Origin of the sequence: Saccharothrix carnea, from assembly GCF_003014735.1 — a bacterium.
Taxonomy (GTDB): domain Bacteria; phylum Actinomycetota; class Actinomycetes; order Mycobacteriales; family Pseudonocardiaceae; genus Actinosynnema; species Actinosynnema carneum.
On record NZ_PYAX01000004.1, the window covers coordinates 1 to 57,671 of the forward strand.

General features: G+C 73.3%; 30 protein-coding genes (1 of these 30 running past the window's edge). 16 read left to right on the forward strand and 14 right to left on the reverse strand.

The annotated features are described in order from the left end of the window. Positions 1 to 399 precede the first annotated feature (399 nt). The 3 genes from B0I31_RS12070 (at position 400) to B0I31_RS12080 (ending at position 5,352) form a co-directional block, all read left to right on the forward strand. Positions 400 to 1,764, forward strand: coding sequence for a hypothetical protein (locus B0I31_RS12070; protein ID WP_106615464.1), 1,365 nt, complete (start codon positions 400 to 402; stop codon positions 1,762 to 1,764). Positions 1,765 to 1,845: 81 nt separating this feature from the next. Beyond that, a complete protein-coding gene (locus B0I31_RS12075) occupies positions 1,846 to 3,708 on the forward strand; it encodes a RodZ family helix-turn-helix domain-containing protein (RefSeq protein WP_106615465.1) in 1,863 nt (620 codons plus the stop codon). Between the two features lie 144 nt (positions 3,709 to 3,852). Then, complete coding sequence (locus tag B0I31_RS12080; RefSeq protein ID WP_106615466.1) at positions 3,853 to 5,352, forward strand: IMP dehydrogenase; 1,500 nt, start codon at positions 3,853 to 3,855, stop codon at positions 5,350 to 5,352. A gap of 49 nt (positions 5,353 to 5,401) precedes the next feature. Here the strand turns inward: B0I31_RS12080 and B0I31_RS12085 are convergent, their stop codons facing one another. Then, positions 5,402 to 6,628, reverse strand: a complete 1,227-nt coding sequence (locus B0I31_RS12085; protein ID WP_181320126.1) for an MFS transporter — start codon at positions 6,626 to 6,628, stop codon at positions 5,402 to 5,404. Between the two features lie 94 nt (positions 6,629 to 6,722). After that, entirely contained in the window at positions 6,723 to 7,589 is an 867-nt protein-coding gene (locus B0I31_RS12090; protein ID WP_106615892.1) for a universal stress protein, read from the reverse strand. A gap of 129 nt (positions 7,590 to 7,718) precedes the next feature. Here B0I31_RS12090 and B0I31_RS12095 point away from each other — a divergent pair, with 129 nt between their 5' ends. Then, positions 7,719 to 9,332, forward strand: coding sequence for a serine/threonine-protein kinase (locus B0I31_RS12095; protein ID WP_181320127.1), 1,614 nt, complete (start codon positions 7,719 to 7,721; stop codon positions 9,330 to 9,332). On the opposite strand, the gene B0I31_RS12100 is transcribed toward B0I31_RS12095, so the two are convergent. From B0I31_RS12100 to B0I31_RS12125, 6 genes are all read right to left on the reverse strand, one after another. Then, positions 9,329 to 11,437 (reverse strand): transglutaminaseTgpA domain-containing protein, encoded by a 2,109-nt coding sequence (locus B0I31_RS12100; RefSeq protein ID WP_219910675.1) that lies wholly within the window; start codon positions 11,435 to 11,437, stop codon positions 9,329 to 9,331. The genes B0I31_RS12095 and B0I31_RS12100 overlap by 4 nt on opposite strands. After that, entirely contained in the window at positions 11,329 to 11,724 is a 396-nt protein-coding gene (locus tag B0I31_RS12105; protein ID WP_146173825.1) for a hypothetical protein, read from the reverse strand. Before B0I31_RS12105 ends, B0I31_RS12100 begins: the two co-directional genes overlap by 109 nt. 176 nt (positions 11,725 to 11,900) lie before the next feature. Further along, positions 11,901 to 13,049 (reverse strand): DUF58 domain-containing protein, encoded by a 1,149-nt coding sequence (locus B0I31_RS12110; RefSeq protein ID WP_245949835.1) that lies wholly within the window; start codon positions 13,047 to 13,049, stop codon positions 11,901 to 11,903. Next, complete coding sequence (locus B0I31_RS12115; protein WP_106615471.1) at positions 13,046 to 14,032, reverse strand: AAA family ATPase; 987 nt, start codon at positions 14,030 to 14,032, stop codon at positions 13,046 to 13,048. The genes B0I31_RS12110 and B0I31_RS12115 overlap by 4 nt, the downstream gene beginning before the upstream one ends. Positions 14,033 to 14,045: 13 nt before the next feature. Continuing rightward, entirely contained in the window at positions 14,046 to 16,205 is a 2,160-nt protein-coding gene (locus B0I31_RS12120; RefSeq protein WP_106615472.1) for an NHL repeat-containing protein, read from the reverse strand. A gap of 154 nt (positions 16,206 to 16,359) precedes the next feature. Then, complete coding sequence (locus B0I31_RS12125; protein WP_106615473.1) at positions 16,360 to 16,854, reverse strand: MarR family winged helix-turn-helix transcriptional regulator; 495 nt, start codon at positions 16,852 to 16,854, stop codon at positions 16,360 to 16,362. Positions 16,855 to 16,947: 93 nt separating this feature from the next. Between B0I31_RS12125 and B0I31_RS12130 the strand changes: the two genes are divergently transcribed. Next, positions 16,948 to 17,493, forward strand: a complete 546-nt coding sequence (locus B0I31_RS12130) for a YceI family protein (protein ID WP_106615474.1) — start codon at positions 16,948 to 16,950, stop codon at positions 17,491 to 17,493. A gap of 440 nt (positions 17,494 to 17,933) precedes the next feature. Next, a complete protein-coding gene (locus B0I31_RS12135; RefSeq protein WP_106615475.1) occupies positions 17,934 to 18,434 on the forward strand; it encodes a histidine kinase in 501 nt (166 codons plus the stop codon). Positions 18,435 to 18,521: 87 nt separating this feature from the next. On the opposite strand, the gene B0I31_RS12140 is transcribed toward B0I31_RS12135, so the two are convergent. After that, complete coding sequence (locus B0I31_RS12140) at positions 18,522 to 19,379, reverse strand: EamA family transporter (RefSeq protein ID WP_181320128.1); 858 nt, start codon at positions 19,377 to 19,379, stop codon at positions 18,522 to 18,524. A 189-nt stretch (positions 19,380 to 19,568) separates the two neighbouring features. Between B0I31_RS12140 and B0I31_RS12145 the strand changes: the two genes are divergently transcribed. The 6 genes from B0I31_RS12145 to B0I31_RS12170 all read left to right on the forward strand — a co-directional run bounded on the left by B0I31_RS12145 (position 19,569) and on the right by B0I31_RS12170 (position 50,072). Then, complete coding sequence (locus B0I31_RS12145) at positions 19,569 to 20,183, forward strand: GTP pyrophosphokinase (RefSeq protein ID WP_106615894.1); 615 nt, start codon at positions 19,569 to 19,571, stop codon at positions 20,181 to 20,183. 670 nt (positions 20,184 to 20,853) lie between these two features. Further along, positions 20,854 to 22,122, forward strand: coding sequence for a serine hydrolase domain-containing protein (locus B0I31_RS12150; protein WP_106615477.1), 1,269 nt, complete (start codon positions 20,854 to 20,856; stop codon positions 22,120 to 22,122). 67 nt (positions 22,123 to 22,189) lie between these two features. Next, positions 22,190 to 29,860 carry a non-ribosomal peptide synthetase gene (locus B0I31_RS12155; protein ID WP_106615478.1) on the forward strand — a complete coding sequence of 2,557 codons (7,671 nt, stop codon included), beginning with the start codon at positions 22,190 to 22,192 and terminating at the stop codon, positions 29,858 to 29,860. 6 nt (positions 29,861 to 29,866) lie between these two features. Then, on the forward strand, positions 29,867 to 48,667 hold the full coding sequence (locus B0I31_RS12160) for a non-ribosomal peptide synthetase (RefSeq protein WP_106615479.1): 18,801 nt from the start codon (positions 29,867 to 29,869) through the stop codon (positions 48,665 to 48,667). After that, positions 48,664 to 49,884, forward strand: a complete 1,221-nt coding sequence (locus tag B0I31_RS12165; protein WP_106615480.1) for an MFS transporter — start codon at positions 48,664 to 48,666, stop codon at positions 49,882 to 49,884. Before B0I31_RS12160 ends, B0I31_RS12165 begins: the two co-directional genes overlap by 4 nt. Next, positions 49,881 to 50,072, forward strand: coding sequence for an MbtH family protein (locus tag B0I31_RS12170; protein ID WP_053721198.1), 192 nt, complete (start codon positions 49,881 to 49,883; stop codon positions 50,070 to 50,072). Before B0I31_RS12165 ends, B0I31_RS12170 begins: the two co-directional genes overlap by 4 nt. Before the next feature lie 37 nt (positions 50,073 to 50,109). Here the strand turns inward: B0I31_RS12170 and chrA are convergent, their stop codons facing one another. Further along, positions 50,110 to 51,258 (reverse strand): chromate efflux transporter, encoded by a 1,149-nt coding sequence (chrA, locus tag B0I31_RS12175; RefSeq protein WP_106615481.1) that lies wholly within the window; start codon positions 51,256 to 51,258, stop codon positions 50,110 to 50,112. Positions 51,259 to 51,304: 46 nt separating this feature from the next. Here chrA and B0I31_RS12180 point away from each other — a divergent pair, with 46 nt between their 5' ends. Then, on the forward strand, positions 51,305 to 51,952 hold the full coding sequence (locus tag B0I31_RS12180) for a class I SAM-dependent DNA methyltransferase (protein WP_106615482.1): 648 nt from the start codon (positions 51,305 to 51,307) through the stop codon (positions 51,950 to 51,952). A gap of 62 nt (positions 51,953 to 52,014) precedes the next feature. Here the strand turns inward: B0I31_RS12180 and B0I31_RS12185 are convergent, their stop codons facing one another. Continuing rightward, positions 52,015 to 52,506, reverse strand: a complete 492-nt coding sequence (locus tag B0I31_RS12185) for a metallophosphoesterase family protein (RefSeq protein WP_106615483.1) — start codon at positions 52,504 to 52,506, stop codon at positions 52,015 to 52,017. Positions 52,507 to 52,532: 26 nt separating this feature from the next. Next, the gene (locus B0I31_RS12190; RefSeq protein ID WP_106615484.1) at positions 52,533 to 52,775 is read right to left on the reverse strand and encodes an acyl carrier protein; all 243 of its coding nucleotides are present in this window, start codon (positions 52,773 to 52,775) and stop codon (positions 52,533 to 52,535) included. Between the two features lie 179 nt (positions 52,776 to 52,954). Between B0I31_RS12190 and B0I31_RS12195 the strand changes: the two genes are divergently transcribed. After that, on the forward strand, positions 52,955 to 54,127 hold the full coding sequence (locus B0I31_RS12195; RefSeq protein ID WP_106615485.1) for a glycosyltransferase: 1,173 nt from the start codon (positions 52,955 to 52,957) through the stop codon (positions 54,125 to 54,127). 17 nt (positions 54,128 to 54,144) lie between these two features. On the opposite strand, the gene B0I31_RS12200 is transcribed toward B0I31_RS12195, so the two are convergent. Both B0I31_RS12200 and B0I31_RS12205 read right to left on the reverse strand, forming a co-directional pair. Further along, positions 54,145 to 54,552, reverse strand: coding sequence for a DUF6292 family protein (locus B0I31_RS12200; protein WP_106615486.1), 408 nt, complete (start codon positions 54,550 to 54,552; stop codon positions 54,145 to 54,147). Between the two features lie 10 nt (positions 54,553 to 54,562). Then, positions 54,563 to 55,021, reverse strand: a complete 459-nt coding sequence (locus B0I31_RS12205) for a DUF4383 domain-containing protein (RefSeq protein ID WP_106615895.1) — start codon at positions 55,019 to 55,021, stop codon at positions 54,563 to 54,565. A gap of 379 nt (positions 55,022 to 55,400) precedes the next feature. On the opposite strand from B0I31_RS12205, the gene B0I31_RS12210 reads away from it, so the two are divergent. Both B0I31_RS12210 and B0I31_RS12215 read left to right on the forward strand, forming a co-directional pair. After that, positions 55,401 to 55,655 (forward strand): tetratricopeptide repeat protein, encoded by a 255-nt coding sequence (locus B0I31_RS12210; RefSeq protein ID WP_106615487.1) that lies wholly within the window; start codon positions 55,401 to 55,403, stop codon positions 55,653 to 55,655. Positions 55,656 to 55,825: 170 nt separating this feature from the next. Then, positions 55,826 to 57,671, forward strand: partial view of an AAA family ATPase gene (locus B0I31_RS12215; protein WP_181320129.1) — the 5' portion only. 2,321 nt of this gene lie beyond the right edge of the window; 1,846 of the gene's 4,167 nt are visible here — the first part of the coding sequence; its start codon is at positions 55,826 to 55,828; the stop codon falls past the right edge of the window.

Here is a 57,671-nt window from a genome sequence, read left to right on the forward strand (position 1 = left end):
GCGCCGGCCAGGGCCGCGAGACGTCGCCGCGCGCCGTGCGCCACCGGCCTGCCGGCGACGGTGACAGCAGTTCTGGACATCACTTCCTCCAAGGGGTCGAGCCGGACGTGGGTGACCGAAAGTTGCGGTCGATCAACCTGAGGCTTTCGCAAAAGTAAGTCGGCTGGTCGACCGCGTCAACCTGGCAATTCACCTATAGAGACGCAAGACAGCGGGCAGACGCCGTAGGTAGGACTATTCGCACCAGCGATTCCCAGGGTCGAAACTTTCGACTTCGCTGCGCTCGTGGCCGGGGCTCCATCGCGCTCGTCTTGATCGTTAGCTGGACGTTGGCGCGGCGTTGGTGGTGGTCATTTGACTGCCAGGGTCAGGCGTTTCACGTTGAGGAAGGCCCTGCTCATGGCATCAGGCACCGCCGAGGTGACCCCCACGCACACCATGCAGAGGAAGGTCTTGGTCGGGGCCGACGTCGACCAGCGGATCCAGACGATCGCCAAGGAGGCGGAGGCCGAACCGCAGTCCGTGGTGGGCCTGCCGACCGGTGCCCAGGTGCCCGCCGACCCGCTCGCGGCCCTGCGTGGCGTCGCCGGTTGGGCGGTCGACTACGTGACCTTCCTGCTCGAGCCGATCGACCAGCTCCAGGGCGACCAGCCGAGCGTGCAGGCCACCGTGGACGCGATCCGCTCGACCGCGGAACGGATGCGTGAGCTGGCCTCGACCCAACGCGAAACGTTGGCCAAGCCCGAGGGGTGGACCGGCAAGGCCAGGGACGCCTACCAGGCCAGCATGGAAGGTCTCGGCGACGAACTGGACTCGCTGGCCAACGCCGTCGCGGCGAAGGGCGTCGTCGTCGAGAACACCGGTGCGATGGTGCGGGCGCTGCGCGAGGCCCTGCTGTACACGGTCGACCAGTACTCCAACTCGCTGGTGCCGGGCGCGATCTTCGCCTACGCGTTCGCACCGGCCACGTTCGGCGTCTCGATCGCGATGTTCCTGGCCTCGGTGGTGGACAGCGCGAAGCAGCTCGGCACCGCGATGGCGGCCAAGATGGACGCCCTGAACGCGGCGCTGACCCGCCAGGTCGACCGGATCAAGATGCTCGACACCATCTCGGACGAGGTCGCGCAGGGCTGGGAGCGGTTCGAGGCCGCGGCCGGCGGCACGGCGACGAGGGTGGCCCGCACCGCGTCCAGGCCGGTGATGAGCGAACGCGACACCGTCCAGGCCGAGCCGATGATGGCGGCCCAGCGGGTCACCGCCCAAGCCGAACCGGCGATGATGGCCCAGCGCGAGCACGCCGTCCAAGCCCAGCCCGCCATGATGGCCCAGCGCGACCACGTCGTCCAAGCCGAGCCGGCCATGATGCGGACCACGGAGGCGGTGCAGCCCATGGAGGCCAGGCGCTTGCTGACGGCGGAGGAAACCGTCCAGGCGCAGCACGCCGTGCGGGCCGAGCACACGGTGCAAGCACGTCACGCCGTGCAGGCCGAGCACGTGGTGCAGGCGCAGCCGGCCATGCAGGCCGAACACCTGGTGCAGGCGACCCGGGCCGAGGCACCTCTCTACCGCCAGATGGAGCCGTTGCAGGCAACCCGGGCGGAAGCGCCCGTGTACCGCGAGATGGAGCCGTTGCAGGCGACCCGCGCCGAAGCGCCCCTGTACCGCGAAGTCCAACCGCTCCAAGCCGCCTACGCGGAAACTCCCGTCGCCCAGTACCAGCCCGCCGAACGGGCGACAGCCCGCAGGGTCGACGAGGTCGAGTAGGCCGAGGCGGTCGGTTCCCGACCGCCCGCGCCGAAAACCTCCCCGCCCGTCCACTCCCCTGCGTTCCGCGGAGGCAACGCCATGGTCACCAACTTCTCACCCACCACGATCAGCACGCCACCACCCGGCGACTCGGGCTTCACGATGGACCCGGCCGCGATGGAAGGGCTCCAGCAGCAGGCCGACGAACTGCGCACCGGCTACCTGGACGTCTCGTCGTCGCTGTCCGGCCGCACCTTGGCGGGCAACGCGCTCGGCACCACCGGGACGTTCGCCACCGAGGCGTTCAACGCCTCCCTCCGCACGTCGGTCGAGCTGGCGGGCAAGGCCGCCTCGACGTTGGGACTCGTCGGCGAGGGCCTGCAGGCCACCGCGCAGACCCAGCAGGAGGCCGACCGCTCCGGCGCCGATCAGCTCACCAAGATCGAGCCCGGCGGTCCGGCGCAGAGCCCACCCGGCGCGCCCGCAGGCGGTGCCGGCGGTGGTGCGCCCTCCCAGGGTCCACCGGTCTCACCGGTAGAGAGCGTCCCCGGCGGCACCTCCCAGCCCGGCCCCGAGGGCACCACCCAGACCTCGCAGTCCACCGCCCCGGGCGGTGGCGCGCCGACCGACCAGGTGCCGCCCGCACCAACGGGCTCCGGCGCGCCCTCACCCGCCCCCAGCGGCGCACCGGGACAAACCGCGTCCGCCAACCCCCAGCAGCAAGCGGCACCGCAACCCGCGCCGGTGCCCGCGTTCCCGGAGATCCCCGACCCGCCCCCGGTCCCTGACGGCTCCGCGAGCGGCGGTTCGGGCGCGACGGGCGGCAGCGCGGCCACCCCAGCGGGCGGCACGACGCCTCCACCCACGCCACCGATCCCCGAAGTACCGAAGGACCTCTTCAAACAGCCCACCATCCCCGACCCCACCAGCGGAAGCTCCGGCGCCCCAGGCGGTTCCGGCGCATCGGGCAGCAGCACCGGCACCGCGGGCGGCAGCGCGACCACACCATCGGGCGGCATGACCCCACCGCCGATCCCCCCGATCCCTGAAGTGCCCAAGGACCTGTTCAAGCAGCCCACCATCCCCGACCCCACCACCGGCGGGAGCTCCGGTGCCCCAGGCGGTTCCGGCGCATCGGGCTCCGAAACGCGGGGCGGCAGCGCGACCGCGCCGTCCGGCGGCATGACGCCTCCACCGATGCCTCCCATCCCGGAGGTGCCGAAGGACCTGTTCAAGCAGCCCACCATCCCGGACCTCACCACCGGCGGGAGCTCCGGTGTTCCGGGCGGTTCCGGCACTTCGGGTGGCGGCGCGGGGACGCCGTCGCCCACCGGCGACGGCCCGGGCGACCGGGGCGACCGCGACCCCTCGGGCGAGGAACGTCCCACCCGTGATCCCAAGACCGGCGAACAAGGCGGTGGCGGCGAGCACGGCGGTGGCGGTGGCGCGGGTGGTGGCGGTGAGGACGACGGCCGGCCGCAGCCCGACCGGCACGGCTTCCCCGTCACCGAGGTGGACGGCAAGCCGTGCCTCGACCTGCGCGACCTCCCGGCCGAGGAGGGCGAGCGCTGGCAGGAGAACATCCGCGACATCCTCGCCACCAAGGGCGAGGGGTCCTTCTTCTGGGCCGGTGACACCATCGACGCCGAAGGCCAGCGGCACTCCCTCATGGACCTGGCCGAGTTCATGACCAACCTGGACGCCCGCACCGAATCCGAGTCCGGTACCGGCCCCGAGCCGGCCGTCCAACCTGGACGCGAGGTCTCGGACACCGTCGCGGCCAGCCCCGCCCGCAGCGCCAACGGTGACGTCTACGTCCTCGTCGGCCCCAACCGCGCCGAGGGCGATCCGGTCGAACTGGCGGACTTCCCGACCCTGCGGGACAACCCCCGGATCGAGCGGGTGTTCGCGATCGACGCCGTCACCGGCCGCGAGGTCCAGATTCACCCGAAGGTGTCGTGATCCCACCGGTACGTCCGCACGGGCAGCCTCGTGGCGCCCGTGCGGACGTACCGGCGGACCCGATCGCCAGGGCCGGTGTGGCAGGCTGCGCCCCACCAAGGTGGAGCCGGTGATGACCGGCCTGGCGATTCGGAGAGCCTGCTCGTGGTCGAGATCGTGCCCGGTGTGTCGCGGACGTTCACCGAGTTCCTGTTGCTGCCCAACCGGACCACGGCGGAGTGCACGCCCGCGAAGGTCGACCTGGGCACGCCGCTCGTCCGGCACGCCGTGGGCGCGACGGCGTCGATCAGGCTGTCGGTGCCGTTCACCTCGGCCATCATGCAGGCGGTCGGCTCGCCGCGGTTGGCGGTGGCGCTGGCCCGGTCCGGCGGCCTGAGCTTCCTGCACCACAACCAGTCCGTCGAGGACCAGGCGGACGCGGTGCGGTTCGTGAAGAACTTCAAGGCCGGTTTCGTGGTCAGCGACACGACGGTCCGCCCGACCGACTCGCTGCGCCACCTCGTCGGCCTGATGAAGGCCACCGGTCACAACACCGCGGCCGTCACCGAGGACGGCTCGCCGCACGGCCGGTTCGTCGGCCTGGTCACCTCACGCGACTTCCACTCCGCCAGGCACGACCTGGACCTCCCGGTCGCCGAACGGATGCGCCCGGTGGACACGCTCACCTGCGGCAAGGAGGGCATCACCCTCTCCGAGGCCAACACGCTGCTGTGGGAGGGCCGCCTGGACTGCCTGCCGGTCGTGGACGGCGCCGGTCACCTCCAGCACCTCGTGTTCCGCTCCGACTACGCCGACCACAAGCAGTTCCCCGGCGCGGTGGTCGACGCGGCCAAGCGGTTCCGGGTCGGCGCGGGCGTGAACACGCACGACTACCGCGACCGCGTGCCCGCGCTGGTCGCCGCCGGGGTGGACGTGCTGTGCCTGGACTCCTCGGACGGCTACAGCGACTGGCAGGCCGAAGCGCTGCGGTGGGTCAAGCGCGAGTTCCCGGAGGTGCCCATCGGCGGCGGCAACGTCGTCGACGGTGAGGCGTTCCGGTTCCTGGCCGACGCGGGTGCCGACTTCGTCAAGGTGGGCATCGGCGGCGGCTCGATCTGCATCACGCGTGACCAGAAGGGCATCGGCCGGGGCCAGGCCAGCGCCGTGATGGACGTCGCCGAGGCCCGTGACGCCTACGCGCGCAGCACCGGCGAGTACGTGCCGATCTGCTCGGACGGCGGTCTGCTGCACGACTACCACATGGCGCTGGCGATGGCGATGGGCGCGGACTTCGTGATGATGGGCCGCTACTTCGCGCGGTTCGACCAGTCGCCGGGCAAGAAGGTGCGCATCGGCGGCTCGGTCTTCAAGGAGTACTGGGGCGAGGGCTCCAGCCGGGCGCGCAACTGGCAGCGCTACGACCAGGGCGAGGACAAGCTGCACTTCGAGGAGGGCGTGGACGGCTACGTGCCCTACGTCGGCGACCTCGGTGACGCGCTCGCGCTGACCGTGGCGAAGATCAAGGCCACGATGGCGTCCTGCGGCGCGGCGTCCATCCCGGTCTTCCAGTCCACCGCCCGCGTGACGCTGGTGTCCGAGCAGAGCTACCAGGAGAACGCCGCCGCGGTCGCCGTGCGGGAGGACGCCGACACCACCCTGGGCTGATCGAGGTGTGGTGATCCCGCGTGACGGAGCGGGCCCGGTGCCCGCTCCGTCAGAGCGACGCGTGGTCGAAGTCCGGTGACACCACGGACGCGCGCCGGTGGTCGCGGCGGATCACCGCGAGGACCGCCATCAGGGCCGCCACCAACGCGAACGCCGAGGCCGCGGTCAACGCCGAGAGCGGGCCGAGCGTGCCGACGACCGCGCCCGCCACCAGGATGCCGACCACGCCCGAGCACGCGGTCACCGCGCCGACCGTGGCGAAGACCCGCCCCCGGACGGCGTCCGACGTGCGGGCCTGGACCAGGCCGTTCAGCGTCACGTTCTGCACCGAGCCGCACGCGCCGGCGACCAGCCACGCGACCGCGTTCACCACCAGGTGCGGTACCTGCGCGGGTGCGGCCAGCGCCAGTGCCAGCACCAGGTTGCCGACCGCGAAGGCGACCACCAGTGCCCGCGCGGTGGTGAAGCGGCGGCTCACGTTCGCGCCCAGCAGCAGGCCCGCGGTCCAGCAGGCGAGCACGGCGCTGTAGGTGAACGCGTTGCCGCCGATCGGGCCGAAGACCAGGAACACCTCGTTGACCAGCGCGATGGCCACCGCGACACCGACCACGGCCTGCGCGACGACACGTCCCAGCAGCAGCCGGTCGCTGCGCAGCAGCACCCAGCCGCTCCACTGGCCACTCGCCCCGGTGCCACCGTCGTCCTGCCCGGGGTCGCGGTCGACCCGCAGCCACAGCACCACCAGCGCCAGGTGCGTGCACGCGCACACCGCGTCGAGCATGACGGCCCACTCGACGCCCGGCCCGACCGCGATCACGCCGCCGAGCACGATGCCCACCAGGGAACCGGTGTTCTGCGCCGACGACAACGCCGCGTGCCCGTCGGCCGAGTCGGTGGCGCGCGGGATCAGCGCCGACACGCACGTCCGCACGACGCTCCCGCACACGCCGAGCAACGCCACCAGCCCGTACAGCACGGGCAGCCGCGTGTGCCCGAACAGCAGCCCTACCAGCAGCAATACCTGCGCGAACACCGTCACGCTGAGCAGCAGCCGATGGGGGAACCGGTCGACCGCCCACCCGGCGACGGGCGCGCCGAGCACCGCGCCGAACGCGACGGCCACGAACAACCCGGCCACCGCGAACGCACCGGAACCGGCCAGCGCGGTGGTGAACCCGATCAGCGTGAGCTGCGCGCCGAGCCCGGCCACCCCGGACCCGCCCACCAGCACCGCCAGGTCCCGGTTACCCCGCAGACCGCCGAGCACTGCGACCATTCCGCTCCCCCGCCGCGTCGCCGGTACGGACCGAGGCGTCCACCTCGCGGTGCCGATCATGCCCGAAGATCACCTCGGCCGGCGGGCGGACCGGTCAGTCCGGCCGGTCGGGTCGCACGACCACCAGCGGGCACGGCGAGTGGTAGACCAGCGCCTGGCTGGTCGAGCCGAGCAGCATGCCGGTGAAGCCGCCGTGGCCGCGGCTGCCGACGACCAGCAGCTGCGCGTCGCGGCCGGCGGCGAGCAGGGCCTTCGCCGGGCGTTCCCGGACCACCCGCCGGTCGACGGTCACGTCCGGGTACTTCTCCTGCCACCCGGCCAGGCGCTGGGCCAGCAGCTGGCGCTGCTGTTCGTGCACCTCGTCCCAGTCGACGCGCAGCCGCGAGGCGTACGGGGTCTCGGCGAGCAACGCCGTCCACGCGAGGAGGGCGGCGAGCGTGGTGCCCCGCACCGACGCCTCCTCGAACGCGAACCCGATCGCCGCCTCACCCGCGGGCGAGCCGTCCACGCCCAGCACGACCGGACCGTCCGCCGGGTGGGGACCGCGGACGACGGCCACCGGGCACTCGCCGTGCGCGGCGACCGACACCGCCACCGACCCGACGACCAGCCCGGAGAACCCGCCCAGCCCCTGCGAGCCGAGCACGACGAGCCGGGCGTCCCGGGAGGCGGCGATCATCGCGGCGGCGGGCCGTTCGACGACCACCGACGTCTCCACCTCGGGCACGAGGTCGCGCACGCCGGCCGCCGCCTCCTCCAGCCACTGCCTGCCCTGCTGCTCGAACGCGTCCCGCACCTCGTGGCCGGTCAGCACCATCCCCGGGTAGCCGCGCGTGGGCAGCAGGTAGGCGTGCACGAGCCGGAGCGGCACGCGGTGCCGCACCGCTTCCTCCGCCGCCCACGAGACGGCCGCCAGCGCCGACTCCGAGCCGTCCACTCCGACCACGATCGGGCCACTCATCACAGGTTCCCTCCGACCGACGTCACCGACACACCCACCATCCGGTGCCGGGCGGCCGTCCGCACCTCGACCGCCTACCCCGTTCGGAGGTGTCCTCCGGTGTCGGTGCCGCCGGATACGATCGGCGTCGTGGATCCCGCCGACGACCTGCTGGCCTGGGCGCCCCCGCCGGGACAGGGCGGTGCCGCGCAGGCCGTCGCGCTGCCCGGCTACAGCGACTTCCGGCTCGTCGCGCACGGCGGCGAGGGCACCGTGTACCGGGCCACGCAGGACGGGCTGGGCCGTGACGTCGCGGTGAAGGTGCTGGACGTGACCGACGAGGACACGGTCAGCCGGTTCCACCGCGAGCTGGAGATCACCGTCCGGCTCGGCCGCCAGCACCCGCACATCGTGACCGTGCTGGACACGGGCGTGATCGCCGGCCGGCCGTGCATCGTGATGGAGTACTACGACCTCGGGTCGCTGCACGACCGGTTGCGGCAGCGCGGGCCGCTGCCGGTGCACGAGGTGGTCGCGGCCGGGATCGCGGTGGCCGACGCGCTGTCGTTCGCGCACGGCCAGGGCATCCTGCACCGGGACGTGAAGCCGCAGAACATCCTGGTGCTGCCCACGTCGTACGTGCTGGCCGACTTCGGCATCGCGCGGGGCGCGGACGCGGCGCACACGGCGTCGTTGCAGCTGGTGAGCTACCGCCACGCGGCACCGCAGATGGTGGACGGCCGGCCGCCCGCCGCGGCCGACGACCTGTGGTCGCTGGGTTCCACGCTGTTCACCCTGCTGGACGGGCAGCCGCCGTTCGCGTCGGACAACCCCGGCGAGGACACCATGCTCGCCTACCTCGGGCGGGTGCGCGAGGCGTCGCCCCGGTCGCTGCTGCGGCGGGACGTGCCGGTCGAGCTGGTGGCGATCATCCTGCGGTGCCTGCGCAAGGCGCGGGAGGACCGGTTCCCGGACGCGGCGTCGTTGCGCGCGGCGCTGGCCGCGGTGCCGACGTGGACCCCGCAGTCCACTGTGGACCCGGACCACACGGCGGCCGTGCGGCAGGAGGTGCCGGAGCGCTACCCGGACGGCCCGACGGAACTGCCGGACTTCGGCCCGAAACCCGTGGTCGAGGCACCGCCGGAGCCGGTCGCCGCCGCCGTTGAGCCGGTGAGGACGTGGACCGAGGACCTCGCCGACCTGACCGTCCGGCACAACGCCGAGCGCCGCCCGCCGGTGGCCCTGCCACCGCCGCCGCTGGTGGAGCTGCCCGAGCCGCCACCGTCCCGGCCGCGCCGCTCGTGGAAGCCGGCGGCGGTGAGCGCGGTGTTCGTCGGCGTGGTGATCGGGGTCGCGTTGAGCCTGCCCGGTCGGTCCGACGAGGCCGCGTCACCACCTGCCACCACCACCACGGTCCCGGTCACCACCACGACCGCGGTCCCGACGACGACCACCGCGAGCCTGCCCGAGGGCGGCGTCCCGGCGTTCACCCCGGTGCTCAAGCGGCTGGAGGACGACGGCGACCGGATCGAGCTGTTCTGGACGGATCCGAGCGAGGGCAAGGCCCAGTTCGTCGTGGTGGACGTGACGGGCTCGTCGCCGAGGCCGTTGGTGACGGTGGCGGCCGGTGCGACGTCACACGTGCTGGAGGGCTTGGAGCCGAAGGCGCCGCAGTACTGCTTCCAGGTGCTCGCGATCGGCCTCGACGACCCGTCCACGCAACGCGGTGCGTCGGCCCGCACGTGCGCCGTGCGCAACGGCTAGCGCCGCCACAAGGGCCGCGGGTCGACCGCCCAGAACATCCTGCGGTACCACCGGACCCCGTGCCGCAAGCCGACCCTCACCTGCCGCGCCAACCGCCACGCCGACTCGCCTTCGCCGGAACCGCTCGCCGTGTGCTGCCCCGCATGGTCCGCTCCGCCGTGGGTCGGGCTCGACGGTCGGACACCCACGTTCGGGGCAGTGGCCATCGGGCGCTGCGGGTGCCGCGGTGCGAAAGCCGCGTACTCCGCCAGGCGGGCCAACTCCACCGCGGGCGCCGACCCCAACTCCGCCGCCACGTCCGGTGCGGTCCGGTTGGCCGGCGGTGTCCGACCCGCCAGCAGCAAACCGTCCAGCACGTAGGCCCACGCGCCGGTCGCACCGGCCGCCCGCAGCCGCCTGCGCCGAACCAACCGGGCCAACCCGAGCACGGCAAGCACCAGCACCGGCACCGCGCCGAGCACCGCGTACCCGATCCACCGCTGCGACCCGGCCGACGTGGCCTGCGCGGCTACGGGGCTCGACGGCGTCACCAACGGCGGCGGCGGCGGCGCGGACAGCGGCGTGCTCGTCGGCGTGGCCGTGACCGACGCCAACCGGTCCAGCACCTCGCGCTTCTGCGCCGCGCTCGAACCGCCCGACGACACACCGGCCACCGGGTCGAACGGCACCCAGCCCCACCCGGCGAAGTACACCTCGGGCCACGCGGTCGCGTCGCTGCCGCGCACCACGCGCTCCTCACCGGCAGCGGGCTGGAAACCCACGACCACCCGGGTCGGCAACCCGACCGCCCGGCCCAGCACGGCGAACGCCGACGCGAACTGCTCCGCCGTCCCCGCGTTCGCGCCCGGCTCGCCGGGGTTGCCGAACAGGAACCGCTCCAGCCGCGCGTACGACGACCCGACCGGTGCCTGCGCGTCCGGTGTGCGGCCCTGCTTCACCACCTGCTCGATCGCCACGGCCCGCTCGTACGGCGTCCGCGCGTTCTGCACGATCTGCCGCGCGTACTCCGCCAACGAGTACGGCAACCCGGGCAGCTCCAGGTAGCGGTCGGCCGTGGTCGGCACGGTGGCGTCGAGCAGGTCCGCGTCGTCGGGCACGTCCAGCACGCCCCGCACCCGGTACGACAGGCCGGGCGTCAACTCGGTGCGCAGCACCAACGACCCCGAGTCCGGGTCGACCATCGCGCCGTCCAGCGTCACCGCAGTCGGCCGCCCGACCGTCGGCAGCCACCGACCACCCAGCTCGCCGACGATGATCTCCACCTCGGCCTCGTCCACCCGCGCCCCGGGCGGGAGGTCGGGCTCCGCCACGGCCCCGATCGGCCCGTACAACGACGCCGCCCGCCACGCCGCGCCCGAGTAGTCCGACAACGCCACCAACCGCACCGCCCGTTCCGGCCCGCGCACGCGGAACAGCTCGATGTCGCCCAGGTTCGCCCACGACGCCAGCTGGGGCAGCGGGCTCGCCACACCCAGGTCGCTGACCGGCGGTTCCACCAACTCCCGCGGCTCGAACGCGTCACCGGCCGGCAGCACCACCGCCAACGCCGCCACCACCGCCACCGGCACGGCGGGCAACCCGAGCAGCACCCGGCCACCGGCCTCCAACCGGTCCACCAACAACCACCCGACCGCCACCAGGGCGATCAACCCGACCGCGACCAGGCCGTGCCGATCGGCCCGCCCAGCCGTCAGCAACGCCGTGCACGTGTAAAGCACCGCCGCACCGACCACCGGCGCCACCAACGACCGCCCCCGCACCACCGCCAGCCCGACGACCAACGACACGCCGAACACCAGCAACGCACCCGGTACCAACAGCTCCGGCGTCGCCGGCGCCGGCCGTGCCGCCGTCAACAGGCGGGGCACGAGGTCCAGCAGCACCGCCGGCGGGTCGGCGGAGTCGATCGCCGAGTCCCGCGCCACCCAGTAACCGCCGACCAGCGCCAGCACCACCAACGAGAACGCCACCAGCCCCGCCGGCATCCTCCGCCACCTCAACAACGGCAGACAGGCGAACCCGAGACCCGCCGCACCCGCGAACACCAACGGGGCAACGACTCCCTGCCACCCCGAGCCGAGGTGCAGCGCCGCGACGACGACCACCAACCCCGCCCACCCCACGCGGGCACTCCCACGGACACCGGCACCCGCACGGACACCGGCACCCGCACCACCACTGGCACGACCGGCACCCGCACCACCGGCACCCGCACCCGCACCGCCAGCGCTGGCACGACCAGCGCCCCCACCGCCAGCACCTCCGCGAGCGCTGGCACCGCCAGCAACCCCACCAACGCCACCAACGCCACCACCACCGCCGCCGGCGCTGGCACGACCAGCACGGCCACGACCAGCACGGCCACCGGTGCCACCGCTACCTGCGCTGGCACCGACACCAGCATCACCACTACCCGCACTGGCAGGCTCGTGCGGCCTCACGCAGCCACCACCCCGACACACCCGAGGCCGGGGCGCCGCGCCTCCATACTTCCGGCAACAAAATCGGCGCTTCCATCCATCCCCGGACACACGATCACGATCGGGTGATCTACGAACGGCCGCGCGATCACCGCGAGACCGCCGTGTTCCAGGCGTCCAACAGTCCTTCGGCCTTCGCATCGCGCAGTAACAGCACCGACCCGGCCGCCGAGATCGGGTGCGTCGGCGCGGGATCGACAGCCAGCACCACGCCCACCGACGCCCTCCCCGCCTCCAGCATCAACGCCGACAAGTCGGCCCGCGCCCCGCACACCACGGCCACCACGTCCAGATCCCGGATCGGCAACGGCCGCGCGGCCGAGTCGCCCTCCGCCGCCTTCAGGTCCGCCAACGCCGCCAGCACCACGGACGCATCCGCATCAACCGCACCCGCCGGCAGCTCCACGTCCACCGCCCCGGACGACGACACCAGCCGCACCGGGTGCCCCTCGGCGACGGCCACCGTCACCAGCGACGCCGCCACCTCCACCGCGTCCTCCAAGTCCTTGGCCTCCGCGTAGGACTCCACGTGATCATCGAGCACCACGGCCAGGTGCGGACGGGCCGGATCGGCGTCCTCCCGGATCATCAGCGTCCCGGTGCGCGCGGACGTCGCCCAGTGCAGTCGTCGCAAGTCGTCACCGGGCACGTACTCCCGCAGCCCCACCAGATCGGTCCCGCCGCGCTCCACCCGCTCGTCCGCGCCGACGTGCCCCCGCCGCACCCCACCGGGCAGCCCGCGCACCGGCAGCACGCGCGGCACCACGCGGACCTCCACCACGTCACCCACCACGGTCCGGGCATGTGCCAAGCCCGCCAGGCCACGGCGGCTCAACGTCAGCGGACCCACTCGCAGCAGGCCGCGGGTGTGCGTCGGGATCGGGTACTCGACCTTCACCTGCTGCCCCGGCGCGAGCAGCGGGATGTCCACCGCCACCGCCTCGCCCGCCACCTCGTCGGTCGCGTCGAACACCACCGGGAACCTCCGGCTGGTGCCCGTCAGCTCGACCACGCCCGTGCACGCGCCCAACCGCTGCACGGTCCGAGGCCGCACCGTCCGCTTCGGCGCCACCTGCGCCCGCGACAGCACCGACGCCACGCCCGCGCCCGCCAGCACCACCAACGCGATGCCCAACCCGGCCACGCCGGGATAACGCCACCACACCCCCAGCACCACCAAGGGCACACCCAGCAGCACCGCGCCCATCCCCCGCGCGGTCAGCCGAACCCTGGTCATCGCGCGGCCGGTCGCGGCACCGCCACGCCCGCCAGGACGTCGGCCAGGACCTCCTCGGTCGTCGTGCCCGCCAGCTGCGCCTCACGCGTCAACACCAACCGGTGCGCCAGCACCGGCACCGCCAGCGCCTGCACGTCACCCGGCACCACGAAGTGCCTGCCCTGCGCCGCCGCGTACACCTGCACGCACCGCACCAGGGCACGCAGGCCACGCGTGCTCGCGCCCAACCGCAACCGGGCGTCCCCGCGCGAGGCCACCCCGATATCGCTGATGTAGCGCAGCAACGGGTCCGCCACGTGCAGCGTCGCCAGCCGACGACCCTGCTCCGCGACCAAGTGCGGGTTCGTCACCGTCGGCACCGCACCCACCTGCCCCGCGCCGCTTCCCGGCCGCAGCACCTCGATCTCCTGCTCCACCGCCGGGTAGCCGATCGACGTGCGCAGCATGAACCGGTCCAGCTGCGCCTCGGGCAGCCGGTACGTGCCGTCCAGGTCGATCGGGTTCTGCGTGGCCACCACGAGGAACGGTGCGGGCACGGCGTGCGCGACGCCGTCCACCGTGACCGTCCGCTCCTCCATGACCTCCAGCAACGCCGACTGCGTCTTCGCCGCCGCACGGTTGATCTCGTCCGCCAGCACGATGTTCGCGAACACCGGCCCCGGCCGGAACCGCACCTGACCGGTCTGCGGGTCGTACACCGACGTGCCCGTGACGTCGGACGGCAGCAGGTCGGGCGTGAACTGCACCCGCCGCGACACCCCGCCCAACGCGCCCGCCACCGCACGCGCCAACGTCGTCTTGCCCGTGCCCGGCACGTCCTCCAGCAGCACGTGCCCACCGGCGAACATCGCGACCAGCACGAGGTCGACCACGTCCCGCTTGCCCCTCACCGCCGACTCGACCGCGTCACCGAGCCGCGCGTGCAGGGCGCGGAACGCCGCGATCTCGTCCCCGCCGATCGCCGGCACCGCCGTAGTCGTCACGCCACGCCCTTCATCACTCGCCCGACCCACGCCGCATGCGCCGGTTGCGCAACGTCAGCAGCCACGCCGTCGCCAACAGCCCGATGCCGCCGCCGACCAACTGGTTGGTCTCCTCGGACGCGGGCAAGCTGCGCGGCTGGCAGATCCGGCCACCGCAGGTCTCGGTGTCCCGCACGGGCGAGTTGCGCACCGCCGAATCCACCGAATCCGACCCGGACGCCGCGTAGGCCCGCACGACGAGCGCATTCGCGCCGATCTCGACCGTGATGCTCGCCGAGCCACCGGAACACGGGATCGGCGCCGAGTAGCCCCAGGTCCTGTTGACGACCTCGCACCGCCCACCGTGGCTCGCCCAGTCCGCAGGCGGCGAAGTCGTCACCAGCCTCTCGTACATGCCCCCGCCCACCGAGCTGATCACCACGACGTTGGCGGTGGGCAACGACGGAGGCGGAGGAGGAGGAGGCGGCGGCGTGGTCGTGGTCGTCGTAGGAGGTGGCGGCGGAGGCGGAGGAGGTGTCGTCGTGGTCGTGGTCACCACCGGCGGCTGGGTCGTCGTCCCGGCGGCCGGCCGGATCGTCAACGACCCCGCCCCCGCCTCACCCGTGCCGAACCGGTTGTACGCCGCCACGGCGACGTCCAGCTTCCCGCTCGCGCAGAACGTGGAACCCGCGCACGGCAGCACCAACTCGGCCGACGTGCCCGCCACCCGCGTCTCCCGGGTGGCACCCGAGAACCCGCCGGTCGCGGTCACCGCGTACCCGGTGATCGGCTCACCGCCGTCCGGTACCGCGCTCCAGCTCACCGACACGACCACCGACGTGCCGTTGTTGCTGCGCTGCGACACCGTCACGCCCGCCGGACGTCCCGGCACCGCACCCGACACGCTCGCGCTCGGTGTGGTCGTCGGCGTCGGCGCGACGGGCGTGGTCTCGTCGCGCGGCGGGTTCTGCCCGTTGCCCCGGTTGTCGCGCGTCGGCGGGTCGGGACGCGGCGGAGGCGGGCTCGGCACGCTGGGGATCGGCGAGCGCTCCGGGTCCAGCACCGGCAGCTCGGGGCTGCGGATCACCACGTCGCGCGTCCGACCGTCCGAGTCCACGATCACGCCCGAGTCCTGGCCCGGCGTGTTGATGAACAGCTTGCCGTCGTCGAACACCAGCGCCGGATCACCCGAACCGCCCGTGCGCACGTCCTCCGCGCCACGCCGACCCGACCGGTCCAGCACCACGACCTTGCCCGAACCGCGGCACGGCACGTAGACCCGTTCGCGGAACACCGCCGGGCGCCCCGGCTTGGGGCAGCCGAACGGTCCCAGGTCGACCCGCACCACCTCGTCACCGCTCAGCAGCACGACCGCCGACGCGTCCGGGATCGACGCGGGCACCAGGCCGGTCGGGCTCGTCTGCGCGGCCAGCACCTCGCCGCCGAACGCGTCCGTGCTCGCGGTGAGGTCGCGCCCGGTGCCGTCGCGCACCACCACGCCGCCTTCCAACCCGAGCAACGTCACGCCCCGCTCGTGCGGCACCAACGCCGTGCGGGGCCCGGCACCGGCCACCGCCTTGTCCGACCGCTCCAGGAACTCCAGCTCGTCGTCGGACCACTCCAACGCGTGCAGGTTGCCGCCGTGGTCCACGGCCCAGATCACGCCTTCGTCGTCGACGACGACGTCCGCCAGCGGCTGCCCCGCGAGCCAGGGCGACCCGATGTCGACCAGCGTCACCGGGTCCGCGTTGTGCACCGAGCCCGCCGCGCGGTCGACCACGAACACCCGGTCCCACGCGATGAGCACCTTCGCCGAAGGTCCGGGAGGCGCCTGCCTGCGACCGGAGGACAGCAGCGTGGCCAGGTCGATCACCGTGATCTGGCCCGTGCGGCGGTCGAGCACGATCAGCTTGTCGTCGGACTGCGCGATCTCCAGCTGCGCGTCCGCGCCGCTGACCTGCAACCGGGTCTGCGGTTTCCCGGAGCTCGGGTTCACCTGCACGACCTCGCCGCGCTGGTCGTCGCCCAGCCACGTGAGCCCGTCCGAGACCTCGACCGCGGTCCGCGAGATGCCGTCGCCGAGAGCGGCGCCGACCAGCAACAACAGCCCTAACGCGGCGGCGCTGACACTGGCCGACTCGCGCCGGCCCGCGCCGAGGACCCGACGCGCCACCCTGCCCAGCTTCGCTCCCACGGCCGGGATGCTAACGACCGCGTATGACATTTCCGACACAACCAGTGCCGGTGCTCCGGTCGGCCCACGCGCACTCCGCCGGATGCGTCCACATGGGACCGCAGTGGTGGGATGCCCCGACCTCCGCGCGGTGGGGCGGTCGGCGGGTTCGCGGCTAGAGGTCCGCGAACTCCTCCCGGCGCACGTTCGCGCACTCGGTCGTCAACCCCGCGTCCACCGCGCGGCTGATCTCCGCCAACGACCGCAGCTGTGCCGGCGTCAACACGTCGAACAGGTGCTCCCGCACGGCGGTCACGTGGCCCGCCGCGGCCGCTTCCAACACGCCGAACCCGATCTCCGTGAGCGCCGCGATCGAGCCGCGCCGGTCCGACGGGCACGCCCGCCGCTCGACCCAGCCCTCTTTCTCCAGCCGGGCCACCGCGTGGGAGAGTCTGGACCGTGACGAGTGGCACACCGACGCCAGCTCACTCATCCTCAGCGCCCGTCCCGGGGCCTCCGACAGTGCGACGAGGATCTCGTAGTAGGCCATCGGCATGCCGGAGTCGCGCTGCAACTGCCGGTCGAGGTGATCGGTGAACTTGGTGACGGCGGTCATGAAGGCACGCCACACCTGCTGCTCTTCGGCGTTCAGCCACCGCACGTCGCTCATGCCTCCCATCATACGGCCGTTGTTGAACCTTCAACCAGGATGCGCTATGTTCAGTTGAGAGTTCAACCAGACCAACCCAGAAGGACCATCCACATGACCTCGCAGACTGTGCAGATCCCCGGCTACCTCGCGGGTACGTGGGCGATCGACCCGGTGCACTCGGACATCTCGTTCGTGGTCCGCCACCTCGGCGTGTCCAAGGTCCGCGGCCACTTCGGCACCTTCGAGGGCACCATCGTGACCGCCGAGAACCCGCTGGAGTCCACGGTCACGGCCAAGATCGACGCCGCCTCGGTCAACACCCGCAACGACCAGCGCGACGGCCACGTCAAGGGCGAGGACTTCCTGGACGTCGAGAAGTTCCCCGAGCTGGCCTTCACCTCCACCGGTGTGCGCGCGCACGGCGAGGGCTTCCTGGTCGACGGCGAGCTGTCCCTGCACGGCGTGACCAAGCCGGTCACCCTGGAGCTGGAGATCAACGGCTTCGGCGACGGCTTCGAGGGCGCGAAGGTCGTCGGCTTCTCCGCCTCCACCGAGATCAACCGCCGCGAGTTCGGCGTGACCGGTGGCGCGGCGGGCGCGGTGGTCGGCGACAAGATCACCATCCTGCTGGAGATCGAGGCCGTCAAGCAGTCCTGATCCGAGGCCCGGCCCGGCGCTGACGTCGCGGTCGCCACCAGGCGGCCTCGCGGTCACCCCCAGGGCCTCCCCTCGCACCACGAAGGGCTCGCCGGACCACACCGGCGGGCCCTTCGCCGTACCCCCACACCGTGCGGCCCCACACCGGGCAGGCCCTACGCTGTGTAGGTCACGTCACTGAACCGGGCGAACCTCAACGGTCATTCCATTTCACCGCGCATTTCGGTAGTTTCGGCCCGCCGCCGCAACCTGCCTGAACCGTGCACCGTCTCCACCCGTAGTAGGTCGTGAAGCCAGGGTTTTGCTTCGGTCCACACTGAAGCTGTAGAACTCGATGCGGACACAGTCCGCTCACGGTCGTAGACCACGTGGGTGATATCGGACGCACTCATGGCACCATCTGGCGCAGCACGCGCTGGACGCAGGCGAGGAGGATCGGTGTGAACGCCCAGACCGAACAGGTCGACGACCTTCGACTCGTCGCGCTGCCCACCGCGGTGAACGTCGCGGACATGTTCGTGCGCTTCTCGCTGGGCGAGTGGCGACTGCGGGCCATGCAGGACGAGGCCGCGCAGACGGTCCGCCGCCTGGTCGGCGCCGCCGTCGACGTGGCCGACCGGCGCGCACCCGGCTTCCTGCTCGTGCGCCTGCGGCTGACCGGCACGTACCTGGTGGTCGAGGTCGAGGGCAACCGGGTCGCGCTGCCGCCCGAGCTGGCCGGCTCCCGCGCGGGTCTGGTCGACCTCACCGCGGGCGGCCACCTGGCGTGGTGCGAACTGGCCCTGCCGTCCGGCATGAACGCCTCCTCCGTGCCGCTCCCCCGCCGCGAACCCCGCCGTTCCCCCGCCGCCGAGCGGCTGGGTGACGAGCCGGACGTGGACCCGGAGGTCATCCAGCGCATCCTCTACGGCCTGGGCGGCGGAGCCCACCGGCCCGACTAGCGCTCGGCCGACCGACCACCGCGACGCGGTTCACCCGCTCGACGCGCGAGGCCGGCGCCCCCGGATCGGGACGCCGGCCCACTCACGTCACCGTCGCGCGAGCGCCACCAGGGCGACCGCCAGCACGGCCATCCCGCACCACGACACGAGCGACAACCGCTCGTGCAGCACCACGACACCCAGCACCGCCGCCACCGCCGGCTCGGCCAGGGTCAACGTGGTCGCCGCCGCCGCGCCCGTGTACCGGAGCCCGCGGGCGAACAGCAGGTACGCGGCGAACGTGGTGAACACCGCCAGGTGCGCGGTCACCGCCAGCCCGGACGGGCTCGCCACCCACCCGACACCGACGAGCAGCACCACCGGCAACGTCATCGCGGACGCGCCACCGAACACCACGCCGACCACGGCCCGGGACGGGTGCCCCAGCCCGATCAGGTGCGCGCAGACCACCGAGTACACGGCGTACGACAGGCCCGCGACCAGCGCCAACGCCACCCCGACCGGATCGACCCGGGTGTCACCGCCGCCCAGCACGAGCGCCGTGCAGCCGACCACCGCGGCCGACGTGAGCAGCGGCCGGGCACGCAGGCCCAGCACGATCGGCGCGGCGGCCAGCGCCACGGTGGTGCCCACCGCCACCCCCGTGCGGGCGACCGCCGGGTAGAAGGCGAGCACGTAGCCCGCCACGGTCACCGCGCCGAGCAGCAGCAGCCTCCAGTCGGCGGTCCTCAGGACCGCACGCGTGCCCCGGGCGGCGACGAACAGCAGGCAGCCGCCGACGACCAGGCCGGCCGCGCCCACGGCGGCGGCCGGTGCCGACGCGGGTGCCAGCGAGCCGGCGGTACCAGTGGTGCCCCACAGGACGCACGCCGCCAGGATCGGCAGCGGTCCGCGGGTGGAACGAGAATCAGAACGAGCGCGTGTTTCCACGGCAGAGGTCGACACGAGGTCTCCGTTCGCGAGACGAGAAGAAGAGGACGCGAACGGGCGCACTGCGCGATGGGGATCAGGCAGGCGTGCGGGTGTGCGTCAGCGAGTGCGCCCGGTCAGGCGCACGGCGGCGGGAGGACCACGTGCCAGTGGGTGTTCACGACCGGCATCCTAGTCCAACGGCACCCCGGTATCGTGGGGATCATGGACATCGGCGTCGCGGACGACCTGCTGCGGCGGTCGCTCGTGGTCTACAAGTTCGCCGTCGACGAGCTCATGACGAAACTGCGGATCCTCAGCGAGGAGTTCGACCTCGTCCACCGGCACGACCCCATCGAGCACGTGACGCACCGGGTGAAGCGGCCGGACGCGATCCTCGACAAGCTCCGGCGCAAGGGCCTGCCGGCGGACCTGTCGCTGGCCGCCGAGCACCTAGACGACGTGGCGGGCGTGCGGGTGGTGTGCCCGTTCGTGTCCGATGTGTACCGCGTGCGCGACATGCTGGCCCGGCAGAACGACGTGGAGATCCTGCGGACCAAGGACTACATCGCGGCACCGAAGCCCAACGGGTACCGCAGCCTGCACCTGATCGTGCGCATCCCGGTGTTCCTGTCCGACCGGGTGGAGCACGTGAAGGTCGAGGTGCAGCTGCGGACCATCGCGATGGACTTCTGGGCCACTTTGGAGCACAAGCTGTACTACAAGTACGACGACCAGGTGCCCGCGGGTTTCGTCGAGGAGCTGACCGCCACCGCCGCCATCGCGGCCGAGCTGGACGCCCGGATGGAGTCGCTGCACCACGAGGTGCAGCGGGACTGAGGCCCGACCGCGGGTGAGTGGCCCGGACGCCCGACCCCACCCGACAGCCACACCCCGCCCTGCCGACACCCGCCTCAGCGCTCTTACCCGATGACACCCGCCCCGGCGCGGCGGACCGTGACGTCGAGCACGCCGTGGCCGGGGTCGACCGCGCGCCGCTGCGCGCGGGGCCGCGTGCCGCACTTCCCGAAGGACCACCCCGAAGCACGAGTGGCGCTCTCCGGCGTGCGGTTATCGGGCCCCCGCCGCACGGCACTACCGATGTGCCACAAACGGCCGAGGTGCGCTACGCCCGAGTAACGTCAAACGATGCTTGAAGGAAAAGGTTACGGTGATCTCAGGAACGTCGTCGAAATCCGGCTGACCGGAGCACGGAGTCATTTCATACCTCCGTGATGGACAGGCTCCGGCAACCCGCGAGGCGTTGACACGCGACTGCGAATAACCCTCGCGTACTGCGCGTATTTACGAGACCAGCCGGTCCAAACCAGCCGATCGAGTGAACTGCCGAAGTACGACTTCTAACAGAAGGTTACAGTTCCCTCAAAATAGGGAATACCCTTTCGGTGAATGCTCCGTTCGGCGGTCGCGACGATCTAGGGGCGACCGCCACCGTTGGCCCCGCGCCCAGTACTCATTCACGCTGCGGCTCATTCTCAGAGGATCACGCATGGACACCGACCGGATCTCCACTCGATTAGCCGCGCTCACCCGTGCCCACCTGGTGCCAGGGGCGCAGCTCGCCGTGCACCACGCGGGACGCACGTGGACGTGCGAGGTGGGACTGCCCGCGGACGCGGCCGTACCCATCGGCTCGATCACCAAGACGTTCACCGCGACCGTCGCCATGGCCCTCGTCTCGGACGGGGACCTCGACCTGGACGCACCGCTGTCCGACCACCTGCCCGGGATCGCCGACGAGCTGACGCTGCGCCATCTGCTGAGCCACACCGGTGGCCTGCCCTCCGACCCGGAGGACGTGCGCACCACGTCGCTGCGCCACCACGTGCGGCAGGCGCTGCGGGAGCTGCACCCCCTGCACGAGCCGGGCGCGGGCTTCTCCTACTCCAACATCGGCTACTCCCTGATCGGCCACCTGATCGAGGTGGCGACCGGGATGACCTGGTCGGAAGCGGTGGAAGCGGTCCTGCTGCGCCCGCTCGGGGTGCGCGCCAGGTTCACCACGAGCCCGGACTCCGACGTGGTCACCGGCCACGCGGTCAACACCGCCACGGGCCGCGTGGTGCCGGTGGCGCAGTCGCTCGCGCCGGTCGAGGCACCGGCGGGCGCCCTGGCCGCCAGCGCCGCGGACCTGGTGGCGTTCGGCCGGATGCTCGGCGGCGGCGCGCCGCACCTGCTGGGCGCCGGCGAGCTGGCGGCGATGCGCGAGCCCGTCCGGCACGCCGAGCCGTTCGGCATGGCCGACGGCTGGGGCCTCGGCCTGGCGCTGTTCCAGCGCGACGGCGTGCGCTGGGTCGGCCACGACGGCACCGCCGACGGCACGTCGTGCCACCTGCGGATCAACCCGGCGGACGGCACCGCGGTGGCCCTGACGACCACCGGGAGCAGCGGCTTCGCGCTGTGGCGCGAGTTGGTGCCGGAATTGGCCGCCGCGGGCCTGCCGGTGGCCGATTACGACGGAATGCGCGGCCTGCACCGCCGCATCGCCCCTCCGCCGGACTGCACCGGGCACTTCCGCAACGGCGAGGTCGAATACGCGGTGCGGGCCGTGGACCGGGAGCGGCTGGCGCTCACGGTGGACGGCGAGCCGTTCGCGGACCTGTCGTTGTTCGACGGCCTGGTGTTCGCGATGCGTGATTCCGACACGGGCGACACCAACCAGACCGGGCGTTTCCTGCGCGACCCCGGCGACGGTGGGATCCGCTGGATCCAGATCGGCGGTCGGCTGGCCCGCAGGCAGGTCACGAAAGTGGTCTGAAACACACGTTTGAACCCCCGCAGAATGGGTAAGCCGCGCCCCTTGAGCCAGAAAGGCACCACTCGCGATGACGCACGCCCGCACACTGCCGGAATTGATCGCCGCGCAGGCGCTGCGCACTCCGGACGCACCCGCGGTCATATCGCCCGGCGGTGTGGTCGGTTACCGGGAACTCGACGAACACGCGAACCGGCTCGCGCACCTGCTCCGCGCCAAGGGGGCGCGGCGCGAGCGGGTGGTGGCGGTGGCCCTGCCGCGGTCGGTGGACAACGTCGTGGCCCGGCTCGCGGTGCTGAAGACCGGCGCCGCGTACCTGCCGATCGACCCGGACTACCCGGCCGACCGGATCGCGTTCATGGTCTCCGACGCCGATCCGCTGCTCGTGCTCGACGGCCTGCCCAACCTCGCCGACCAGCCCGCCGCGGCACCCGACGTCACGATCCTGCCGGAGGACCCGGCGTACGTGATCTACACGTCCGGGTCGACCGGCCGCCCGAAGGGGGTGGTGGTGCCGCACAGAGGGTTACCCGCGTTCGCCGCCGCCGAGATCGACCACTTCGACGTGCGACCGGGCGACCGGGTCCTCCAGTTCTCCTCCCCCAGCTTCGACGCCTCGGTGCTGGAGCTGTGCCTGGCGCTGCCCGCCGGCGCGGCGCTCGTGGTGCCGCCGCCCGGTCCCCTCCTCGGCGACCAGCTCGCCCAGGTGATCCAGGAGTTCGGCGTCACGCACGCGCTGATCCCCCCGGTGGCGCTGGCCACCGTGCCCGACGTCGAGCTGCCCGCGTTCCGCACGCTGATCGTCGGCGGTGACGCCTGCCCGCCCGACCTGGTGGCCAAGTGGGCCCCCGGCCGCCGCATGATCAACGCCTACGGTCCGACCGAGTCCACTGTGGTCACGTCCTGGAGCGAGCCCCTGGAGCCCGGCGGCACCCCGCCCATCGGCCGCCCCATCCCGGGCACCACCGTGCACGTGCTCGACGACGACCTGCGCCCGGCCGCCGAGGGCGAGCTGTACGTGACCGGTGTCGGCCTGGCCCGCGGCTACCTGGGCCGTCCCGGGCTCACCGCGCAGCGGTTCGTGGCCGACCCGTTCGGGCCGCCCGGCGCCCGCATGTACCGCACCGGCGACGTGGTGCGCTGCCGCGCGGACGGGCAGTTGGAGTTCGTCGGCCGTGCCGACCACCAGGTGAAGATCCGCGGCTTCCGGGTCGAGCCCGGCGAGATCGAGGCGGTGCTGCGGCGGCAGCCCGGTGTGGAGCACGCCGTGGTCGTCGCCCGCGGCGAGCCGAAGCGGCTCGTGGCGTACGTGGTGGGCGAGACCGCGGGCCTGCGCGAGCGGCTGGCCGCGAGGCTGCCCGACTACCTCGTGCCCTCCGCCTTCGTCGCGCTGGAAGCGTTCCCCCTGTCGCCGAACGGGAAGCTGGACCGCGACGCGCTGCCCGAACCGGTTGTCGGCGACCTCCCGGAGGACCACGTCGAGCCGCGCACCCCGGCCGAGCACCGGGTCGCCGCGGTGTGGTCGGAGGTGCTCGGCGTGCCTCGGGTCGGCGCGCACGACGACTTCTTCGCCCTGGGCGGCGATTCGATCCTGGCCGTGCGGGCGCTGTCCCGGCTCGGCGGGCTGCCGGTGCGGGCGATGTTCGACCACCGCACGGTCGCCGCCCTCGCCGAGGCGCTGCCCGACCAGGACGGCGCCCCGATCCCCCGCGGACCGCGGACCGGGCCCCTGCCGCTGTCGTCGGCGCAGCGCCGGCTGTTCTCGCTGGACGGCACGGCCGAGCAGAACACGGCCGTGGGCCTGCGGCTGACCGGGCCGCTGGACGTGCCGCGGCTGGCCGAAGCGCTGGACGCGCTGGCGCGCCGGCACGACGCGCTGCGCACGACGTTCGACGTGGTGGGCGACGAGCCGGTGCAGGTGGTCGCGCCGAACGGCACGATCCCGCTGCGCGTGCTGACCGAACGGGCCACCACCGCCGACCTCGGCCTGGACGAGCCGTTCGACCTGCGGCGCGGTCCGCTGACCCGCGCCGTGCTCAGCCCGCTCGGCCCGGACGAGCACCTGCTGGTCCTGGTGCAGCACCACATCGTCACCGACGGCTGGTCGGTGCAGGTGCTGCTGGAGGAGCTGGCCGAGCTGTACGCGGGCGGGCGACCCGCCGAACCCGCCGTGCAGTACCCCGACTTCACGGTGTGGGACCGGGCCAGGCCCGAGGGCGACCCGGCGTACTGGCGCGCGCGGCTGGACGGCATCGAGGCGCTCGACCTGCCCACCGACCGGCCGCGCCCGCCGCTGCGCACCACCTCCGGCGCGGTGCTGCGCCGTCCGCTGCCCGCCGGGCTGGTCCGGCGGCTCGCGGCAGTCGGCCGTGCCCACGACGCCACCTTGTTCATGACGCTCACCGCCGCCGTCCAGGTGCTGCTGTCCGCGCGCGGCCGGCAGCGGGACATCTCGGTGGGCACGGTCAGCTCCGGCCGTGACCGGGCCGACCTGGAACGCGCGGTCGGCTTCTTCGTCCGCACGCTCGTGCTGCGCTCCTGGGTGGACCCGGACCTGCCGTTCACCTCGTTCCTGGACCAGGTGCGGGACACCGCGCTGGAGGCCTTCGCGCACGACGACGTGCCGTTCGACCGGGTCGTGGAGGAGGTGCGGCCCGACCCGGACCCCAGCCGCACGCCGCTCGTGCAGGCCGTCGTGGCGCTGCACCAGCCGCTGGTGAGGAACACGGCGTTCGGCGGGCTGACCGCCGCCGAGCACGACCTGCCCCGGCCGGTGGCCCGGTTCGACCTCGTGGTGGAGTTCTGGCCGCGCGGTGACGACCTGGCGCTGACCGTCGAGTACAACACCGACCTGTTCGACGCGGCCACGATCGAGTCGCTGGGCGACGACCTGGAAGCGTTGCTGCGCCTGGTGGCGGACGACCCGGACCGGCCGCTGCGCGGTCTGGTGCCGTTGGACTTCCCCCCGGACGAGACGGTGCGCGTCCGCGGCTTCCGGGTCGACCTGGCGGAGGTCGAGCAGGCGGTCCTGCGCTACCACGAGGTGACCGACGCGGCCGTGGTCGTGGTGGACAAGCGGCTCGTCGCGTACGTGACGCCGCCGGTCAGCCCTTCGGCGCTGCAAGCGTTCGTGGGCCAGGTGCTGCCCGCGCACGCCGTGCCCACGACGGTCGTCGGCCTCGACCGGCTCGACCGCGCCGCCCTGCCCGCACCACCGGCCGAGTCCGCCGAAACCCGTTACGTGGCACCGCGCACGCCCGTCGAGGCGGTGCTCGCGGACGTGTTCGCCGAGGTGCTCGGCGCGGCCCGGGTCGGCGTGCGGGACAACTTCTTCGCCCTGGGCGGCGATTCGATCCTGGGCATCCAGGTGGTCACCCGCGCCCGCCGCGCGGGCCTGGTGCTGACCTCGCGGGACATCTTCGCGCACCAGACCGTCGCCGCCATCGCGCCGCACGTCACCCGTGACCTGCCGCCCGCCGCCGACCAGGGCCCGGTCACCGGCGACGCGCCGCTCACCCCGATCCAGCGCTGGTTCCTCGACAGCCACAGCGTGCGCCCGGAGCACTTCGACCAGTCCGTCGTGGTCGACCTCGACGCCGACCTCGACGTGGCCGCGCTGCGCACCGCCCTGGCCGCGCTGGTCGGGCACCACGACGCGCTGCGCACCCGGTTCGAGGGCGACCGCCAGGTGGTCGGTCCCGTCACGGACGCCGACCCGTTGGCACTGGACCACTTCGACCTCACCCGGGGCCCGCTGCTTCGGGCCGAGGTCCTCGGCGGTGGCTCGGTCCGCCTCACCGCGCACCACCTCGTGGTCGACGGCGTGTCCTGGCGCGTGCTGGTCGAGGACCTGGCCACGGCCTACCGCCAGGCCCGCGCGGGCGAGACCGTCCACATCGGACGCAAGACGACTTCGTTCCGCGACTGGGCGACCCGGCTGGCCGAGCACGCGCCGCACGGCTTCGACGCCGAGCTGGACCACTGGCGGGCGGTGGCGGCCACGCCGACCGACGTCCCGGTGGACCGGCACGGCCCGAACACGGTCGAGTCCCAGCGCGAGGTCACCGTGCGGTTCACCGCCGAGGAGACCGCGGCGCTGCTGCGCGACGTGCCGCCCGTCTACCGCACGCAGGTCAACGACGTGCTGCTGACCGCGCTGGGCCGGGTGCTGGCCGACTGGACCGGCCGGTCGCGGGTGCTGGTGGACCTGGAGGGCCACGGCCGCGAGGAGCTGTTCGCCGACGTCGACCTGTCCCGCACGGTCGGCTGGTTCACCACCGTCTTCCCGGTCGCGCTGGACGTGCCGGACGGCGGCTGGGGTGAGGCGCTGAAGTCGGTGAAGGAACAGCTGCGGGCCGTGCCGGGGCGTGGCATCGGGTACGGCGCGCTGCGCCACCTGGCCCGCACCGCGCCCGCCTGCGACCCGCGGGTCTCGTTCAACTACCTGGGCCGGTTCGACGCCGACCAGCGCGACCTGGAGCTGTCCGCCGACCCCCGCGCACCACGACCGCACCTGCTGGACGTGGTCGGCCAGGTGCGCGGCGACGAGCTGGAGTTCACCTTCCACTACAGCGAGAACACCCACGAGCACGCCACCGTCGCGCTGCTGGCCGACTCGTTCGCCGCGTCGCTGCGCGGGATCGTGGCGCACTGCGCCGAGCCGGGCGCGGGCGGTCGCACGTCGTCGGACTTCCCGCTGGCCCGCCTGACCCAGGCCGAGGTGGACCTGATCACCGGCGAGGACGCCTACCCGCTCACCCCGATGCAGGCGGGCATGGTGTTCCACGGCCTGGGCGACCAGGGCGTGTACTTCCAGCAGACCACGTTCGTGGTCGACGGCGTCACCGACCCGGCCGGGTTCGCCGCCGCATGGCAGCGGGTGGTCGACCGGACGCCCGTGCTGCGCAGCAGCGTGCTGTGGGAGGGCGTGCGGCAGCCGTTGCAGGTCGTGCACGAGCACGTCCGCGTGCCGTTCAGGTTCCTCGACTGGAGCCGGCTCGACGCCGAGGGCCGCGCCGCCGAACTGCGGGACCTGCTGGCCGAGGACCTGGCCCAGGGCATCGACCTGGCCGAGCCGCCGCTGATGCGGGTCGCGATCGCCCGCCTGTCACCCGCCAGCGTCCAGGTGCTGTGGACGTTCCACCACGTGCTGCTCGACGGCTGGAGCGTGTTCCACGTGCTCTCCGACGTGCTCTCCGAGGTGTTCGGCACCGGCGAGCCGGTGGAACGGCGGCCGTTCCGCGACTACGTCGCCTGGCTGGCCGAGCAGGACCGGGCCGCGGCGGAGGCGCACTGGCGCGCGGCGCTGGGCGACTTCGACTCGCCCACCCCGCTGCCCGCCGACCACCCGGCCGAGCACGGCACGTCCTCGGAACGGCTGGAGGTCGAGCTGACCGACGACGAGTCCGAGCGGCTGTACGAGTTCGCCCGCGAGCACCGCGTGACGCCCAGCGCGATCGTGCAGGCCGCGTGGGCGCTGCTGCTGGCGCGGTCCGGCGGCCGGCGGGACGTGTGCTTCGGCGCGACGGTCTCCGGTAGACCCGCGGAGCTGCCCGGGGTGGACGGGATCACCGGCATCTTCATCAACACGCTGCCGGTGCGGGTCCGGGTCGACGGCGCCGCGCCGGTGGCCGACTGGCTGCGTGCGTTGCAGGACGCCCAGGTCGAGTCACGGCGGTTCGAGCACGTGCCGCTGACCGACATCCAGGGCTGGAGCGCGGTCGAGCGCGGCACGAACCTGTTCGACAGCGTGGTGGTGTTCGAGAACTACCCGGCCGACGTCGCCGAGGGCATGGGGCTGCGGGAGCTGTCCGCGGTCGAGACCACGAGCTTCCCGCTCAGCGCCACCGTCTACCCGCGGGAACGGCTCGGCGTGCTGCTCGGCTACGAACCCGCGATGTTCGAGCGGGCCACCGTCGAACGGCTCGGCGAGCGGCTGCGCAGGCTGCTGGTCGGCCTGGTCGCCGACCCGGACCGGCCGGTGGCCGACGTGCCGTGGCTGTCCGACGACGAGGTGCGCCAGGTGCTGTTCGACTGGAACGGCACGGTGGTCGGCGAGCCGACCACCACGATCCCCGAGCTGTTCGCCGCGCAGGCCGCGCGCACGCCCGACGCGGTCGCGGTGACGTGCGAGGGCGAGCACCTGACCTACCGCGAGCTGGACGAGCGGGCCAACCGGCTCGCGCACCACCTCGTCGGCCTCGGCGCCGGACCGGAGCGGATCGTCGCGCTGCTCCTGCCCCGCTCGCTGGACCAGGTGGTCGCCGTGCTGGCGGTGCTCAAGTCGGGCGCGGCCTACCTGCCGCTCGACCCGGCCTACCCGCCGGAGCGGATCACGGCCACGATCGCGGACGCGCGGCCGGTCGCCACGCTGTCGGCGATACCGGACCTCACCGGCCTGCCCGCGACCGCGCCGACACCGGCGTTGCGCCCCGACCACTCGGCGTACGTCATCTACACCTCCGGCTCCACCGGACGGCCCAAGGGCGTGGTCATCCCGCACGGCAACGTGGTGCGGCTGTTCTCCGCCACCGACCACTGGTTCCGGCTCGGTCCCGACGACGTGGTGTCGATGTTCCACAGCTACGCCTTCGACGTCTCGGTGTTCGAGCTGTGGGCCGCGCTGCTGCACGGCGGCCGGCTGGTGGTCGTGCCGCACGCGGTGTCCCGCTCGCCGCGCGACTTCGCCCGGCTGCTCGTCGACGAGGGCGTGACGATCCTCAGCCAGACACCGTCCGCGTTCTACCAGCTGATCCCCGAGCAGCCGGCCGGGCTGAGCCTGCGCTGCGTGATCTTCGCCGGTGAGGCGCTCGAGCCGCGCAAGCTGGAGGGCTGGCACGGCCCCGGCGCGTTGATCAACATGTACGGCATCACCGAGACCACCGTGCACGTCACCTACACCGAGGTCGACGGCAGCATCGGCGTGGCGATGCCGGACCTGCGGATCTACGTGCTGGACGAGGACCTCAACCCGGTGCCGCCGCGCGTGCCCGGCGAGATGTACGTGGCCGGGCCGGGTCTGGCCCGCGGCTACCTCGACCGGCCCGGCCTGACCGCGTCCCGGTTCGTCGCGAACCCGTTCGGCCCACCCGGTTCCCGCATGTACCGCAGCGGCGACCTGGCCCGGTGGGACGACGGCGTGCTGCATTACCTGGGCCGGGCGGACCACCAGGTGAAGATCCGCGGTTTCCGGGTCGAACTCGGCGAGGTCGAATCGGTGCTCGCCGCGCATCCTGCCGTGGCCCAGGTCGTTGTAGTGGTGAACGAACACCGCTTGGTGGCGTACTTCGTGCCGGACAAGCCGACTACGGCCTCGGAGCTGCGCCGCCACACGGCCGAGGTCCTGCCCGACCACATGGTGCCCGCGGCGTTCGTCGCACTGGAAAGCCTGCCGTTGACCGTGAACGGCAAGCTCGACCGCGTCGCGCTCCCCGCGCCCGAGCGCGACGCGGTCACATCCGACGACTACGTCGCTCCCCGCACCGAGACCGAAGAGGCGATCGCCGCCATCTGGGCGGACGTGCTCGGCGTCGGCCGGGTCGGCGTGGACGACAGCTTCTTCACCCTCGGCGGCGATTCGATCCGCAGCCTGCACATCACGTCGCGGACCAAGGAAGCGTTCGGCGTCGACCTGTCACCACGCGACGTCCTCACCGCGCGCACCGTCTCCGCCCTCGCCGACCTCGTCGAGGAACTGGTCCTCGCGGACCTCGAAGCCCTCGCTGCCGACACGGAGGCGTGACCCGACATGACCACGTCCAAGAACGACCGCATCTCAGCGTTGCCCGAGCACCTCCGCGAGAAGCTGCGCCAGCGGCTCGCCGGTCGCGCCGCCCCGAAGGCCGACGTCATCCCTCCCGCGCCGCGGGACGAGCCGCTGCCGCTGTCCGCGGGTCAGCAGCGGCTGTGGTTCCTGGACCGGTTCCAGCCCGACAGCACCGAGTACACCAGCGCGATCGCGTTGCGGCTCACCGGTCGGCTCGACGCGGACCGGCTGGCCGACGCGGTGCGCGGCCTGGTGCGCAGGCACGAATCGCTGCGCACCACGTTCGACCAGGTCGACGGCCACCCGGTGCAGGTGGTGCACGACGACGTCCCGCTCGACCTGGTGCGCACCGACGACCTGCGCGCGGTGCTGGACCAGCCGTTCGACCTGCGGCGCGGCCCGCTGTTCCGGGCGGCGCTGCGGACCGAGTCCGCCGACGCGCACGTGCTGCTGCTGACCTCGCACCACATCGTGGTGGACGGCTGGTCGCTCGGCGTGCTGACCGACGAACTGGGCGCGCTGTACCGCGGCGAGACGTTGCCCGAGCCGCGGTTGCAGTACGCCGACTACGCCGTCTGGCAGCGCGGGCGGCCGGTGGACACCGGGTTCTGGGTCGACCGGCTGGCCGGTGTCGTGCCGCTGGACCTGCCCACCGACCGGCCGCGCCCGGCGGAGCGCACGTCGGCGGGTGCGACGCTCGAGTTCACCGTGCCCGCCCGGCTGGCCGGTGACCTGGCGGAACTGGCCAGGGTGAACGAGACCACGCTGTTCACCACGCTGACGGCCGCGTGCCAACTGCTGCTGGCCCGCTACACCGGGCAGGACGACATCGCGATCGGCACCGTCACCAGCGGCCGCGACCGGGCGGAGCTGGCCGGGCTGGTCGGCTTCCTGGTCGGCACCGTGGTGCTCCGGTCCACTGTGGACACGTCACGGTCGTTCGCCGAGTTCCTGGCCCAGGTCAACCGCACCGCGCTGGACGCGTTCGCGCACGACGACGTGCCGTTCGACCGGGTGGTGGAGGCGGTGGGCGCGTCCCGCGACCCGAGCCGCACGCCGCTGTTCGACGTGATGGTGGTCCTGCAGAACGCGGGCCGCACGATGCCGGAACTGCCGGGTCTGCACGTCGAGGAGTACCCGCTCACCCGCGAGTGGGCCAACTTCGACCTGAGCATCGACTTCACCCAGACCGACGACGGCCTGCACGGCCTGGTCGAGTACAGCACCGAGCTGTTCGACGCGGCCACGGTCGACCGGCTGACGCGGCACCTGCTCGTGCTGCTGGCGGGCATCACCGCCGACCCGCACCGGCCGATGGCCGAGCTGTCGCTGCTGATCGGCGACGAGCCGGACGGCCGCGGCCGGGCGCTCGCCGTCCCGGACACCACGTTCCCCGCGCTGTTCGAGGACCGGGCCCGCCGCACGCCGGACGCCACGGCACTGGTCTGCGACGGGACCCGGCTCACCTTCGCCGAGGTCGACGCACGGGCGAACCGGCTGGCACACCACCTGCTGCGCGAGGGCGTCGGTCCCGAGCGGGTCGTCGCGCTGTCGCTGCCGCGCGGTGTCGAGTCGGTGATCGGCATCCTGGGCGTCCTCAAGGCGGGCGCGGTGTACCTGCCCGTCGACCCGGGGCTGCCCGAGGAACGCCGGCGTTACCTGCTGGAGGACTCCGGGGCGGTGCACGTGATCGACGCGCCGGTCGACACCTCCGGCCTGCCCGACACCGCGCCGGACGTGCGGCCGCGGCCGGACCACGCGGCGTACGTGATCTACACGTCCGGCTCCACCGGCAAGCCCAAGGGCGTCGTGGTGGAGCACCGGCAGCTGGTGAACCTGCTGCACAACCACCGCGAGGACTTCGCCCGCGAGCACATGAGGGTCGCGGTGTCCGCCGTGTTCTCCTTCGACACGTCGTGGGAGGGCCCGCTGCTCATGGCGGACGGCCACGAGCTGCACGTGCTGACCGACGAGGTGCGGCTGGAGCCGGCCGAGCTGGTGCGGTACGTGCGGGAGCACCGGATCGACTTCCTCGACCTCACCCCGTCGTACGTGCGGCAGCTGCTGCCCGCCGGGCTGCTCGACGGCGCGCACAAGCCCAGGGTGCTGATGCTCGGCGGCGAGGCGCTGGACGCGGCGCTGTGGCGGGAACTGGCCCGCGCGGACGTCGAGGCCTACAACTTCTACGGGCCAACGGAGACCACGGTCGACGCGGTGTCCTGCCTGGTCACCGGCCACCGCCCGGTCATCGGCCGACCGCTGGCCAACCTCACCGCGCGGGTGCTGGACGACGACCTGCGGCCGGTGCCGGTCGGCGTGCCCGGCGAGCTGTTCATCGCGGGACCGCAGGTCGCCCGCGGCTACCTGCACCGGCCGGGCCTGACCGCCGACCGCTTCCTCGCCGACCCGTTCGGCGAGCCCGGCACCCGCATGTACCGCACCGGCGACAAGGTGCGGTGGCTAGCCGTCGGCGGAGCCGACGATCAGACACAGTCGGCACTCCTCGAATACTTGGGCCGCACCGACGACCAGGTCAAGATCCGCGGTTTCCGGATCGAGCCCGGCGAGGTCGAGGCCGCCTTGATGAGCCACCCGGAGGTGCGGGCGGCCGCAGTCGTCGCACGCAAGGACAACGGGCACGCCCGACTGGTCGCCTACGTCGTCACGACCGGCCCGGCGAACCTGCGGGAGCACCTGCGGCGCTCGCTGCCGGACTACTCGGTGCCCTCGGCGTTCGTGGAGCTGGACCGCCTACCGCTGACCGCCAACGGCAAGCTGGACAAGGCCGCCCTGCCCGCCCCCGAGGCGACCTCCGAAGGCGGGTTCGTCGCGCCGCGCACGCCGGTGGAAGCCGAACTGGCCCGGATCTGGGCCGAGGTGCTGGGCGTGGCGCGGATCGGCGTCGAGGACAACTTCTTCACGGTGGGCGGCGACTCGATCCTGTCCATCCAGGTGGTGTCCCGGGCTCGGCAGGCCGGGCTGCACCTGACCTCGCGGGACGTGTTCCGGCACCAGACCGTGGCCGAGTTGGCGCTGGTGGTGTCGGCGGCCGCCGAGACCGCGCCGGAACCCGTCTTCACCGGCCCGGCGCCGCTCACCCCGATCCAGCGGTGGTTCTTCACCGAGTACGGCCCGTTGGCGCACTTCACCATGTCGCTGCTGGTCGAGCTGGAGCCGGCGGTGGACGCCGAGGCGTTGCGGAACGCCGTGCGGACCGTGGTCGGGCACCACGACGCGCTGCGGCTGAGATTCCGCCAGGTCGACGGGCAGTGGGCGCAGGAAGCCGCGGGCACCGAGGCCGACGTGTTCCGGGTGGAGGCCGACGCGGACGTCGAGGCCGTGGCACGGGACGCGCAGCGCGGCCTCGACCTGGGCACCGGACCGTTGCTGCGGGCGGTGTTCTTCCCCGGCGCACGGCCGAAGCTGCTGCTCACCGTGCACCACCTGGCGATGGACGGCGTCTCGTGGCGGATCCTGCTCGGCGACCTGGAGCAGGCCTACCGCGGCCTGCCGCTGGAACCGGTCGGCACGCCGTTCACGCAGTGGGCGCACCGGCTGGCCGAGCACGTGCGGTCCGGGGCGTTGGACGGCGCGCGGGAGCACTGGGATGCGCTGCCCGAGCCCGAGGCGCTGCCGGTCGACCGGGACGGCGTGAACACCGCCGGTTCGGCGCGCGTGGTGTCGGTGCGGCTGGACCGGGAGACCACGGACGCGGTGCTGACCGCCGTGCCGCCGGTGTACCGGACGCAGGTCAACGACGTGCTGCTCAGCGCGCTCGGACGGGCGCTGGCCGAGTGGACCGGGCGGGAGACGGTCAGCGTCGCGCTGGAAGGCCACGGCCGCGAGGAGCTGCTGCCCGGCGTCGACCTCAACCGCACGATCGGCTGGTTCACCACGCAGTTCCCGGTGGTGCTGCCGACGTCCGACGAGTGGGGCCGGACGCTGAAGTCGGTCAAGGAGTCGCTGCGCGCCGCACCGCACCGGGGGCTGAGCTTCGGAGCCCTCGACATCGGGCGTCCGGGCGGCGGTGAGCTGCCGCAGGTCTCGTTCAACTACCACGGCCGGTTCGACGTTGCGGACGGCGGTTTCTACCGGGCCAGGCGCGACGCGGTGGGCGCGGACCTGCCCGCCGACGCGAAGCGCACCCACCTGCTGGAGGTGACCGGTCTCGTCGAAGGCGGCGAGCTGGAGCTGAGCTGGCAGTACTGCGCGGACGTGCACGACGAGGAGACCGTGCGGCGGCTGGCCGAGCGGACCCTGGACGGGTTGCGGGAGATCGTGGCGCACTGCGCCCAGCCGGGTGCCGGCGGCCGCACGCCGTCCGACTTCCCGCTGGCGAAGCTCACCCAGGAGCAGGTCGACGCGCTCGCCGGACCGGACGTGGAGGACATCTACCCCCTCACGCCGTTGCAGGCGGGCATGGTGTTCCACAGCCTGGTCGAGCCCGGCGCCTACGTGGACCGGATGCGGCTCGTGCTGGACGGCGTGAGCGACCCGGAGGCGTTGGCGCGGGCGTGGCAGCGGGTGGTGGACCGCACGCCGGTCCTGCGCACCTCGGTGGTGTGGGAGGGCGTGGACGAGCCCGTCCAGGTGGTGCACCGGCGGGTCGAGCTCCCGGTGACGGGCGCCGACGAGCGGCCCGACCGGTTCGACTTCTCGGTCGCGCCGCTGATGCGGGTGGGCATCACCCCACTGGCCGACGACCGGGTCGAGGTCGTGTGGACCTCGCACCACGTGCTGCTGGACGGCTGGAGCACCGCGCAGGTGTTCGCCGAGGTGCTGGAGCACTACCGGGCGATCACCGGCGGTGACGTGCCCGCGCTGCCGGCCCGCCGGCCGTTCCGCGACTACCTGGGCTGGCTGGCCGAGCAGGACCCGGCCGAGGCCGAGGCGCACTGGCGGTCGCTGCTGTCCGGTGCGCAGGGCCCGACCCCGCTGCCGTTCGACCGGCTGCCCGCCGAGGAGCACCGCGCGCAGCGGACCGGGGTGGTGCGGCTGGAGCTGACCACCGACGAGTCGGCGGCGCTGCGCGACACCGCGCGGCGTCACGGGCTGACCGTCAACACCGTGGTGCAGGGCCTGTGGGCGCTGCTGCTGTCGCGGCACTCGGGCGAGCGTGACGTCGTGTTCGGCGGCACGGTGTCCGGCAGGCCCGCCGAGCTGCCCGGCGTCGAGTCGATGATCGGCATGCTGATCAACACCGTGCCCGTGAAGGTGGGCGTGGACGGCGACGCCCCGGCTACCGCGTGGCTGCGGGAGCTGCAGGCCGGGCAGAGCGAGTCGCGGCGGTTCGACTTCGTGTCCTTGGCGCAGGTCGGCCAGTGGGTGGGCACGCGGCTGTTCGACAGCGCCGTGGTGTTCGAGAACTACCCGCTCAGCGAGGTCACCGAGACCACCGGCGTGCGGGTCCGCGAGGTGCACGTGGAGGAGAGCACCAACTTCGCCCTCACGCTCGTGGCGCACCTGACCGACCGCCTCGGCGCCCGGCTGCTGTACGACCCCGCGCTGTTCGACGAGGCCACCGCGCGCCGGCTCGTCACCCACCTGGGTGTGCTGTTGCGCGGGATCGCCGAAGACGCCGAACGACCCGTGCGCGCCCTGCCGATGGCCACCGACGAGGAGCTGCGCGCGGTCCTGGTCGACTGGAACGACACCGGCGCGGGCGGCCCGGTGACGACCGTCCCGGCCCTGTTCGCCGCCCGGGTCAGGAGCGCACCGCACGACCCCGCGGTCGTGTGCGGGGACATCACGCTCGACTACGCCGAGCTGGACGCGCGGGCCAACCGGCTGGCGCACGCCCTGGTGCGGCGGGGTGTCCGCCCCGACGACCGGGTCGGCCTGCTGGCCGCCAGGTCCGTCGACCTGGTGGTGGCGCAGCTCGCGGTCGCCAAGGCGGGCGGCGCCTACGTGCCGCTGGACGTCCGCGCGCCGCGCGAGCGGCTGCGGCTGCTGCTGGCCGACACCGGGGCCTCGGTCCTGCTGGCCGACGCGGGCTGGGTCGACGTGGCCCGGGAGGTCCACGCAGGGCCGGTGGTGCTGCTCGGCGAGTCGCCCGACGAGCCGGACACCGACCCCGGCATCGCGGTGCACCCGGAGAACCTGGCGTACGTCATGCACACGTCCGGGTCGACCGGCACGCCGAAGGGCGTGGCGGTGCGGCACCGCGACGTGGTGGCCCTGGCGACCGACCGGGCGTTCGACCGCGGCCACGAGCGGGTGCTGCTGCACTCCCCCACGGCGTTCGACGCGTCCACCTACGAGCTGTGGGTGCCGCTGCTGCGCGGCGGCGCGGTGGTGGTGGCCCCGCCCGAGGACCTCGACGCCGAGGCGCTGCGCCGGGTCGTCACCGAGGGCGGCGTCACCGCCCTGTGGCTGACCGCCGGCCTGTTCCGCGCGGTGGCTCAGGAGGCGCCGGACTGCCTGGCGACCGTGCGCCAGGTGTGGACCGGCGGTGACGTGGTGCCCGCCGCGGCGGTGCGCCGGGTGCTCGACGCCTGCCCCGGCATCGTCGTGGTCGACGGCTACGGCCCCACCGAGACCACCACGTTCGCCTCCCGCCGGGTGCTCACCGCGGCCGACCCGGTGCCGGACCCGGTGCCGATCGGCACGCCGCTGGACGGCATGCGCGCCTACGTGCTCGACGAGGACCTGCGGCCCGTGCCGCCGGGTGTGGTCGGCGAGCTGTTCGTCGCGGGCGCCGGCCTGGCCCGCGGCTACCTCGCCCGACCCGGCCTGACCGCGCAGCGGTTCCCGGCCGACCCGTTCGGGGTGCCCGGCGAGCGCATGTACCGCACCGGTGACGTGGTGCGGTGGACCGCGCGCGGCGAGCTGGAGTTCGTCGGCCGGGCCGACGACCAGGTCAAGATCCGCGGCTTCCGGGTCGAGCTCGGCGAGGTCGAGGCCGTGCTGGCCGGGTACCCGGCGGTCGCCGAGGCCGTGGTGGTGCCCCGCCAGGACGAGCGGGGCGTCAAGCGGCTCGTCGCCTACGTCGTCGCCGCCCGGGGGGCGACGCTCGACGTGGCGGAGCTGCGCGGGCTGGCCGGGCGCGAACTGCCCGACTACATGGTCCCGGCGGCGGTCGTGGTGCTCGACGAGCTGCCGCTGAGCCGCAACGGCAAGGTGGACCGCCGGGCGCTGCCGGACCCCGAGCCCACCCGCGTGCGCGAGCACGTCGCGCCGCGCACCGACGCCGAGCGCGTCGTCGCCGGGATCTGGGGCGACGTGCTGGGCGTGACCGAGGTCGGGGCCGAGGACGACTTCTTCGCCCTCGGCGGCGACTCCATCCTCAGCATCCGGGTGACCTCCCGGTTGCGCGCGGCGTTCGGCGTGCAGCTCTCGCCGCGCGCGCTGTTCGAACACCCCACGGTTTCCGGCCTCGCCACCGCGATCTCCGGAACGACAGCGGTGGACGCCATCCCGGTGATCCCGCGTGATGGCGTCCACCCGCAGTCGCCCGCCCAGCAGCGGCTGTGGTTCCTGGACCAGTTCGAGCCCGACAGCACCGAGTACCTCACGCCGATGGCGATGCGCCTGCACGGCCCGCTGGACGTCGGCGCGCTGCGCCGCGCGCTCGACGGCCTGGTGGCCCGCCACGAGTCGCTGCGCACCACGTTCGACGACGGCGTGCAGGTCGTGCACGAGCAGCGCGAGGTGCCGCTGACCGTCGAGGAGGGCTCCTGGCAGGACGTGCTCCACGAGGAGGTGAGCACGCCGTTCGACCTGCGGCGGGGTCCCCTGCTGCGGACGCGGCTGGTGCGCGTGGCGCCCGAGGAGCACGTGCTCGTGCTGACCCTGCACCACATCGTCACCGACGGCTGGTCCAGCGGCGTGCTGGCACGCGACCTCGGCGCGCTGTACGCGGGCCGGGAGCTGCCGCCGCTGCCCGTGCAGTACGTGGACTACGCGGCCTGGCACGAGGCGCCTCCGACCGACTACTGGGCGGAGAAGCTGGCGGGGGTGCCGCCGCTGGAGCTGCCCACCGACCGGCCTCGGCCCGCGGTCCGCGGCGCGGCGGGCGCGATGCACGAGTTCACCGTGCCCGCACCGGTCGCCGGGGCGCTGCGCGCACTGGCCGCGGGCCGCGGTGACACCCTGTTCACCGCGCTCGTGGCCGCCACCCAGGCGCTGCTGGCCCGCTACACCGGGCAGGACGACATCGCGGTCGGCACCGCGGTGTCCGGGCGCGGCCGGGCCGAGCTGGACGACGTGGTCGGCCTGTTCGTCAACACCGTCGTGCTGCGGTCCACCGTGGACCTCCGGCGGTCGTTCGCCGAGTTCCTGGCCGACGTGCGGACCACCGTGCGCGACGGGTTCGCGCACCAGGACGTGCCGTTCGAGCGGGTGGTCGACGCCGTGCGGCCGGACCGCGACCCGAGCCGCAACGCCCTGTTCGACGCGATGGTGCTGCTGCAGAACACCGGCGGCGCGCTGCCGGACCTTCCCGGCCTGCGGGTCGAGGAGGTCGGGCTGCCGCTGCTGACCTCGACGTGCGACGTGACGTTCGAGTTCGGCGAAGCGGGCGGCGAGCTGCGCGGCGCCGTCGAGTACAGCACCGACCTGTTCGACGCCGACACGATCGACCGGATGTCCCGGCACCTGGTGGCGCTGCTGGCGGGCGTCACCGCCGACCCCGATCGGCCGCTGGCCGAGGTGCCCCTGCTGCTCGGTGACGAACCGGACGGGCGGGGCGAGCCGATGGTGGTCCCGGACACGCCGTTCCCGGTGCTGTTCGCGGAGCAGGCCGCCCGCACCCCGGACGCCACGGCGCTGGTGTGCGGACCGACGCGGCTGACCTTCGCCGAGGTCGACGCCCGCGCCAACCGGCTGGCGCACCACCTGCTCGCGCACGGCGCGGGCCCGGAGCGGGTCGTGGCGGTGTCGCTGCCGCGCTCGGCGGACTCGGTGGTGGCGATCCTGGCCGTGCAGAAGGCGGGCGCGGTGTACCTGCCCGTCGACCGGGGCCTGCCGCGCGACCGCGTCGAGTACCTGCTCGCCGACTCGGACCCGGTGCTGGTGCTGGACGAGGCGCCGGACCTGTCCGGGTACCCGGCCACCCGACCGGACGTGGTGGTGCGGCCGGACCAGGCCGCCTACGTCATCTACACCTCCGGCTCCACCGGCCTGCCCAAGGGGGTGGTGGTCGAGCACCGGCAGCTGGCGAACCTGTTCCACGACCACCGGAAGGCGCTCGACGGCTTCGGCCGCCTGCGGGCCGCGCTGACCGCCGTGTTCTCCTTCGACACGTCGTGGGAAGGGCCGCTGCTGATGGCCGCGGGCCACGAGCTGCACGTGATCACCGACGAAGTGCGCCTGGAGCCCGACGCGCTGGTGGGCTACGTGCGGCGGCACCGCGTCGACTTCCTCGACCTGACGCCGTCCTACGCGCGGCAGCTGCTGCCCGCCGGGCTGCTCGACGGCGACCACGTGCCCGCGGTGGTGATGCTCGGCGGCGAGGCGCTGCCGACGCCGCTGTGGCGCGAGCTGGCCGGGTCCCGGACCGCGGTGTTCAACTACTACGGCCCGACCGAGGTGACCGTCGACTCGGTCGCCACGCTGGTCGCGGGCGACCGGGCGCTGATCGGCCGACCGACTGCCAACCTCACCGCGTACGTGCTGGACGACGACCTCCGGCCGCTGCCGGTGGGTGTGCCCGGCGAGCTGTACCTGGCGGGTCCCCAGGTGGCGCGCGGCTACCTGGACCGGCCCTCCCTGACCGCCCAGCGCTTCCTCGCCGACCCGTTCGGCGAGCCGGGTGCCCGCATGTACCGCACGGGTGACCGCGTGCGGTGGTTGGCCGATGGGACGCTCGAATACCTGGGCCGCACCGACGACCAGGTCAAGATCCGCGGCTACCGCATCGAACCCGGCGAGGTCGAGGCCGCCCTGCTGGCCCACCCGGAGGTCGCCGAGGCGGCCGTGGTCGCCCGCGAGCACCACGGCCACCAGCGGCTCGTCGCCTACACCGTCGGCGGCGCGACCGGGCTGTCGGCGTGGCTGAAGCAGCGGCTGCCCGACTACCTGGTGCCGTCGGCGTTCGTGGCGCTGGACGCGCTGCCGCTGACGCCCAGCGGCAAGGTGGACCGGCGGGCGCTGCCCGCGCCGGTGTTCACCGACGACGCCGGTTACGTGGCGCCGGAGCCGGGCGTGCCCGCGCGGCTGGCGGAGATCTGGGCCGAGGTGCTCGGCGTCGAGCGGGTCGGCGCGCGGGACAACTTCTTCGCGCTGGGCGGCGACTCGATCCTGAGCATGCAGGTGGTGTCCAGGGCCCGCCAGGCGGGGCTGAAGCTGACCTCGAAGGACATCTTCCTGCGGCAGACCGTCGAGGACCTGGCGCTGGTGGCCACCGAGCACACCGGGCAGGTCCACGAAGCCGTCACCGGTCCCGTCCCGCTCACCCCGGTCCAGCGCTGGTTCTTCGCCCACTGCGCCGAGGCCGGCGGGGAACCACCCGCGCACTTCACCATGTCGGTGGTCGTGGAGCTGGACGAGGTCGAGCCGGACGCGGTGCGTGACGCCGTGCAGGCCCTCGTCGCCCACCACGACGCGCTGCGCACCCGGTTCACGCTGGTGGACGGCACGTGGTGGCAGCAGGTCGCCGAGGTCGGCAGCACCGGCACGACCGGCGCCGAGGTGTTCCGGATCGCGACCGACGACCCGCACGCCGAGGGCGCCCGCGCCCGCGCGTCGCTGGACCTGCGGCACGGCCCGCTGCTGCGGGCGGTGCTGTTCCCCAGCGGGCGGCTGTTCCTGACCGCCCACCACCTCGTGGTGGACGCGGTGTCGTGGCGGATCATCGTCTCCGACCTCCAGGCGCTGCTGGCCGGCGGCACGCTCGGCCCGAAGACCACGGCGTTCGCCGACTGGGCGCGCCGCCTGCACCGGCACGTGCGCGACGGCGGGTTCGACGCCGCGCTGCCGCACTGGGCGGAGGTGCCGGTGGAGGAACGCGTGCCGACCCTGGCGGACACGGCCCGCACCGTCACGGTGCGGCTGGGCCGCGCCGAGACCGACGCGCTGCTGCGCGCCGTGCCCGAGGCGTACCGGACGCAGGTCAACGACGTGCTGCTGACGGCGCTCGCGTCGGCGTTCGGCGGGCGGGCGCTGGTGGCGCTGGAGGGCCACGGCCGCGAGGAGCTGTTCGACGGCGTGGACCTCTCGCGGACCGTGGGCTGGTTCACCGCCCAGTTCCCGGTGCGGCTCGAGGTCGCGGAGGGTGACTGGGGCGCCGCGCTCAAGGCGGTGAAGGAGCGGCTGCGCGCCGTGCCCGACAAGGGCTTGAGCTACGAGGCGTTGCGGTACGACGACCGCGGCCTCACCGGCTCCCTGCCCCGGGTGTGCTTCAACTACCTGGGCCAGTGGGACGGCGGGGTCACCGAGGCCGACCACGGCCGGGAGGTGCCGGACGACTTCGTGCGCCCGCACCTGCTCGACATCACCGCCGCGGTCTCCGGTGGCGAGCTGGTGGTGGAGTGGGACTACTCCACCGAGGCGCACGACGAGACCGCGGTGCGGGCGACGGCCGACCGGATGCTCGACGCGCTGCGCGACATCACGCGGTTCTGCGCCCGGCCCGACGCCTGGGGCCGCACCCCCTCGGACTTCCCGCTGGCGAGGCTGACCCAGGACCAGGTCGACCGGATCGTCGACCGGGACGTGGAGGACGTCTACCCGCTCACCCCGCTCCAGACGGGGATGCTGTTCCACGACCTGGTGGACGAGGGCACGGCGTACTTCAACCAGACGCGGGTGCGGCTGACCGGGGTGACCGACCCGCGCCGGCTGGGCGAGGCGTGGCAGCGGGTGGTGGACCGCACCCCCGTGCTGCGCTCCGGTGTCGTCTGGGAAGGGCTGGACGAGCCGGTGCAGGTCGTGCGGCGCGGCGTGCGGGTGCCGATCACCTACGCGGACGTGACCGACGAGCTGGTCGCCGCCGATGCCGCGGCCGGGATGGACCTGTCCGGGCCGACGCTGGTGCGGCTGGTGATCGGGCGCGTGTCCGACACCGAGGTCGACCTGCTGTGGACCTCGCACCACCTGGTCCTGGACGGCTGGAGCACGCCGCAGGTGTTCGGTGACGTGCTGGCCGAGTACGCGGGCGTCGAACCCCCCTCGCGCCGGCCGTTCCGCGACTACCTGGCGTGGCTGGGCGAGCAGGACCCGACCGCCGCGGAAGAGCACTGGCGGCGGGTGCTGGCCGGTGTCGAGTCGCCGACGCCGCTGCCGTACGACCGGGCGCCCGAGCAGGCGCACCGCGCCGAGTCGTCCGCCCGGGTGGTGCTGGACCTGCCCGTCGACCGGCTGGCCGCGGCGGCCCGCGGGCACGGCCTGACGGTCAACACGGTGGTGCAGGGCGCGTGGGCGCTGCTGCTGGCGCGCACCGCGGGCCGCCGCGACGTGGTGTTCGGCAGCACCGTGTCCGGCCGCCCGGCCGAGCTGCCCGGCGTCGAGTCGATCGTGGGCATGTTCATCAACACGGTGCCCGCCCGCGTGGTGGTGGAGCCCGACGCGGTCACCGCCGACTGGCTGCGCCGGGTGCAGGAGGAGCAGACGGAGTCCCGCCGGTTCGACTTCGTGTCGCTGGCGCAGGTGCAGCAGTGGGCCGGCACGCGGCTGTTCGACAGCCTGCTCGCGTTCGAGAACTACCCGGTGGACTCCGACGTGCCGGACGGTTCGCCCGGGGTCCACCCGGTCGAGGCCCTCGACACCACCACCTACCCGCTGACCGTGCGCGCGTACGTGGACGACTCGCTGCACGTGGAGCTGACCTACGACCCGCGGCTGTTCGACGACGGCACGATCGCCACCCTCGGCGACCGGCTGGCCCGGCTGCTCGACGCGATCGGCACCGACCCGCGGCGGCGGGTGTTCGAGCTGCCGTGGTTGTCCGACGACGAGCGCGAGAAGGTGCTGGTGTCGTGGAACGGCACGTCGTCCGGCGCCGCGGTCGAGGACACCGTCCCGTCCCTGTTCACCGCCCAGGCGGCACGCACGCCGGACGCGGTGGCGGTGACGTGCGAGGGCGCGAGCCTGACCTACCGCGAGCTGGACGAGCGGTCCAACGGCGTGGCGCACCACCTGATCGCGGCCGGGGCGGGGCCGGAGTCGCTGGTGGCGTTGAGGTTCCCGCGATCGCTCGACCTCGTGGTGGCGGTGCTGGGCGTGCTGAAGTCGGGCGCGGCCTACCTGCCGCTGGACGTGTCGTACCCGGCCGACCGGGTCGCGTACATGATCGCCGACGCCCGGCCCGTGCACACCCTGGAACGGCTGCCGGACCTGTCCGGGCTGCCGGTGACCGCGCCGGACGTGCCGCTGCGGCCGGAGAACACCGCGTACGTGATCTACACGTCCGGTTCCACGGGCAGGCCAAAGGGTGTCGTGGTGCCGCACTCGAACGTGGTGCGGCTGTTCACCGGGACCGACCACTGGTTCGGCTTCGGCCCGGACGACGTGTGGACGTTGTTCCACAGCTACGCGTTCGACTTCTCGGTGTGGGAGCTGTGGGGTCCGCTGCTGCACGGCGGGCGGCTCGTCGTGGTGCCCTACGAGGTGTCGCGGTCGCCCCGCGAGTTCGCCCGGCTGGTGGCCGACGAGGGCGTGACGGTGCTGAACCAGACACCGTCTGCGTTCTACGCGTTGCTGGAGGAGGCACCCGACCTCGCCGTGCGGTACGTGATCTTCGGCGGTGAGGCGCTGGACGTGCGGAAGCTGTCCGCGTGGCGCGGCTCCGGCGCGCTGGTCAACATGTACGGCATCACCGAAACCACGGTCCACGTCACGTACACGCCCGCGGACGGCTCGATCGGCGTGCCCATTCCGGACCTGCGCGTCTACGTGCTGGACGACGAGCTGCAGCCCGTCGCGCCCGGTGTGGTCGGCGAGATGTTCGTGGCCGGACCGGGCGTGGCGCGCGGCTACCTCGACCGGCCCGGCCTGACCGCTCAGCGCTTCCCGGCCGACCCGTTCGGCCCGCCCGGCACGCGCATGTACCGCACGGGCGACCTGGCCCGGTGGGTCGACGGGCGGCTGGAGTACTTCGGCCGCGCGGACCAGCAGGTGAAGATCCGCGGTTTCCGGATCGAGCTGGGCGAGGTCGAGGCGGTGCTGGCCGCGCACGGGGCCGTGGCGCAGGTCGCGGTGATCGTGCGGGAGGACCGGCTGGTCGCCTACTACGTGCCCGCCGCGACCGCGGACGCCTCCGGGTTGCGCGAACACGTCGAGCGGTCGTTGCCGGACTACATGGTGCCGACCGCGTACGTGCCGCTGGAGCGGTTGCCGCTCAACGCCAACGGCAAGCTGGACCGGGCCGCGCTGCCCGCGCCGGAACGCGAGGCGTCCGCGGCCGGCGGGTTCGTCGCACCGCGCACCGACGCCGAGCGGCTGGTCGCCGAGGTGTGGGCCGACGTGCTGGGGCTGGCGGCGGTGGGTGTCGAGGACAACTTCTTCACCCTGGGCGGCGACTCGATCTCCAGCATCCGGGTGGTGTCGAAGCTGCGGTCGTCGTTCGACGTCTCGCCGCGCGACCTGTTCGACCACCCGACCGTGGCGGCGCTGGCGGCCCGGCTGTCCGGGTCCGTGTCGCACGACGCGGTGATCCCCCGGGTCGACGGTGACGTGCCGTTGTCGTTCGCGCAGCAGCGGTTGTGGTTCCTGGACCAGTTCCAGCCCGGTGGTACCGAGTACGTGACGCCGCTGGCCGTGCGGCTGCGCGGTGAGCTGGACGTGCCGCGGCTGGAGCGGGCGCTGACCGCGCTGGTCGAGCGGCACGACGTGCTGCGGACCACGTTCCCGGCGGTGGACGGGCTGCCGGTGGCGGTGGTGCGGCCGGCGGACGTCACGCTGCCCGTGGTGGACGGGATGCCCGTGGTGGAGCCGTTCGACCTGGCCGAGGGGCCGCTGTTCCGGCCGGTGCTGGTCCGCCGCGGACCGGACGACCACGTGCTGGCGTTGACGATGCACCACATCGTCACCGACGGGTGGTCCGGCGGTGTGCTGATGTCCGACCTGGCCGCGCTGTACGGCGGTGAGGAGCTGCCGCCGCTGCCCATCCGGTACGGCGACTTCGCGGCCTGGCAACGGGAGCAGCCGCTGGACGCCCGGCTGGACTTCTGGCGCGCCGAGCTGGCCGACGTGCCCGCGCTGGAGCTGCCGACCGACCGACCGCGGCCCCCGGTGCAGACCACGGCGGGCGCGCGGACCGAGTTCGCCGTGCCCGCCGCCGTCACGCGACGGTTGCGGGAGCTGGCGCGGGCCGTGGACGGCACGGTGTTCATGGCGCTGGTGGCGGCCTGCGAGGTGCTGTTGCACCGGTGGTCCGGGCAGGACGACTTCGCGGTCGGCACGGTGGCGTCCGGGCGGGACCGGCCGGAGACGCAGGACCTGGCCGGGTTCTTCGTCAACACGGTCGCGCTGCGGGCGCGGATCGAGCCGTCGATGACGTTCCCGGAGTTCCTGGCCCGCACGCGCAAGACCGTGCTGGACGCGTTCGCGCACCAGGACGTGCCGTTCGAACGGGTGGTGGACGCGGTGCAGCCCGACCGCGACACCAGCCGCACGCCGCTGTTCCAGGCGGTGGTGGCGTTGCAGAACGCGCCGCAGGCGCCGGGCTTCCCGGGGCTGGCGGCGGAGGACGTCGCGCAGCCGACCGTGAGCAGCAGCTTCGACCTCACGGTGGAGTTCACCGAGGACGGGGACGGGCTGCACGGTTCGGTCGAGTACAACACCGACCTGTTCGACGCGGGCACGGTCGAGCGGCTGGTCGAGCACCTGGACGTGCTGCTGACCGGCATCGCCGCCGACCCGGACCGCCCACTGTGGGCGTTGCCGGTGCTGCCCGGTGCCGAGCGGGAGCTGCTGGCCGCGTGGGGCTCGACCGGCCCGGCCGTCGACGGCCCCGGTTTCGTGGAGCTGGTCGAGGCGCAGGCCGCGCGCACGCCGGACGCGTTGGCCCTGACCGGCGCGGCCGACGTGACCTACGCCGAGCTGAACGCCCGCGCGAACCGGTTGGCGCACCACCTGATCGGGCTGGGCGCCCGACCGGAGCGGATCGTCGCGCTGCGGCTGCCCCGGTCGGTGGACCTGCTGGTGGCGGAGCTGGCGGTGCTCAAGGCCGGTGCCGCGTTCCTGCCGGTCGACCCGGACTACCCGGCCGAGCGGATCGCGTTCATGCTCGACGACGCCCGGCCGCTGGCGGTGCTGGACGGTCCGGTCGACGTCTCCGGGCAACCCGACACGAATCCGCGCGTGGCGGTGCGGCCGGAACACCCGGCGTACGTGATCTACACGTCCGGGTCGACCGGGCGGCCGAAGGGCGTGGTGGTGTCGCACGCCGGGCTGGCCACGTTCTCGGCGGCCGAGATCGCGCACTTCGAGGTGTCGCCGGGCGACCGGGTGCTGGAGTTCTCCTCGCCCAGCTTCGACGCGTCGGTGCTGGAGCTGTGCCTGGCGTGGCCCGCCGGCGCGGCGCTCGTGGTGCCGCCGCCGGGGCCGCTGCTGGGCGACCAGCTCGCCGAGGTGATCGACGGGTTCGGCGTGACGCACGCGTTGATCCCGCCGGTGGCGCTGGCGACCGTGCCGGACGTGGCCCTGCCGACCTTCCGCACGCTGGTGGTGGGCGGTGACGCGTGCTCGGCGGACCTGGTGGACCGGTGGGCGCCCGGTCGGCGGATGGTCAACGCCTACGGCCCGACCGAGTCCACCGTGGTCGCGTCGTGGAGCGATCCGCTGGAGCCCGGTGGCCTGCCGCCGATCGGTCGGCCGATCCCGGGCACGCGGGTGCACGTGCTGGACGCGGAGCTGCAGCCGGTGCCTGTCGGGGTGGCCGGTGAGCTGTACGTGTCCGGTGTCGGGCTGGCGCGCGGGTACCTGGACCGGCCGGGGCTGACCGCGTCGCGGTTCCTGGCGAACCCGTTCGGACCGGCCGGCTCGCGCATGTACCGCACGGGTGACGTGGTGCGCTGGAACGCGTCCGGTGTGCTGGAGTTCGTCGGCCGGGCGGACGAGCAGGTGAAGATCCGCGGGTTCCGGGTCGAGCTCGGCGAGATCGAGACCGCGCTGCTGCGGCACCCGGACGTGCGGGAAGCGGTCGTGGTGGCCAGGGCGGACGCGCGGGGCCACAAGCGGCTCGTCGCGTACGTCGTGGGGTCGGCCCGGGCGGACGAGGTCCGCGAGTTCCTGGGCGGGTCGCTGCCCGACTACCTGGTGCCGTCGGTGTTCGTGCCGGTGGACGCGCTGCCGATCAGCCCGAACGGCAAGGTGGACCGGGCCAAGCTGCCCGAGCCGGACTTCGGCGCGCTCGTCGGCGCCGGGTACGTCGCGCCGGACGGGCCGGTGGAGGAGGCGCTGGCGGCGGTGTGGGCCGACGTGCTCGGCGTGCCGAAGGTCGGTGCCCAGGACAACTTCTTCACCCTCGGCGGCGACTCGATCCTGAGCATGCAGGTGGTGGCGCGGGCGCGACAGGCCGGGTACCGTTTCAGCACCCGCGACCTGTTCACGCACCAGACCGTCGCGTCGCTGGCGCCGCACGTCGCGGTCGAGGTCGCGTCGTCGGCCGACCGCGCGCCGGTGGTGGGCGAGGTGCCGTTGACGCCGATCCAGCACTGGTTCCTGCACTCCGGGCGGCGCAGCCCGCACCACTTCAACCAGTCGCAACTGGTCGAGCTGGACCCGGCGGTGGACGTGGCGGCGTTGCGGCGGGCGTTGGGCGTGCTGGTGGCGCACCACGACGCGTTGCGGCTGAGGTTCACGTCGGTCGACGGCGCGTGGCGGCAGCACAACGACGACGTGCGCGAGGTCGACGTCCTCACGGTCGTGGACGGCGTGGACGAGTTGGAGGAGGTCGCCGACGAGGTGCACGCGTCATTCGACCTGTCGACCGGGCCGCTGGTGCGGGCCGTGCTGTTCCAGGGCGATCAGCCGCTGTTGTTGCTGGTCGCGCACCACCTGGTGGTCGACGGGGTGTCGTGGCGGATCCTGCTCGACGACCTGGAGACCGCCTACCGGGGCGAGGACCTGGGCGCCAAGACCACCTCGTACCAGGAGTGGTCGCGGCGGCTGGAGGCCCACGTGCACAGCGGTGCCCTGGACGACGAGGTCGAGCACTGGACCCGATCGTTCCCGCCGTTCCCGAAGCCGGGCGGTGCGCCGGAAGCGGTGACGGTGGAGCTGTCGGAGGAGGACACGGACGCGTTGCTGCGCGGCGCGCCCGCCGCCTACCGGACCCGGATCAACGACGTGCTGCTGGCCGCGTTGGCGTGGGCGCTGTCGAGGTGGACGGGGTCGTCGCGGGTCGCGGTGGACCTGGAGGGCCACGGGCGGGAGGACGTGCTCGACGTCGACCTCTCGCGCACGGTCGGCTGGTTCACCACGGTGTTCCCGGTGACGCTGGAGGTGCCGGACGGCGGCTGGCGCGACCGGGTGAAGGCGGTGCGGCGGCAGCTGCGGGCCGTGCCGGGCAACGGGTTCGGCTACGGCGCGCTGCGCCAGCACGGCCTGGTGCCCGACAACGGGCGGCCCGCGGTGTCGTTCAACTACCTGGGCCAGTTCGACGGCGGGTCGGCCGAGTCGACCGGCCTGTACCGGGAGGTGCGGCCCGCGGTCGGGGTGGAGCACGACCCGGCCGACGCCGGCGACCACCTGGTCGACGTGGTCGGTGAGGCGGGCAAGACGCTCGGCTTCACCTGGTACTACTACCCGTCGGTGCACCCGGGCGCGGAGATCGAGGGCGTGGCCGCCGACTTCGCCACCGCGCTGCGGGCGATCGCCGCGGACTGCCGGGGTGCGCTGTGACGACGTCGTTGGCGCGCAACCGCAACTACACGCTGTTGTGGGGCGGTCAGGCGCTGTCCGAGGTCGGGTTCAGCGCCTCGATGCTGGCCCTGCCGCTGCTGGTGCTGTTCCTGACCGACTCGCCGGTGCTGTCCGGGCTGGTGCTCACCGTGGGCGCCACCGCGCAGCTGCTGGTCGGGCTGCCGGCCGGCGCGCTGGTCGACCGGTGGGACCGCCGCCGGATCATGCTGTGCTGCGAGGCCGCCCAGGTGTTCGCCCTGGGCGGGTTGGTGGTGGCGGTGTGGGTCGACGCGGTCACGATCCCGCACCTCCTGGCGGTCGCCGCGGTGCTCGGCGTGTGCCGGGCGCTGTTCGAACCGGCCGAGGACGCGTGCCTGCCGCGGCTGGTGCCGGAGTCGCAACTGGCGACCGCCGTGGCGATGAACGGCGCGCGGTCGTCGTTGGGGCAGATGGCGGGCACGGCGCTGGGCGGCGTGCTGCTGGCGGTGGCCCGCTGGCTGCCGTTCCTGGTCGACCTGGTCACGCACGCGGTGGCGTTCGTGGCGCTGCTGTTCATCCGGGTGCCGCCGTCCGCGCCGGTCGAGTCGCACCCGCACCTGCTGCGGTCGATCGGCGAGGGCCTGCGGTGGGTGTGGAGCCGCCGCGAGATCCGGGTGACGGCGCTGTGCGCGGTGGTGCTGAACCTGTTCTTCACCGCGTTCTACGTGGTCGTCATCGTGCTGGTGGACAGCCGTGGCGCGTCCGGGGCCCAGATCGGCGTGATGGCGGCGATGCTCGGCGTCGGCGGCGTGCTCGGCGCCCTGGTGGCACCGTGGCTGCACCGCGCGCTCGGGCCGCACCGGTCGATCGCGTCGGTGTTCTGGGTGCTGTCGGTGCTGGTGCCGGTGGCGCTGCTGGTCGAGTCGCCCTACCTGCTCGGGGCGCTGTTCGCCCTGATGAGCTTCCTCGCCCCGACCGCCAACACCACGATCAGCACCCACCAGCTGCTGCTCACCCCCGACGAGCTGCGCGGACGGCTCAGCGGGGTGATGGGCGTCGTCGTCGGCGGCGCCGGTGCCGCCGGCCCCCTGGTCGGCGGCGTGCTGACCGAGGCCCTGTCCGCGCGGACCGCCGTGGTGGTGTGCGCGGCGGGCATCATCCTGATCACGATCTTCGTCACCGTCAGCCCGACTCTGCGCGGGTACGCGAAAGCACAAGAGGAGAACAACGCATCATGAGGGACGACATCACCTACCAGGTCCTGGTCAACGACGAGGGCCAGTACTCGCTGTGGCCCGCGCACCACGACGTGCCCGCCGGGTGGCGGTTCGAGGGCACCAAGGGCACCAAGGACGAGTGCTCGGCGCACGTCGACGAGGTGTGGACCGACATGCGGCCCGCGTCGTTGCGCGCGGCGATGGACTGAGGTCCGTGCTGAGCGGCCCGCGGGTACCGCGGGCCGCTCAGAACAGCGGGACCAGCGCGCCGACGACCCCGGCGCCGACCAGCGCGCCGACCACGCCCCGGCGCAGCACCAGCAGCCACAGCGCGGCGAGCCCGAGCAGGACGAACTGCCACGGCTCGTGCAGCGACCAGGCCAGCGGGACCGTGGTGCCCGCGATCGCGCCGATCGCCGCCGCGCCGGCTCCGGTGAGGAACGCCTGTGCCTTGTCGTCGTCCCGCAGGCGGTGCAGCCTCGGTCCGCCCGCGATGACCATCACGAACGACGGCGCGAACGCGACGAACGCGGCCAACAGCCCGCCACCCAGCCCCGCGGCGGCGTAGCCGACGACCGCGACCGTCTGCACGACCGGTCCCGGGGTGATCTGGCCGAGCGCCACCGCGTTGAGGAACTCGGCGTCGGTCATCCACCCGTACGTCTGCACGGCGTCCTGTCGCATCAACGGGATGATGACGAACCCGCCGCCGTAGGACAGCGCGCCGACCTTGGTCGCCACCCACGCCACCGCGCCGAGCCCTCCCCCGACCGCGGGCAGCGCCAGGACGACGGGCCAGTGCGCCGTGCGGCCGGACGGCGCCCGCACCGCGACCTCCACCAGGCCGGCGGCGACGAGCACCAGCACCAGCCACGGCCCGGTCACCGCCGCCGCGACCGCGCCGACCACCAGGTACGACGCCCACCGCACGCGTGCCGCCCACGCCGTGCCGACGCGCCGGTAGCTGCCGGGCACCAGGCCCCACGCCGCGTGCGCCGCCACCGCGGGCACCGCCGCTCCCGCACCGGCCGCCGCCCCGGTCACCCACGCGGGCGCGTTGTCGGCCAGGAACAGCACGGCCAGCGCGAGGATCAGCAGCAACCCCGGCACGATGAAGCACACCCCGCCGACCACCGCGCCGGCCGCGCCGCGCAACCGCCACGCGCACAGGATCGCGAGCTGCGTCGAAGCGGGACCGGGGAGCAGGTTGGTGACCGCGATGCCGTCCTCGAACTCCCGGTCCGACAGCCACCCGCGCCGCGTCACGCACAGCTCGCGCAGCAACGCGATGTGCGCGGGCGGCCCACCGAACCCGACGCAGCCGATCCGCCCCCACTCGCGGGCGACGGTCGCCAGGCTGACGGCGCGCGCGTCGCCCACCACGTCACCACCCATCCGGTCGAGGCCACGCGCAGGATAGCCGGCCAGTACCGTCCCACCGGTGAGCGCACCGGACTGGCTGACCGATACCAAAGTCTCCTACGACACCGTGGCCGACAGCTACTCCGACATCACGCGTGAGGCGTTCGCGAAGACGCCGCTGCTGCGCGGTGTGCTGGCCCTGTTCGCCGAGGCGGCGCGGGAGGTGGGCGGGCCGGTGGCCGACATCGGGTGCGGGCCCGGGCTCATCACGGCGCACCTGCGCGGGCTGGGGCTGGACGCGTTCGGCGTCGACCTCTCGCCCCGGATGGTCGAGATCGCCCGCCGCGACCACCCCGGCGTGCGGTTCGACGTCGGCTCCATGACCGACCTGGACCTGGAGGACGGCTCGGTCGGCGGCGTGCTGGCGTTCTACTCCGTGATCCACGTCCCGGACGCGGAGGTCCCGCGGGTCTTCGCCCACTTCCACCGGGTGCTGCGGCCGGGTGGCGTGGTCATGCTGGGCTTCCACGTCGGCGACCGGGTCCGGCTCAAGACCGAGGGGTACGGCGGGCACCCGATGTCGCTGCACGTCCACCGGCGGCCGGTGGAGCGGGTGGCGGGCTGGCTGCGTGACGCGGGCTTCTCCGTCGAGGCGCAGGTCCTGCTGGGGCCGGACGAGGACGTGCCCGGCGGCATGCTCATCGCCCGCACCCCGACCGGAACCTGATCGGTTCCTGCTCGGTCCCTGCTCGGTCCGTGCTCGACGAGGCCGGCCGCCGCCGCGCCGGGTCAGGTCACCGGCACGATCCGGGCGGCCGGCAGCTCGCCGTCCTCGATGTCCAGCAGCCCGATGGTGCCGTGCGGCTGGCGGCGGCGGTCCGTGGGCGAGCCCGGGTTGAACACCCGGACGCCGTCACCGGTGACGTCCATCGGGATGTGGGAGTGGCCGAACACCACCAGGTCTGCCTCGGGGAACCGGCGGCGCATCCGCGCGGTGCGCCCGGTGGCCTGGCCGCTGTCGTGGATCATCGCGACGCGCAGCCCCGCGAGTTCCAGTTCGACGGTCTCCGGCGCGCCCCACGCGACCACGTCCGGCCCGTCGTTGTTCCCGCACACCGCGATCACCGGCGCGTACTGCGCCAGCTCCTCCAGCACGGACGCCACGCAGACGTCACCCGCGTGCAGGATGACGTCCGCGTGGCGCAGGTGTCCCGCCACTTCCGGGGGACACGACTTCCAGCGCCTGGGCGCGTGGGTGTCGGACAGCACGACTACCCGCATGGTGCGGAAACCTACCGTTCGCGGGCTCAGGTCAGGGCCGGTCCCGCGTCGCCGCTGGTGGCCAGTTCCTTGAGGAACTCGTGGCACTGCTTGGCCCGCGCGGAGTCCTCCTCCATCACGCGGCGGAAGAAGTCGGCGATCTCCCGCTTGCCCGCGTTCTCCGCGTCCCGGACGTACTGGCCGTAGTCGTGGCCCGCCTTGAGCGCGTGGTACTGCACAGAGATCAGGTCGTAGCCGACGTCGTCGAAGCCGGTCTCCCCGGTGGCCATGGTCCCTCCTCGGTGGTCGGTCGGTCGTCCTGTGCCATACCCGGCAGGCACGCCGCCAACCACCCGGGCGGTGGTCGCGCTGAGTGGCAGGCACCCGGGGTTGCTTGTAGCGTGCGAAACCGGGTTGAGACGACAGCCTTGGTCTGCGGCGCGAGCCGTTTCGCTGGCTGGAGGAACCCATGAAGATCGCAGTCGTCTCGGCGCACGCCAGCCCGTTGCCGGTGCTCGGCGACGCCGAGGAGGGCGGTCAGGACGTCCACGTCGCCGATCTGGCGGCGGCCCTGGTCCGTGGCGGGCACGACGTCGTCGTGCACTCCCGGCGTGACTCACCGCGGTCGCCGGAGGTGGTGCGCACCCGGCACGGTTACGACGTGGTGCACGTGCCGGCCGGGCCGCCGAGCCCGATTCACCCGGACGAGCTGCTACCTCACCTGGACGAGTTCACCCAGTTCCTGCGTTCGCAGTGGCGGGCCGACCCGCCGGACGTCGTGCACGCGCACTACTGGACGTCCGGTGTGGCGTCGGTGCTGGCGGCCGACGGGTTGGACGTGCCGGTGGTGCAGACGTTCCACTCGTTGGGCGTGGTGGCGCAGCAGGCCGGTGACGAGGGGGTGCCGGAGGCGCGGCTGTCGACCGAACGGCTGATCTCGCGTCAGGCGACCCGGGTGGTGGCGCAGTGCACGGACGAGAAGGCGCAGCTGGTGCGGCTGGGTGCGCCGCGGACGCGGATCGCGGTCGTGCCGCCGGGGGTGGACGTCGACCGGTTCAAGCCGGACGGTCCGCGACTCAACCGCCCGATGGCGCACCGGCTGGTGTCGTCCGCGGTGGGCGCCGAGGACGTGATCACGGCGTTGCGGGCGGTGTGGGACACGGAGCTGGTGGTCGTGGGTGGTCGGGCTGAGGACGTGCGGCGGCTGCGGGAGCACTCGCGGGCGTCCGGCGTCGGCGACCGGGTGCGCCTGGTCGGCCGCGTACCGCAGGTGGCGATGCCCGCGCTGCTCCGGTCGGCGGACGTGGTGGTCTGCGCCGGGTCGGACGGCGCCACCGTCACGCCGCTGGAGGCGATGGCGTGCGGCGTGCCGGTCGTCGCGGCGACCGTGGGCGGGTCGACCGACACGGTCGTGGACGGTGTCACCGGTCTCCTCGTGCCGCCGTCCGACCCGCGGGCCCTGGCCCGCGCGCTGCGCCCCTTGTTGGCCGACGACGCCCGCCGTGACGCTTACGGCATCGCCGCCACCGACCGCGTCGAGGCCAGGTACAGCACCGCCCGCATCGCCACCGAGACCATCCGCGTCTACCGCCAGGCCGCGGGTCTCGCGGACACCGTGGAAGCCTCGTTCCACGAAGCCTGACCCACCCGGGTGGGCGGTTATTGCGCGTAGGCGCGCAGGCGGTCGGTCAGGTCGTCCGGAGTGCCGTAGGCGCGCAGGCGGATCGGGCGCGGGTCGCCCGGGTGGTCGCCGCGGCGGAGGGCGGCTACGTAGTCGGCCACGGAGGGAGGTGCTGGGAGGACGTCGCCGCCGCAATAGGTGAGCACTACCGGTGAGTCGGTCGGCGCCGTTCGCACGGCGGCGGCCCAGCCGTACTCCTCGTCCCACAGCAGGGCGAGGTCGCGGTCGGGGAAGGTGGGCAGGTTGCCGTCCACCGCCAAGTACGCCGTGACCGGTGGGCCGGGGTCGGCTCGCCAGCACTGGCCCGCCAACCCCAGCTCCACCGCGACCGCCCGCAGGTACCGCCGCAGGCCGCCGGTCGGCGTGTCGTCAGGACCGAGGTCCACCGTCCTCAGGTCACCTCGTCCCCGGCGCGTCGGCGCGTGGCAACGAACGGCCCAGCGCGAAGCCGAGCGCGACCATGCCGAGGCCCAGCAGCAGGTGCAGCCAGTTGTCGGCGCCGTTCACCGGCACGAAGTTCGCCGAGCTGTCGTGGTCGATGATGAGCCCGTAGAGCCACAGCACCAGGTAGACCACCCCGCCGGCGACGAGGTACAGGAACGCGTTGCGCGCCTTCTTCGCCATCAGCAGGCCCAGGACACCGAACGCCAGGTGCACGACGTTGTGGAGGATGGACACGGCGAACACGCCGAACAGCTTGGCCTGGGACTCGTGACCGGCGAACTGGAGCGAGTCGTAGTCGGTGGTCAACCCGGGGATGAACCCCGCGATCCCGACCACGAGGAACACCGCTCCCACGACCGTGGCCGCCAGTTGGACCGGTGTGCGTGTCGTCGCTGTGCCAGGTCTGGACATGTCGACTCCCATCGCCTCACGGAAACCCACTTCGGTTGCGGATCGACTACCCGGAGGCGCCGGGGGCAAACGACTCGCGCGGCGGTTCGACGCGGGCCGGCCACGCGGTCAGGAGTTGCTCCAGCCGCCGTGCGTCCTCGGCGTCGAGGGCGGGACCATCCCCGGGCGGCCCCCCACGGAGTCCTCGCCCGCGTGCGCGACCTCGGCGCCGCAGGCCCCGCAGAAGTGCTCCGCCGGCCAGGATCCCGGCGAAGTCGTCAGGTGATGCCGAGCAGGGCCAGCGGGCGGTCGGCCTTGCGGGTGTGGTTGTCTAGGCCGCCGCCGTCTCGGTGATGGAGCCTGTCGGCGCCGGGCGTGCCGCCTCCAGGCGGGCGTACTCGTGCAACAAGGGGCCGTCGACCTGCACACCCGGGCACTCGCGATCGCACGCCGTTCGGACGACCTGAACGTCATCGCCATCACGCTCCTCGACCTGGGCGAGGCCCACATCGCCACCGGTGACCCGCACACCGCCCTCCCCCTGCTCCGCGAAGCCCTCGACCTGACCACCCGCGCCAAGGACCGCCACCACACCGAACGCGTCCACGCTGCCCTCAGCCACGCGGAGGACGTCCTACGCCGGGCCGCGGACTGACCGCCACCACCCGGCCGCCGACACCCCTGCGTCGGTTCACAGCGACAGCCGACCGGTGTCGGGATACTGGCGCCATGGTCGTGACAGGCGGCAGGTCGGAAGGTTCTGCCCGCGAGTCCGCGCTTGTGCTGGACGTGGAGCGGTTTGCGGGACCAGGTCGGTGGCGATGGGTGCTGACCGAACCGGGTGGGGAGTTCCTCGCCGATCACGACGTGTCGTTGGACGAGTCGTGCTGGCAGTACGAGGCGTTCTCGGATCCGCACGGGTACCTCCGCGTGCACGCGGAGCCTGATCGGCGGTCGGCGTCGGAGGCTGAGATCCTGGCTCGGCTCGGGAGGTGGATCGGGGCGGAGGTCTTCGGCGACGTCGGCGCCGCCCTCGTCGCCCGGGCACCGGTCACGGTTCGGGTGTTGATCCCCGAGCAGGCGCGGGTGCTCGCCTTCCGGCCGTTCGAGTCGGCAATCGCGACCGGCCGGGCGTTCGCGTTGTCGCAGGTCTCCCTGGTCGTGCAGGTGCAGACCGCGGACCGGCCCGCACGCGCGAAGACCGCCATCGGCGACCGCGTGCGCGTGCTCGCCCTGTTCAGCCTGCCCACCGGCGCCTCGGTGCTGAACCTGCGTCGGGAGCGGCACGGGTTGGCCGCCCTGATCCAGGACATCGCGCACACCCGGAACCTGTCGATCGAACTCCGCGTGGTGCAGTACGGCGTCACCCGCGAGCGATTACGGGAAGTGGTCGAGGAAGCCGATGGCTGGGATGTGATCCACATTTCCGCGCACGGGCTGGATGGCAGCGTGTTGTTGGAGAAGGAGGACGGCACCCCCGATCCGGTGAACAGCCGCGAGTTGGTCGACCTGATGGTGGCGACGGCACACCGGGTGCGGGTCGTGACCCTGTCCGCGTGCTCCTCCGCGGCGCCGGTTCTCGCCGGGGACCGGCGCCTGCTCGGTATCGACGTGGCCGAACTGCCTTCCGACGGCGTCGCGGCGCAGGCGATGTCCGCAGTGGCCGTCGACCTCGCCGAGCGGCTCGACGCGGCGGTCGTCGGGATGCGCTTCCCGATCACCGACGAGTTCGCGATCGGCCTGTCCGCGGAGTTGTACGGCCTGCTGCTCGGCAGGGGACAGCCGGTCGCCCGTGCCCTCGCGCTCGCCCTGCCGAGGGTGGTGACCGATCCGGCGACACGGTCGCGGCCTGCCCTGTCGGCAGGGACGCCGGCGTTGTTCGGCTCCCACGCGGTCGACACGACGGTGGTTGCGCCGCAGGGCGGTCCCGTCCTGTTCGACGAACACCACGAGCGCAGGATGGCGAACGTCCCCGATCAAGCGGAGCGCTTCGTCGGCAGGACCCTGTTGCTGACCAGGGCGGCGCAGGTGCTGGCGCCGCGCAGCGGGCGGTCCGGGTTGCTGCTGCACGGGATGGCAGGCGTGGGCAAGACCGCGAGCGTGGTGGAACTGGCGCAAGTCCACGCCGACCGCTTCCGCGCCGTGGTCTGGTACCGGGCGCCGGGCGAGCACGACCGGATCACCGTGGCGTTGGCCGACTTCGCCGAGCGGCTGGAGGCGGCACTGCCCGGCTTGGCCCTGCGGCACCGACTCGGCGATGCGCGGGAGTTCCAGCAGTTCCTGCCGGTGCTGACGCAGTTCTGCCGGACTGAGCGGGTGTTGTTCGTGTTGGACAACCTCGAATCGCTGCTCACCGCGGACGGTGTGTGGCGTGATGCCCGGTGGGGTGCACTGGTCGCCGCACTCGCCGACCACGCTGGGCCGTCCCGGGTCCTGCTCACCTCCCGGCGTCCGATCGCGGACCTGACCCCACGCGTGGTCGCGCACCCGTTGTCAGCCCTGTCGCGAGACGAGGCGCAGTTGCTGGCGCGCGAGCTGCCTCGATTGCGTGCCCTGATCGACGGCACGGTGCCGGGGCTCGGCGTGCTGGACGGCAGGAGGCTCGTGGCGCGGGTGCTGACCGCGACGCAGGGCCACCCGACGCTGCTGGAGCTGGCCGACCACCAGGCCG

Coding starts and splice junctions, on each gene's coding strand:
- B0I31_RS12070 (WP_106615464.1), top strand. CDS start 400: ATGGCATCAGGCACCGCCGAGGTGACCCCCACGCACACCATGCAGAGG.
- B0I31_RS12075 (WP_106615465.1), top strand. CDS start 1,846: ATGGTCACCAACTTCTCACCCACCACGATCAGCACGCCACCACCCGGC.
- B0I31_RS12085 (WP_181320126.1), bottom strand. CDS start 6,628: ATGGTCGCAGTGCTCGGCGGTCTGCGGGGTAACCGGGACCTGGCGGTG.
- B0I31_RS12090 (WP_106615892.1), bottom strand. CDS start 7,589: ATGAGTGGCCCGATCGTGGTCGGAGTGGACGGCTCGGAGTCGGCGCTG.
- B0I31_RS12110 (WP_245949835.1), bottom strand. CDS start 13,049: ATGACCAGGGTTCGGCTGACCGCGCGGGGGATGGGCGCGGTGCTGCTG.
- B0I31_RS12125 (WP_106615473.1), bottom strand. CDS start 16,854: ATGAGCGACGTGCGGTGGCTGAACGCCGAAGAGCAGCAGGTGTGGCGT.
- B0I31_RS12130 (WP_106615474.1), top strand. CDS start 16,948: ATGACCTCGCAGACTGTGCAGATCCCCGGCTACCTCGCGGGTACGTGG.
- B0I31_RS12145 (WP_106615894.1), top strand. CDS start 19,569: ATGGACATCGGCGTCGCGGACGACCTGCTGCGGCGGTCGCTCGTGGTC.
- B0I31_RS12150 (WP_106615477.1), top strand. CDS start 20,854: ATGGACACCGACCGGATCTCCACTCGATTAGCCGCGCTCACCCGTGCC.
- B0I31_RS12155 (WP_106615478.1), top strand. CDS start 22,190: ATGACGCACGCCCGCACACTGCCGGAATTGATCGCCGCGCAGGCGCTG.
- B0I31_RS12160 (WP_106615479.1), top strand. CDS start 29,867: ATGACCACGTCCAAGAACGACCGCATCTCAGCGTTGCCCGAGCACCTC.
- B0I31_RS12170 (WP_053721198.1), top strand. CDS start 49,881: ATGAGGGACGACATCACCTACCAGGTCCTGGTCAACGACGAGGGCCAG.
- chrA (WP_106615481.1), bottom strand. CDS start 51,258: ATGGGTGGTGACGTGGTGGGCGACGCGCGCGCCGTCAGCCTGGCGACC.
- B0I31_RS12185 (WP_106615483.1), bottom strand. CDS start 52,506: ATGCGGGTAGTCGTGCTGTCCGACACCCACGCGCCCAGGCGCTGGAAG.
- B0I31_RS12190 (WP_106615484.1), bottom strand. CDS start 52,775: ATGGCCACCGGGGAGACCGGCTTCGACGACGTCGGCTACGACCTGATC.
- B0I31_RS12195 (WP_106615485.1), top strand. CDS start 52,955: ATGAAGATCGCAGTCGTCTCGGCGCACGCCAGCCCGTTGCCGGTGCTC.
- B0I31_RS12205 (WP_106615895.1), bottom strand. CDS start 55,021: ATGTCCAGACCTGGCACAGCGACGACACGCACACCGGTCCAACTGGCG.